The organism is Pseudomonas fluorescens, assembly GCF_902497995.1.
Lineage (GTDB): Bacteria > Pseudomonadota > Gammaproteobacteria > Pseudomonadales > Pseudomonadaceae > Aquipseudomonas > Aquipseudomonas fluorescens_BK.
Genome location: NZ_CABVII010000038.1, coordinates 1 through 47,552 on the forward strand (window position 1 = coordinate 1; position 47,552 = coordinate 47,552).

General features: G+C 61.7%; 33 protein-coding genes. 16 read left to right on the plus strand and 17 right to left on the minus strand.

From position 1 onward, the window contains the following. Positions 1-64 precede the first annotated feature (64 nt). Positions 65-1,840, minus strand: coding sequence for a glyoxylate carboligase (gene gcl / locus F8N80_RS28945; protein WP_150749071.1), 1,776 nt, complete (start codon positions 1,838-1,840; stop codon positions 65-67). A 265-nt stretch (positions 1,841-2,105) separates the two neighbouring features. On the opposite strand from gcl, the gene F8N80_RS28950 reads away from it, so the two are divergent. Next, positions 2,106-2,546, plus strand: coding sequence for a GlcG/HbpS family heme-binding protein (locus F8N80_RS28950; RefSeq protein ID WP_150749070.1), 441 nt, complete (start codon positions 2,106-2,108; stop codon positions 2,544-2,546). 327 nt (positions 2,547-2,873) lie between these two features. Next, positions 2,874-3,332, plus strand: coding sequence for an REP-associated tyrosine transposase (locus F8N80_RS28955; RefSeq protein ID WP_150749069.1), 459 nt, complete (start codon positions 2,874-2,876; stop codon positions 3,330-3,332). 141 nt (positions 3,333-3,473) lie between these two features. On the opposite strand, the gene F8N80_RS28960 is transcribed toward F8N80_RS28955, so the two are convergent. Further along, positions 3,474-4,082: a TetR/AcrR family transcriptional regulator gene (locus tag F8N80_RS28960; RefSeq protein WP_150749068.1), complete on the minus strand. Its 609-nt coding sequence runs from the start codon at positions 4,080-4,082 to the stop codon at positions 3,474-3,476. A 134-nt stretch (positions 4,083-4,216) separates the two neighbouring features. Between F8N80_RS28960 and F8N80_RS28965 the strand changes: the two genes are divergently transcribed. Beyond that, positions 4,217-5,131, plus strand: coding sequence for a DUF808 domain-containing protein (locus F8N80_RS28965; protein WP_150749067.1), 915 nt, complete (start codon positions 4,217-4,219; stop codon positions 5,129-5,131). A 189-nt stretch (positions 5,132-5,320) separates the two neighbouring features. On the opposite strand, the gene F8N80_RS28970 is transcribed toward F8N80_RS28965, so the two are convergent. After that, positions 5,321-6,109 carry an MlaA family lipoprotein gene (locus F8N80_RS28970; protein ID WP_150749066.1) on the minus strand — a complete coding sequence of 263 codons (789 nt, stop codon included), beginning with the start codon at positions 6,107-6,109 and terminating at the stop codon, positions 5,321-5,323. Then, positions 6,102-7,400, minus strand: a complete 1,299-nt coding sequence (locus F8N80_RS28975) for a serine/threonine protein kinase (RefSeq protein ID WP_150749065.1) — start codon at positions 7,398-7,400, stop codon at positions 6,102-6,104. The genes F8N80_RS28970 and F8N80_RS28975 overlap by 8 nt, the downstream gene beginning before the upstream one ends. A gap of 224 nt (positions 7,401-7,624) precedes the next feature. Here F8N80_RS28975 and F8N80_RS28980 point away from each other — a divergent pair, with 224 nt between their 5' ends. Next, complete coding sequence (locus F8N80_RS28980) at positions 7,625-7,993, plus strand: hypothetical protein (protein WP_150749064.1); 369 nt, start codon at positions 7,625-7,627, stop codon at positions 7,991-7,993. A gap of 382 nt (positions 7,994-8,375) precedes the next feature. Here the strand turns inward: F8N80_RS28980 and zapE are convergent, their stop codons facing one another. After that, complete coding sequence (zapE, locus tag F8N80_RS28985) at positions 8,376-9,500, minus strand: cell division protein ZapE (protein WP_150749063.1); 1,125 nt, start codon at positions 9,498-9,500, stop codon at positions 8,376-8,378. Positions 9,501-9,616: 116 nt separating this feature from the next. Here zapE and F8N80_RS31795 point away from each other — a divergent pair, with 116 nt between their 5' ends. Beyond that, a complete protein-coding gene (locus F8N80_RS31795) occupies positions 9,617-9,835 on the plus strand; it encodes a hypothetical protein (RefSeq protein ID WP_224790774.1) in 219 nt (72 codons plus the stop codon). A 42-nt stretch (positions 9,836-9,877) separates the two neighbouring features. Here the strand turns inward: F8N80_RS31795 and F8N80_RS28990 are convergent, their stop codons facing one another. Next, positions 9,878-10,630, minus strand: a complete 753-nt coding sequence (locus tag F8N80_RS28990; RefSeq protein WP_150747384.1) for an anti-sigma factor family protein — start codon at positions 10,628-10,630, stop codon at positions 9,878-9,880. Further along, positions 10,627-11,133: a sigma-70 family RNA polymerase sigma factor gene (locus F8N80_RS28995; RefSeq protein WP_150747383.1), complete on the minus strand. Its 507-nt coding sequence runs from the start codon at positions 11,131-11,133 to the stop codon at positions 10,627-10,629. Before F8N80_RS28995 ends, F8N80_RS28990 begins: the two co-directional genes overlap by 4 nt. A gap of 159 nt (positions 11,134-11,292) precedes the next feature. On the opposite strand from F8N80_RS28995, the gene F8N80_RS29000 reads away from it, so the two are divergent. Beyond that, on the plus strand, positions 11,293-12,378 hold the full coding sequence (locus F8N80_RS29000; protein ID WP_150747382.1) for a catalase family peroxidase: 1,086 nt from the start codon (positions 11,293-11,295) through the stop codon (positions 12,376-12,378). Next, positions 12,375-12,920: a cytochrome b gene (locus F8N80_RS29005; protein ID WP_150747381.1), complete on the plus strand. Its 546-nt coding sequence runs from the start codon at positions 12,375-12,377 to the stop codon at positions 12,918-12,920. The genes F8N80_RS29000 and F8N80_RS29005 overlap by 4 nt, the downstream gene beginning before the upstream one ends. A gap of 399 nt (positions 12,921-13,319) precedes the next feature. On the opposite strand, the gene F8N80_RS29010 is transcribed toward F8N80_RS29005, so the two are convergent. After that, positions 13,320-14,471 carry a M14 family metallopeptidase gene (locus F8N80_RS29010; protein WP_150747380.1) on the minus strand — a complete coding sequence of 384 codons (1,152 nt, stop codon included), beginning with the start codon at positions 14,469-14,471 and terminating at the stop codon, positions 13,320-13,322. Between the two features lie 484 nt (positions 14,472-14,955). Next, entirely contained in the window at positions 14,956-15,297 is a 342-nt protein-coding gene (locus tag F8N80_RS29015) for a DUF6124 family protein (RefSeq protein ID WP_150747413.1), read from the minus strand. Between the two features lie 130 nt (positions 15,298-15,427). Here F8N80_RS29015 and F8N80_RS29020 point away from each other — a divergent pair, with 130 nt between their 5' ends. Beyond that, positions 15,428-16,075, plus strand: a complete 648-nt coding sequence (locus F8N80_RS29020; protein WP_150747379.1) for a LexA family protein — start codon at positions 15,428-15,430, stop codon at positions 16,073-16,075. 57 nt (positions 16,076-16,132) lie between these two features. Here the strand turns inward: F8N80_RS29020 and F8N80_RS29025 are convergent, their stop codons facing one another. From F8N80_RS29025 to F8N80_RS29040, 4 genes are all read right to left on the minus strand, one after another. Beyond that, the gene (locus F8N80_RS29025; RefSeq protein ID WP_150785237.1) at positions 16,133-18,088 is read right to left on the minus strand and encodes an acetyl/propionyl/methylcrotonyl-CoA carboxylase subunit alpha; all 1,956 of its coding nucleotides are present in this window, start codon (positions 18,086-18,088) and stop codon (positions 16,133-16,135) included. Next, positions 18,088-18,903 (minus strand): gamma-carboxygeranoyl-CoA hydratase, encoded by an 816-nt coding sequence (locus tag F8N80_RS29030; RefSeq protein ID WP_150748919.1) that lies wholly within the window; start codon positions 18,901-18,903, stop codon positions 18,088-18,090. Before F8N80_RS29030 ends, F8N80_RS29025 begins: the two co-directional genes overlap by 1 nt. 117 nt (positions 18,904-19,020) lie before the next feature. Then, on the minus strand, positions 19,021-20,625 hold the full coding sequence (locus F8N80_RS29035; protein ID WP_150785238.1) for a carboxyl transferase domain-containing protein: 1,605 nt from the start codon (positions 20,623-20,625) through the stop codon (positions 19,021-19,023). A gap of 99 nt (positions 20,626-20,724) precedes the next feature. Then, positions 20,725-21,888, minus strand: coding sequence for an isovaleryl-CoA dehydrogenase (locus tag F8N80_RS29040; protein ID WP_150785239.1), 1,164 nt, complete (start codon positions 21,886-21,888; stop codon positions 20,725-20,727). 523 nt (positions 21,889-22,411) lie between these two features. Here F8N80_RS29040 and F8N80_RS29045 point away from each other — a divergent pair. Next, positions 22,412-24,109, plus strand: a complete 1,698-nt coding sequence (locus F8N80_RS29045; protein WP_150785240.1) for an AMP-binding protein — start codon at positions 22,412-22,414, stop codon at positions 24,107-24,109. 880 nt (positions 24,110-24,989) lie between these two features. Here F8N80_RS29045 and F8N80_RS29050 read toward each other — a convergent pair. From F8N80_RS29050 to F8N80_RS29085, 4 genes are all read right to left on the minus strand, one after another. After that, positions 24,990-25,889, minus strand: a complete 900-nt coding sequence (locus F8N80_RS29050; RefSeq protein ID WP_150748915.1) for a hydroxymethylglutaryl-CoA lyase — start codon at positions 25,887-25,889, stop codon at positions 24,990-24,992. Positions 25,890-26,030: 141 nt separating this feature from the next. Further along, complete coding sequence (locus tag F8N80_RS29060; RefSeq protein ID WP_128869613.1) at positions 26,031-26,432, minus strand: MerR family transcriptional regulator; 402 nt, start codon at positions 26,430-26,432, stop codon at positions 26,031-26,033. A 638-nt stretch (positions 26,433-27,070) separates the two neighbouring features. After that, entirely contained in the window at positions 27,071-28,636 is a 1,566-nt protein-coding gene (locus tag F8N80_RS29080) for a methyl-accepting chemotaxis protein (RefSeq protein ID WP_150785241.1), read from the minus strand. A gap of 78 nt (positions 28,637-28,714) precedes the next feature. After that, positions 28,715-29,044 carry a hypothetical protein gene (locus tag F8N80_RS29085; protein WP_150785242.1) on the minus strand — a complete coding sequence of 110 codons (330 nt, stop codon included), beginning with the start codon at positions 29,042-29,044 and terminating at the stop codon, positions 28,715-28,717. 1,154 nt (positions 29,045-30,198) lie between these two features. Here F8N80_RS29085 and F8N80_RS29090 point away from each other — a divergent pair. The 7 genes from F8N80_RS29090 (at position 30,199) to cysC (ending at position 47,251) form a co-directional block, all read left to right on the plus strand. Continuing rightward, complete coding sequence (locus F8N80_RS29090; RefSeq protein WP_150785243.1) at positions 30,199-30,981, plus strand: efflux RND transporter periplasmic adaptor subunit; 783 nt, start codon at positions 30,199-30,201, stop codon at positions 30,979-30,981. Then, on the plus strand, positions 30,978-32,297 hold the full coding sequence (locus F8N80_RS29095; protein WP_150785244.1) for an efflux RND transporter periplasmic adaptor subunit: 1,320 nt from the start codon (positions 30,978-30,980) through the stop codon (positions 32,295-32,297). Before F8N80_RS29090 ends, F8N80_RS29095 begins: the two co-directional genes overlap by 4 nt. Beyond that, positions 32,298-34,394: an HlyD family efflux transporter periplasmic adaptor subunit gene (locus F8N80_RS29100; RefSeq protein WP_150785245.1), complete on the plus strand. Its 2,097-nt coding sequence runs from the start codon at positions 32,298-32,300 to the stop codon at positions 34,392-34,394. 376 nt (positions 34,395-34,770) lie between these two features. Next, the gene (locus F8N80_RS29105; protein ID WP_150749137.1) at positions 34,771-35,607 is read left to right on the plus strand and encodes a sulfotransferase family protein; all 837 of its coding nucleotides are present in this window, start codon (positions 34,771-34,773) and stop codon (positions 35,605-35,607) included. 48 nt (positions 35,608-35,655) lie between these two features. Beyond that, positions 35,656-45,108 (plus strand): Ig-like domain-containing protein, encoded by a 9,453-nt coding sequence (locus F8N80_RS29110; protein ID WP_150785246.1) that lies wholly within the window; start codon positions 35,656-35,658, stop codon positions 45,106-45,108. 42 nt (positions 45,109-45,150) lie between these two features. Beyond that, on the plus strand, positions 45,151-46,662 hold the full coding sequence (locus tag F8N80_RS29115; protein ID WP_150785247.1) for a TolC family protein: 1,512 nt from the start codon (positions 45,151-45,153) through the stop codon (positions 46,660-46,662). Next, entirely contained in the window at positions 46,646-47,251 is a 606-nt protein-coding gene (cysC, locus tag F8N80_RS29120; RefSeq protein WP_150785248.1) for an adenylyl-sulfate kinase, read from the plus strand. The genes F8N80_RS29115 and cysC overlap by 17 nt, the downstream gene beginning before the upstream one ends. Positions 47,252-47,552 lie beyond the last annotated feature (301 nt).

The following is a 47,552-nucleotide window of genomic DNA, read 5'->3' on the forward strand; positions in this document are numbered from 1 at the left end:
AATGTTGAATGGTACGACGCCTTCGCGGGCAAGCCTCGCTCCTACAGGGGGGAGCGGTCAGCCGTTAATCGAGCAACGAAATCGCCGTTGGCGCATCGTTGCCGACCAGCGCCAGGTCTTCGAATTCATTGATGGCGTTGATCTCGGTGCCCATGGAAATGTTGGTCACGCGCTCCAGAATAATCTCGACGATCACCGGCACCTTGAACTCTTCGATCAGTTCCTGGGCCCGGCGCAGGGCAGGCTGGATCTGAGCCGGTTCGAACACACGCAGCGCCTTGCAACCGAGACCTTCGGCCACCGCGACGTGATCGACACCGTAACCATTGAGTTCCGGCGCGTTCAGGTTATCGAAGGACAACTGCACGCAGTAATCCATGTCGAAACCACGCTGGGACTGACGGATCAGCCCCAGGTACGAATTGTTGACCACCACGTGGATGTACGGCAGCTTGAACTGCGCGCCCACCGCCAATTCTTCGATCATGAACTGGAAATCATAGTCACCCGACAGTGCCACGACCTTGCGGGTCGGGTCGGCCTTGACCACGCCCAGCGCCGCCGGAATGGTCCAGCCCAGGGGACCTGCCTGGCCGCAGTTGATCCAGTGACGCGGTTTGTAGACGTGCAGGAACTGCGCGCCGGCAATCTGCGACAGACCGATGGTGCTGACGTAGCAGGTGTCTTTGCCGAATACCTGGTTCATCTCTTCGTATACACGTTGCGGTTTGACCGGCACGTTGTCGAAGTGAGTCTTGCGCTGCAGGCTGGCTTTGCGCTGCTGGCAATCCTGCAGCCAGGCGCTGCGGTTTTTCAGCTTGCCGGCAGCCTGCCATTCGCGAGCGACTTCGATGAACACGGTCAATGCGGCGGCGGCATCGGACACGATGCCCAGGTCCGGGTTGAACACGCGGCCGATTTGCGTCGGCTCGATGTCGACGTGGATGAACTTGCGGCCTTCGGTGTACACGTCGATCGAGCCGGTGTGACGGTTGGCCCAACGGTTACCGACGCCCAACACCAGATCGGATTTGAGCATCGTCGCGTTGCCGTAGCGGTGCGAAGTCTGCAGGCCGACCATGCCAACCATCAGCGGGTGATCATCGGGGATGGTGCCCCATCCCATCAAGGTAGGAATGACTGGAATCCCGGTCAGCTCGGCGAACTCCACCAGCAAGTCGCTGGCGTCGGCATTGATGATGCCGCCACCGGCAACCAGCAATGGGCGTTCAGCCTGATCGAGCATGGCCAGGGCCTTCTCGATTTGCACGCGGTTGGCGGTGGGCTTGGCCAGCGGCAGCGGTTGGTAAGCGTCGATGTCGAATTCGATTTCGGCCATCTGCACGTCGAACGGCAGGTCGATCAGCACTGGGCCTGGACGGCCGGAGCGCATTTCGTAGAAGGCTTTCTGGAACGCGTACGGCACCTGGCCCGGCTCCATGACGGTGGTTGCCCACTTGGTCACTGGCTTGACGATGGCGGTGATGTCGACCGCCTGGAAGTCTTCCTTGTGCATACGGGCGCGGGGTGCCTGGCCGGTGATGCAGAGGATCGGGATCGAGTCGGCCGAGGCACTGTAGAGCCCGGTGACCATGTCGGTCCCCGCAGGGCCGGAAGTGCCGATGCACACGCCGATGTTGCCGGCCTTGGTGCGGGTGTAGCCCTCGGCCATGTGCGAGGCGCCTTCAACGTGGCGAGCGAGGACGTGATCGATGCCACCGACCTTCTGCAAGGCGGAGTACAGCGGGTTGATCGCGGCGCCCGGGATGCCAAAAGCGGTATCAACCCCTTCACGGCGCATCACCAGAACGGCGGCTTCGATTGCTCTCATTTTGCTCATGGTTTTGTGCCTCTTACGTTTTGTAATTGTATACAAGTGGCTTTGTGCAGAGTGTATTCACGGCGGACGGCGCAGGTCAATCCATTTTCTCAAGCAGCTGTTTCATTCGTCGGAAGCCCTGTCTGCTGTGGCTTTTCGTCGCATGTGGCGATTTACGAGAATTATTGTATACAAAAAAATAACTCTTTGTGTTCTATTTGTCCCATCGAACTGTTGAACAAACAGCAGTCCATGACTTTCCGAAAAACAAAATGAGGACGGCACCATGAGCGCTTTAACCTTGAAAGTCGCAGTCAACCTGACCCATCAAGCCATCACCGCAGGGCGTGCAATCTCTGCGGCACCCCTGACCATCGCCGTGCTGGATGCCGGCGGGCACCTGGTCTCCCTGCAGCGCGAAGACGGCGCCAGCCTGCTGCGCCCGCAGATTGCCATCGGCAAAGCCTGGGGCGCCATTGCGCTGGGCAAGGGCTCACGCCTGCTGGCGCTGGACGCCCAGCAACGTCCGGCGTTTATCGCGGCCTTGAATAGTTTGGGGCAGGGCAGTGTGGTGCCGGCACCGGGCGGGGTGTTGATTCGGGATCAGGACGGGAATGTGTTGGGAGCGGTGGGGATCAGCGGGGATTTGTCGGATGTGGATGAACAGTGTGCGATCAGTGCGATCGAGGCGTTGGGGTTGCGGGCGGATGCGGGGGTTACTGCTTGATCTGCGCTGACTGAACTACCGCTTTCGCGAGCAAGCCCGCTCCCACATTTTGACCGCGTCTATCTTGAACACGCGATCGAATGTGGGAGCGGGCTTGCTCGCGAAGGCAATCTCCCAGACACATCCAGCTAAAAGTCTGCCCTTCAGTTTTCAGTCCGCTGATCTCCCACATTTTGACCGCGTCTATCTTGAACACGCGATCGAATGTGGGAGCGGGCTTGCTCGCGAAGGCAATCTCCCAGACACATCCAGCTAAAAGTCTGCCCTTCAGTTTTCAGTTCGCTGATCTAGCCTTTTCCTGAATTCATCCATGGGAGAGGCAAAGGAATGCCTGAGCTGTCAGCTTCACACCGCCTGCGCATCGGCCGCTATGCCGAACAGAACCGAATTTATCTTCTAACCGCCAATACCCTGAAACGTGAGCCTGTTTTCAAGGATTTCACCTTGGGCAGACTGGTCATACACCAATTCAAACAAGCACAGGAGCAGAGATTTGCCGACACCTTGGCCTTTGTCGTCATGCCCGATCATTTTCACTGGTTGATTCAACTACAAAGAGGATCGCTAGGCCAGTTGATGTGCCAGGCCAAATCCTTGAGTACTCGATCAATCAATACGGCGACTGGCAGGGCAGGTAGCCTTTGGCAGCAAAGTTTTCATGATCATGCTTTGCGGCGAGAGGAGGATTTGGTGAAGCTGGCTCGGTATGTTGTCGCCAACCCATTGCGGGCGGGGCTGGTTGAGAAGCTAGGTGACTATCCGTTGTGGGATGCGATTTGGGTTTGAATTGAAACCGGATCGCCCCCTTCGCGAGCAAGCCCGCTCCCACACTGGTCCGTGGTGAACGCAAAATATAGGTGCACCATCAATTCACTGTGGGAGCGGCGGTGCGGCGGTCCGACTTGCTCGCGAAGGGAGCGCCGCGGTCTAACGGTCCGGCTCACACCCCTTCAGCACCAACCGGATAATCGTCTGCGCCGCCGCTTCATAATCCACTTCATCCAGCTTGGCCTTGCCGGTGATGGCGGTGATCTGCCAATCAAAATCAGCATAAGTCTGGGTCGCGGCCCAGATGCTGAACATCAGGTGGTTGGGGTCGATGGGGGCGATCTGGCCGCGGTCGATCCAGGTCTGGATGCAGTCGATGTTGTGCCTGGCCTGGCCGTTGAGCTGTTCGACCAGGTCGGGACTCAGGTGCGGGGCGCCGTGCATGATTTCGCTGGCAAACACCTTGGAGGCGAAGGCCAGGTCGCGGGAGATGCGGATTTTCGAGCGGATGTAGCCGCTCAGCACTTCGCTGGGCACGCCGTCGGGGTTGAACGGTGTCGAGGCCTGGAGAATGGGCTCGATGATACTTTCCAGAACCTCGCGGTAGAGGTTTTCCTTGGATTTGAAGTAGTAGTAGACGTTGGGCTTGGGCAATCCCGCCTTGGCTGCGATGTCACTGGTTTTAGTCGCAGCGAAGCCCTTGTCGGCAAATTCTTCACTGGCGGCACGCAGGATCAGTTGTTTGTTGCGCTCGCGGATAGTGCTCATAAACCAGATGGTTCCTTGCCTGTACTGGCGGTTGCGCATGGTAGCACCGGCCTCGCGCGAGGCTCAAGAATGCCCCGCAGCCTGTTGAGCCGCGCTATGCTGCGCAGCATTCATTGAAGAAGGAAGCCTGATTCATGGCTGGAAGCAGTTTGCTGTTGCTGATCGACGACATTGCCGCGGTACTCGACGATGTGGCGTTGATGACCAAAATGGCAGCGAAGAAGACTGCCGGCGTGCTCGGTGACGACCTGGCGCTCAACGCCCAGCAGGTCAGCGGCGTACGGGCCGAGCGGGAAATTCCGGTGGTATGGGCGGTGGCCAAGGGCTCGTTCATCAACAAACTGATCCTGGTGCCATCGGCCCTGGCGATCAGTGCGTTCATTCCGTGGCTGGTCACGCCGTTATTGATGGTCGGCGGTGCCTACCTGTGTTTCGAAGGTTTCGAGAAACTCGCCCACAAATTCCTGCACAGCAAGGCCGAGGATCAAGCTGAGCATGCGGAACTCGTCGAAGCGATAGCCGATCCGGCAATCGATCTGGTGGCGTTCGAGAACGACAAGATCAAGGGCGCGATCCGCACCGACTTCATCCTGTCGGCGGAAATCATCGCCATCACCCTGGGCACCGTGGCGGATGCGTCGCTGACCCAGCAGGTCATCGTGCTGTCGGGCATTGCCATCGTCATGACCATCGGCGTCTATGGCCTGGTGGCCGGCATTGTCAAACTCGACGACCTTGGTTTGTGGCTGACCCGCAAACCCGGGCAGATGGCCAAAAGCATCGGCGGCGGGATTCTGCGTGCGGCACCGTACATGATGAAAAGCCTGTCGGTGATCGGTACGGCGGCGATGTTCCTGGTGGGTGGCGGGATCCTGACCCATGGCGTGCCCGTGGTTCATCACTGGATTGAAAGTGTCAGCGCGGGGGCGGGCGGTGCCGGGTTTATCGTACCGACGTTGCTGAATGCGGTGGCGGGGATTGTGGCGGGTGCGGTGGTGTTGGCGGGGGTGATGCTGGTGAGCAAAATCTGGAAAGCAGTGAAAGGCTGAAGCCTGACACTGTCCAGATGTGGGAGCGGGCTTGCTCGCGAAAGCGGACTGTCAGTCACATCAATGCTGGATGTGCCGCCGTCTTCGCGAGCAAGCCCGCTCCCACATTAGGCTAGCGGCGTCAGTAATCTCGCGCATAAGAAAGGCCATCCGGCGATACCCGAATGGCCTTTTTTGTGGCCGACGGCGTTACTCGGCGATCTGCAACTTGCGCGATTCGGTGTACACGTAACGCACCTTTTCGTACTCGAACGGCGTATTCAGCTGGCCGTAGCGAAAGCCGGTCTGGTAGCGCTTATCGATGCTGCGCAGGAGCCAGATCTCGGGATGGTCGGCGCTGACTTCGGCGACGTTGAGGAAGTTGATCGCCGACTCGGCGGTGAAGTCGACGGCCAGGCCGCCGGTGTCGCGGATGTTCGAAGGGCCGAGGATCGGCAACACGAAGTAGGCGCCGCCCGGTACGCCGTAGAAGCCCAGCGTCTGGCCGAAGTCTTCTTTCTGGCGCGGCAAGCCCATGGCCGTGGCCGGGTCCCATAGGCCCGCGATGCCGACGGTGGTGTTGAGCAACAGGCGCGCGGTGGTTTCCATCGAGCGCTTGCCCTTGAACTGCAGCAGGCTGTTCAACAGGTTCGGCACGTCACCGAGGTTGTTGAAGAAATTGCTGACGCCGGTGCGCAGGAAACTCGGGGTGATGTAGCGATAGCCGTCCACCACGGGCAGGAACACCCATTGGTCGAAGCGGTAGTTGAAGTGGTAGACGCGGCGGTTCCACTCTTCCAGCGGGTCGTAGACGTTCAGTGCGTTGAGCGTCGAGCGCTCGAACTCGCGCTGATCCAGCCCCGGGTTGAATTTGAGTTTGCTCAGCGGCTCCTTGAAGCCGTCACTGTCGATCACGACCGGGGCGTTGGCTTTGCTGTTGTCGGCACTGGCGACGCCTGCACAGAGTAACGCTGCGATGAGCAGGAGGTATTTAGCCACGGAAAAACTCCAGCATGGCGTCGCTGTTGACGCGGTAATTAAGGTTGCCGCAGTGGCCGCCCAGTGGATAAACAGTCAAGCGATCGCCGAAGGTCTTGCGCAGGAAACCAAGGTCGCCGGGGCCGAGGATCACGTCGTCGGCGTTGTGCATGACCGCGATTTTCGGGCTGTCGCGCAGGTAGTCCTTCAGCGCATACAAACTGACCTGGTCGATCAGTTGCAGCAGGCTGCCGCCGTCGGTGCGGGCGCGCCACATCGGGATGACCTGCTCGGTGATGTAGCAATCGAAATCGCATTGCAGCGCGCGCTTGAGAAACGGCGTGAGGGTGGTGCCTTCGGTGATCGGGTATTTGGGCGGCGTGATCAGGCCGCGACGGTTGATCAGGTCCGAGGTGAAAGCGATGTCGGCCGCCGAGAAGCGGAACGAAGTGCCGATCAGCATGGCCATCTGTTCGTTGCTCAGGTGCTGCTTGGACTGCTGGAAGTCGTAGAGCAGGGCATCGTTGAGATCGATGTAGCCCTTTTGCTGGAAGTAGCGGGTCAGTTTGTCCAGCACCAGTTCATAGAAGGTGGTGGAGTTGTTGATGCCCTTGACCTCGGTCTGGACCAGCTTGTCCAGATTGGTGATCGAGGTGTAGAGGTTGACCGGCGGGTTGAGCAGCAAGACTTTCTTGAAATTGAAGCTGCGACGGGTTTCGTCCAGGTGGGCGACGAATGCCGCATCCAGAGCGCCCAGGCTGTAGCCGGTCAGGTAGTAATCGGTGACAGGCACATTGGGGTTTTGCGCCCGCACGGCCTGCATCACCCGATACATGTCTTCGGCGTCTTCCTTGGTGATGCCGGGCGTGGCAAAGCGTGAGGCGGCGCTCATGAAGTCGAAGCTGGTGGGCGACGACAATTGCACCACGTGGTAGCCGGCCTTGTAGTAGAGCTTCTTCAGGTATTCGTTGAGGGTGCTGTCATAGCGCGCGCCGGTACCGGCGATCAGAAAGATCAGCGGCGCGGCTTTATCCTGGGTGGCGATGCGGTAAGTGAGTTTCTTCACCGGCCAGAAGTTGTCCGGCAACTGGAATTCACGCTCCGGGCGCAACGTGACGCTACGGGTTGCCTGATTGATGTCATCGTCAAGCGGCAACTCCGGGCGCAAGTCCGGTGGCGTCGTGGCAATGGTCGCCTCGAACGGGTTGGTCAAGGGGTAGCCATAACTGGCGGCGTCGATATCGACCGCCAGTGCGGACGCACTCAAAATAATGCCGCCAAACAGGGCGGCGAAGCGCAAGGAACGGAGCATGACTAGATCCCTTAGAGGAAGGTGCCGAATGAAGTTCGCAGGCTATGACCACAGGTTCTGCGCCAAAGTGCCCTGGATCGGCACTCATCAGGTCTGATTTCGGAGTAATGGTAGCCTGACGATACACTTTGCAGCTGTTTCGCGGCCGATTATCTGTTTCGTGCGTTTGCTAACCGCTGTCGGGGGATTAAGCTGGCCGCCGTTTTCGCTTATTGGAGTGTTTCATGTCCCGCCGTCTGCCCGTGATTCTGCTGCTTGTTATGCTGCCATTATGGCTGGCCGCCAGTTATGGCGCGCGTTATGGCTTCATGGAGGATGCTCAGTGGGTCGGCATCTGTGTAGACGAAGCGAGCCGCTGGGAATGCCAGGTCCGTTCGAACCTGGGGTTGATGATTCATTTCAGGGTATTAGGCTGGACGGCGTTGGCGGCAGCGGTAATCGGTTTTGTACTGCCGGGGCGGGCGGGGTGGTGGTTGGCCGTGTTGGCGTTGGTGTTCGGATTGCCTGCGCTGGCGTTGTACAACACTACGTTGGCTGTTTTTGCGGTGGTGATTGCGGCCTTGCGTCTGGTCCGGGCATCCCGCAGCGCTTGATAGTCCGCCTTCGCGAGCAGGCTCGCTCCCACATTGAATCCATGTCGTTCACAAGTCCTCTGTGGGAGCGGGCTTGCTCGCGAAGAGGCCGGCAGCCACACCAAGCAAGCTCGCTCCCACCTTGAAATCCATGTCGTTCACCAGTCCTCTGTGGGAGCGGGCTTGCTCGCGAAGAGGCCGGTAGCCACACCGAGCAGGCTCGCCCCCACCTTGAAATCCATGTCGTTCACCAGTCCTCTGTGGGAGCGAGCTTGCTCGCGAAGAGGCCGGCAGCCACACCAAGCAGGCTCGCTCCCACCTTGAAATCCATGTCGTTCACCAGTCCTCTGTGGGAGCGAGCCTGCTCGCGAAGAGGCCGGCAGCCACACCAAACAACAGTGAATCAACCCACACCCCTCACTTCCACCAACTGCCCCAACCGACTCCGCGTCCGCGCCAGATCAATCGCATCGCCCCTCAGACTCTCCCGCAACGACCGCTGTCCCAGCAACACCAGATGCTTGTCCTGATCGTACAAAACATCAACCAGATTGATAAACCGCTGCTGAGCCGCAATCGAGCAATCAGCGAGATCAGGCAATTCATCGATGACCCAGTGATCGAAACGCCGACACAGTTCCAGATAATCCATGACCGCCGTGGGGTGGTCGCACAGATCGCCAAAGGTAAAACCAATGGTTCGCCCTTCACAGTATCGGGCCCGCAGATGCCGTGCGCCGACGGGCAGCGCAATAACGGGAGCGTCAGGTGAGGGCAGGTTCAAGGCCTGACGTTGCGCCAGCGTGGCCGGCCAGACGTATTGACCCTGGGTGAACAGCTGCTGGGCGTGGGTTCTCGCCTGACTGCGGTAGTCGTGGGGGCCGCCGACTTCCATGACCTGCATGCGTGCGTTGAGCAGCTCGATCGCCGGTTTGAAGCGTGCATGGTACAGCGGGTTGGGCAGCAAGCCCTCGGGCGGGTAATTGGAGGTGACCAGCAGCAGGATGCCCCGGCGGAACAGTGCCTTGAACAGCCGCGTTATGAGCATCGCATCGCCGATGTCGTGGACGTGAAACTCGTCGAAACACAGCACCCGGCAGTCGCCCAGCAGCTCATCGAGGGTGGCCGCCAGTGCATCGGGCTGATCGCGATGACTGAACATGCCTTGATGAAGCAGCGCAAAGAACTGATGGAAGTGCAGACGCTGTTTTCCCGCGATCGGCAGCGCCTGGAAAAAACCGTCGAGCAGCCAACTCTTGCCGCGCCCCACGGCGCCATGCAGGTACAGCCCGGGCAGGGCTTTCGCCGATGAACCGAGCAGCGTCGTGGCGTGCTGCGCCATGCAGTCGATCACGCGCTGCTGGCTGTGGCTGAGGGTGTAGCCCTGAGAGTGCGCCTTGTGGCGAAAGTGGTCATGGATGACGCGACCGGTCGCGGTGACGGGCGCTGGCGCTGCCTTGCCGAACAAGCGGCGCAGTATTGGCCAGTGAGGTATGAGTCGCGAACGGTTGGGCGGTCGAACGGCCACTGTGATGTCACCCCGTAATGGTCAGGCCGGCTTCCCCGAGCGGCGGCGTAGTGTAACCAAAGGGTGAACGCCCCGGCCACTCTGTAGGAGCCAGGCTTGCCGGCGAAGGCGTCCTCATGGGCGGTGCATGGCTCGAGGCTACCTTCGCCGTAGGAGCCAGGCTTGCCGGCGAAGGCGTCCTCATGGGCGGTGCATGGCTCGAGGCTGCCTTCGCCGTAGGAGCCAGGCTTGCCGGCGAAGGCGTCCTCATGGGCGGTGCATGGCTCGAGGCTGCCTTCGCCGGCAAGCCTGGCTCCTACAGGCGAAGGCGTTTTCATGGACGGTGCATGACTTGAGGCCGCCTTCGCTGGTAAGCCCGCTCCTACAGGGCGGTGGGGTCAGAATTGCACGGTTTGCTTGAGCATCTGCGCTGCCGGTGTGTCGCTTGGGCTGACCATCGCATAGTTATACCCACCCCCCGACCAATACTCGGCCTGCAACTCGCCATCGCTGCGACTGCCCCGGGGCAGCAGGAAGTTTTTCGGCCCTGGCGGGCGTACGTAAAAGCTGACCTTGTGCCCGCTCCGATCCTCATACACCACCATCGCCGCCGGCCCTTGCTCGGTGCTGAGCAAGCGCCCGCTGGCCGGTTTGAAGCCCGCCGCCGAGAGGTCAGGCAAGCGATTGGCCTGAGTGAAATAACGGTCGAGCCAGCCCTGCATATCGCCCTCGTCGCCGGCTTTATAGTCAGCCGGCAGAAGGCCCTGCTGGGCAATCAGGCGATAGGCTTGCAGGGCATCGGTCATCGGCAGCGGGGCCCCGACCAGCGTCATCTCCCGCGCCTGCCAACCGCTGACCCCGCCGACGCTGACCGCGATCAACAACACCGCGGCGCTGGCCAGGTGACGACGGGATTGCCGGGTGCGGCGCTGGCGAATCAGCACCGGGTCGAGGTCCGGGTTGGCCGGTTGCTGCAAGGCGCCGCCCAGGGCGGCGCGCAATTGTTGGGCATCCTGTTGCCAGGCACGGACCTGGGCCGCGACTTCAGCGTTGCCGGCCAGAAAAGTCTCCAGCAGACGTCGGTCGTCATCGCTCAATTGGTGGTCGACATAGGCGTGCAGGTCCCGCTCGCTTGGGGGCATGCTGATCATTTGAGTCTCCGCAGGGAAGGGCGGGCGATTTCGCCATCGCTGAGTTGGCGCAAGGCCTGGCGCGCTCGGGACAGGCGCGACATCACGGTACCGACGGGGACATCGAGGATCTCGGCGACCTCCTTGTAGCTCAAGCCCTCGACCGAGACCCAGAGCAGCAGGGCGCGCTGTTCAGTGTTGAGCTGATCAAAGGCCTGCAGGGTCGATTGCGCGATCACGGTGCGCTCGACCGAGGGCTGCGCATCATCGCGTCCGGTAAAGAATTCGAGCATCCGCGCATACCGCCGGGAGCGCCGGTGTGCATCGAGAAACTGCCGATACAGAATCGAAAACAACCAGGCACGCAGGTCGCCCTCGGGACGCTTGTCGCCCCAACTCGACAGCGCGCGCTCAAGGCAGCACTGCACCAGATCGTCGGCACTGCTGGGATTACGCGTCAACGACAGGGCAAACCGGCGCAATCTGGGAATGATTTCTCGCAGCTGTTCGTCGATATCGTTCATGAAGTTTGGACTAGTCACTACGCTGTGGACTAGGAAGACGCCCGGCACCCGAGGTTATTCCACGCCTGAAAAAATAAACACCGGGCAATGGAATAAACCTGCACCGGGTACGTCTGCCTGACTCTTCTCACTTGTGGCCGATGGCCCTGGAGTCTTTTCATGGTAGATCGCTCATCACCGCCAACCCGGCCCCCCCTGAGCGCCGCGAACCTGACCTTGCGCCTGGCCGGCATTGCCCTGGTGGTCGCCGCCGTGGCCGGGGCATTTGCCTACGTCAATGGCACCCTCGACCCACAGCGCCTGACCCCGAAAAAGCTGATCAATGTGTTGGAAACCAACAACGGCGTGCACCCGGGCTTCCGGCGTAACCACTCCAAAGGCGTGTGCGTAATCGGGTACTTCGAGAGCAGCGGCGAGGCGCGTGCCTACTCCAGCGCCCAAGTGTTCAATGAGCCGCGAACCCCGGTGGTCGGACGTTTCGCCTTGCCGGCCGGTAACCCTTATGCGCTGGACAACAGCGTGCCGATCCGCAGCCTGGCACTGCGTTTCACCCAGGCCAACGGACAGCAGTGGCGCACCGGAATGAACAGCATGCCGGTATTTGCGGTGGGCACGCCCGAGGCGTTCTATCAATTGCTACAGGCGCAGTCGCCGGACCCGGCCACCGGCAAACCCAATCCTGCCGCCGTGTCGGCGTTCTTTGGCTCGCATCCTGAAGCGGCCCCTTTTCTGGCCTGGGTCAAAACCGCCAAGCCCTCCGCCAGCTACGTGACCGAAACCTACAACAGCGTCAACGCGTTTTACCTGGTGAACGCGGCCGGACAGCGGCAAGCGGTGCGTTGGAGCATGGTGCCGGTGGCTCGGGATGCTGCAGGCGCCACTGCACCAGAGGGCGGCGAATTCCTCGAGAAAGACCTGGTCCAGCGCATCGCCGCAGGGCCGCTGCGGTGGCAGTTGGACATCACCCTGGCCAACCCCGGCGACCCGGTCAACGATGCCAGCAGGGCCTGGCCTGACGGCCGCAAAGTCGTCAACGCCGGCACCCTGGTGCTCGAAAGCACCCAACCGCAACTCAATGGCGAATGCCGTGACATCAACTATGACCCGCTGATATTGCCCGCCGGCATCGAAGGTTCCGACGATCCATTGCTCGCTGCACGTTCAGCCGGTTACGCCAAATCCTACTTGCGTCGCACCAGCGAAGTCAGTCAGTTGCCCGCCGCTAAACAGGAGTCTGGTCAATGAGCGCTCATCCAAACCATTTCGCGCCGCTGGCGCGACTGCTGCACTGGCTGATGGCGCTGATGGTCATTGCCATGCTGTTTATCGGCGCGGGCATGGCCGCCTCGGTGTCCGAACGGCATGAGTGGCTGATCAACCTGCACAAACCCCTGGGCGTGGCCATTCTGTTGCTGGTGATCGTGCGTATCGTCGTGCGCTTTTCCACCCGACAACCACCGCTGCCGGCGGACCTGCCGGGCTGGCAAGTGCTGGCGGCCAAGGCCTCGCACTTTTTGCTGTACGTCTTGATGCTGATCTTGCCGCTGCTGGGCTGGGCGATGATCTCGGCGGCGGGGGACCCGGTGATGCTCGGCAGCTCGCTGCAATTGCCGTCGATCGTGCCGGCCAATGCGCAGGTGTTTGCATTCCTGCGCAAGGCGCATGGCTACCTGGCGTATCTGCTGTTCCTGACGGTGTTGTTGCACCTGGCCGCAGCGCTGTTCCACGCCTGGGTGCGTCGCGATGATGTGCTGGACAGCATGCTGCGCGGCAAGGACCGCGGATAACCCCTCACCGCGGCTCATGATCACCGGCATTTCGCTGAATGGTGCAACCGACGGGTTTGGCGTTTTGCACCATTCAGCGGTATGCAGGTGATCCCTGTAGGAGCCAGGCTTGCCGGCGAAGACGGCCTTGAGCCATGTATCGCCCATGCAGACGCCTTCGCTGTAGGAGCCAGGCTTGCCGGCGAAGACGGCCTTGAGCCATGCATCGCCCATGCAGACGCCTTCGCTGTAGGAGCCAGGCTTGCCGGCGAAGACGGCCTTGAGCCATGCATCGCCCATGCAGACGTCTTCGCTGTAGGAGCCAGGCTTGCCGGCGAAGACGGCCTTGAGCCATGTATCGCCCATGCAGACGCCTTCGCCGGCAAGCCTGGCTCCTACAGGGTTTGGCGAAACCCGCGCTCAGCGCAGGTTATCGACGATGTCGGCAACGGTCGTCAGCACATCCTTGCCCAACTGCTTCGACCGCTTCCCCGACCACCCCGTCAACGCATTCGGCGCATCATTGTTGTCCTTGAACGGCATTTCCAGCGTCAGCGACAGGCAGTCGAATTTCTCGCCAACGGCGTTGCACGCCAACGTCATGTTCGCCTTGCCCGGCAGGTCACGGGTGTAGCCATGCCTGGTCTGAAAATCCTTGGTCAGATGCTTCAAATGACTGCGGAAATGCTCTTCGAGTTTTTCGATCCGCGGCGTGTAACCCGGGTTTCCTTCGCACCCGGCGGTGAACACGTAGGGGATCTCTTCATCGCCATGGATGTCGAGAAACAGGTCGACCCCGTACTGCTCCATTTGCTGTTGCACGAACAACACTTCCGGGCTCAGTTCCTGGCTCGCACTCTGCCAGGCGCGGTTGAGGTCCTGGCCCATGGCGTTGGTGCGCAAGTGACCGTGGAAGGCGCCGTCCGGGTTCATGTTGGGCACCAGGTACAGGTCGGCGCTGGCGAGCAATTTCTGCAGTACAGGGTCGTCGTGCTTTTCGAGGCGTTCGATCACCCCTTCCATGAACCACTCGGCCATGTGTTCGCCTGGGTGTTGCTGGGCAATGATCCACACCTTGCGCCGGCCTTCGGCGCCCGTGCCTTTACGCAGCAGCTGGATGTCCCGACCCTCGACGCTCTTGCCGGTGGCCAGCAGCTCGGTGCCGGCCTTGGTCAGCGCCTGCTCGATCAGCCAGTCATGGCGACCGCGGCTGTAGGGTTCGAAGTAGGCAAACCAGGCGTGGGTGGCGGTGGTTTCGAGGCTGAAACGCAGGCAGTCGCCCTCGAAGATGGTCGGCACGCGGAACCAGTTGACGTGGTCATAGGACGCCACCGCCTGATAACCGTCCCAGGCCTTGTTGTAGGAGGATTTGCTGGCGTTGTTCAGGCGGAACCAGTGCTCCTGGCCGACATGCAGACCGCTGGCCTTGAAGTGAAACCACTGGAAATGCTGGCTGCGAGTGTCCGGCCGGATGGCCAGCAGCGCGTGGAGCGGATTGCTGATATCGAGTACTTCAATATTGCCGCTGTCGAAGTTGGCGCTGATATCGAGAGAGGATCTGGCCACGGTCATAATCGATTCCTGAATATGATTTTTTATGGCTGGTACTTTACACGCCGCGAAGGCAAAACCCGGGGGAAATTGCGGGCTGAAAAGGGGGGCGTCTTCCTTGACGCCGACGCAGCTTAGAGACTGTGCGATTGATTCTCAAGTGCTATTTTTGATTAGTTTGGGCCAATGAGAGCGGGCTTCTCTTGCCAACGGATATTCTTTTGATATCATCCGCGCCATTCGGATTTATAGCACCAAAAAGACTTCATTAGCCTGAAGGTAAGCCAGAATAACTGGCAAAAAAAAACCCGGCAAAAAGCCGGGTCAAAAACCGTGATTAGCCTGATGAGGAGAATGTCCAGGAGACCGACCTAAGGTCCCTTGGACAATCGACTGATCTCGCGACCAGCTGTATGCAATAATAATCATTCTCGTTTGCAAGTCAAATGTTTTTACCTGCGCGATTGGAAAATTCTTTCCCGTCCTCCTCGAAAGCATCCTCGTTTCAGCCGTTCTGAGCACATTCCAGGGACCGGTCCACCAGCGCCCTGGCCATGTCGATCATGTGCACCGTGGAAAACGCCAGGTGCCGGTTGGCGCCCTGCAGGTTGTTGCCTGACTCGTAGGCGGTGGCAGCGGCACACCGCAGCAGGTCCGACGCATGGATCAGGGCCTCTTCGCTGCTGATATTGCGGTTCACGTCAAAGAAGCGTTGTTCGACCACTTCCTCTGAAACAGCTGGTTTCAAGTAATAGTCCAGCGCTCGCTGCGCGGCCGCAAAGCCTTCGGGCGAGGTGAGGGTGGTGTCGATCGGCATGTCTGGCAGGTCATTGCTGGGGATGGTCATGGTGATGGCAAGCTCCGTGATGGGATTCATATCCGTGAAACAATCCTAGTACAAAGTGTATTTGTGACGAGAATTTAAATACTACAAGTTGTGTTTTGATGGTCGGAGGCACCCACGTATCGTGCCGCACATGGATAAATGGATTGAATTGGTCAAGGCCAAGATGAGTGAACTCAAAGTCACTCAAGAGATACTCGCCGAGCGCGTGGGGATGTCCCAGGGCGGCATTGGCCATTGGCTGAACAAACGTCGTCAGCCCGGCATCGATGACATGAACCGGGTGCTGCAGGCGCTGGGCCTGGACTTTCTCGAGGTGGCGCTGGTGATCCGGGAGCCGGACGCCTCGAAGGCCGACGGCCAGGAACTGGCGAAAAAGTACAACCCGTACTTCCGTTACCCGGTCAGTGGCTGGCGAGCCACCGCAGAGGTGCGCGACGGCGAGCCGGCGGTGTACGGTCAGGGGCGTTTCGAACTGTCCGATTACCCGGCCCGGGGCGCGGCGTTCTGGCTGGAGGTGACAGGCGATGCGATGACGGCCCCCACGGGCATCAGCATTGCCGAGGGCATGTTGATCCTGGTGGACCCGGCCGTGGAAGCGCTGCCCGGCAAACTGGTGATCGCCCGGTGGCCGGACAGCGCCGAGGCCACGTTTCGCAAGCTGATCGAAGAGGGCGGGCAGCGTTACCTGGTACCGCTCAATCCGACGTACCCGAAAGCCCTTTACACCCAGGAATGCCGAATCATCGGCGTCGTGGTGCAGGCGACGATCAGGTTCTAGCCGGATCGGTCCGCGCCAGGCCCAGGCCCAGGCCCAGGCGCAGCACCGATCTTCAGTTCACGCTTCTTCCAGTTCCACCAGCGCACTGCCTTCGCTGACCATCTCGCCTTCCTGGCAATACAGCGCCTTGATCACCCCGGCATGGGGCGCGCGGATGCTGTGCTCCATTTTCATCGCTTCCAGCACCACCAGTTGCGCCCCGGCTTCGACCGATTGCCCGGCCTCCACCAGCACCCGCACGATGCTGCCATTCATCGGCGCGGCAAGCCCGCCCTGATGGCTGTGACTGGCTTCGACGGCACTGATCGGGTCGTAGGCGTCGATGCGACGCAATTCACCGGCCCATTGCAGGTACAGGCTGTCACCCCGGCGAATCGCCCGATGCTGGCGGCGCACGCCGTGATGCTCGGTCAGCAGCTGTTCGCCCTTGAGCTGTGCGGTGTGGGGATCGGCGCGGCCCAGGGTCAGTGCGCGGTCCTGGCCTTCACAGCTCAGGTGCAGGGTGATCTCCCGGGGCAAGCCGAAACGCAACCCGCTGTTGATCGCCCAGGGCGACCCCGGGTCATCGGCGCGCGGGGCAGCCGGCTGGCTTTGGGCGACGGCCTGGGCGGCGGCGTGCCAGAATTCGTCGCCGAGATCCGCAGGGGCCGGCAGCAGTTGCTCCTGATAACGCGGAATGAACCCGGTATCCAGCTCCGCCGCGGCAAACGCCGGATGGCCGACGATCCGGCGCAGGAAGTTGATGTTGGTCTTGAGCCCGCCGATCGCAAACTCATCGAGCATGCGGAGCAACCGCAGGCGCGCCTGTTCACGGTCCTCGCCCCAGGCAATCAGCTTGCCGAGCATCGGATCGTAGAAGGGCGAAATCTCGTCGCCTTCTTCCACGCCACTGTCCACCCGACGGCCCGGACCGGGCGCGGATTCGCGATACAACTCCAGGCGTCCGGTGGCCGGCAGGAAGTCGTTGGACGGGTCTTCGGCGTACAGGCGCACTTCAATTGCATGACCGAGCAGCGGCACTTGATCCTGGGTCATCGGCAACGCTTCACCGCGCGCCACGCGAATCTGCCAGGCCACCAGGTCGAGGCCGGTGATGGCTTCGGTGACCGGGTGTTCGACTTGCAGGCGGGTGTTCATCTCCATGAAGAAGAACTCGCCGCGGGCATCCAGCAGAAATTCCACGGTACCGGCACCGACGTACCCGATGGCCTGGGCCGAACGCACCGCGGCTTCGCCCATGGCACGCCGCAGTTCCGGGCTCAGGCCCGGGGCGGGTGCTTCCTCGACGACTTTCTGATGCCGACGCTGAATCGAGCAGTCCCGTTCATTGAGGTACAGGCAGTGGCCGTGCTGGTCGGCGAACACCTGGATTTCCACATGGCGCGGTTTGAGCAGGTATTTCTCCACCAGCATCCGCGAATCGCCGAACGAGGACTGCGCTTCACGCTGGGCCGAGGCCAGGGCTTCGGCGAGCTGGCTGACCTCCTCGACCACTTTCATGCCTTTGCCGCCGCCGCCCGCCGTGGCCTTGAGCAGCACCGGGTAGCCGATGCGTTCGCAGGCGTCGCGGAAGGTCTCGAGGTCCTGGGCTTCGCCGTGATAGCCCGGCACCAGCGGCACGCCAGCGGTTTCCATCAAGGCTTTGGCCGCGGATTTACTGCCCATGGCGTCGATGGCCGAGGCGGGTGGGCCAAGGAAGATCAGGCCGGCGGCTTCGATAGCGCGGGCGAACCCGGCGTTCTCGGACAGGAAGCCATACCCCGGATGGATCGCCTGGGCGCCACTGGCCTTGGCCGCGGCAATCAGTTTGTCGATCTGCAGGTAGCTGTCGGCGGCTTTGCTGCCGCCGAGGTCGACGCGAATATCCGCTTCGCGGCTATGGCGCGCGTCGCGGTCAGTGGCGCTGTGCACGGCCACGGTGGTCAGGCCCAGGGCCTTGGCGGTCCGCATGACCCGGCAGGCGATTTCGCCGCGGTTGGCCACCAGCAGGGTGGTGAGAACAGGTGCGCTCATCAACGCGACTCCTTGGGGGTGGTTGCGGCTTTCCAGATCGGCGCACGCTTTTGCAGAAAGGCCCGCAAGCCCTCCTGGCCTTCAGGGCTGACGCGGATGCGCGCGATGGCGTTTTCGGTGTAGCGGCGCAGCGCCGGGGTCAGCGCGCCGTTGCCGACTTCACGCAGCAAGTCCTTGCTGGCGCGCATGGCCGCCGGGCTGTTGAGCAGCAGGTTGTCGATCCACTGCTCGACTTTTTGTTCCAGCTCAGTGGAGGGATAGCTCTCCGACAACAAGCCGATTTCCCGCGCCCGTTGCCCACCAAAACGCTCGGCGGTCAGCGCGTAGCGGCGTGCCGCCCGTTCGCCGATGGCTTGCACCACGAACGGGCTGATCACGGCCGGGGCCAGGCCGATGCGCACTTCCGACAGGCAGAACTGCGCGTCATCGGCGCCGATCGCCATGTCGCAGCAACTGATCAGGCCCAACGCGCCACCAAAGGCAGCGCCTTGCACCACCGCCAGCGTCGGGACTTTCAGCTTGGCCAGGTTGTACATCAACTCCGACAGTTCCCGGGCGTCGTCGAGGTTGGTGTGGTAATCGAGTTCGGCCGATTGCTGCATCCAGGCCAGGTCGGCGCCGGCACTGAAATGCTTGCCGCGGCCGCGCACCAGCAGGAACCGCAGGCTGGCATCGCTCGACACTTTGTCCAGGGCGAGGATCAGTTCGCGGATCATCTCGGCGTTGAACGCGTTGTTCTTTTCTTCACGGCTAAGCCACAGGGTCGCAAAACCCCGGGGGTCGGTCAGCAGTTCCAGCGTATTAAAGTCGCTCATGTTCGTCCGTCTCCACGGTCCTTGTGGGAGCGGGCTTGCTCGCGAATGCGGTGTGTCAGTCGCCATTGATGTTGCCTGACACTACGCATTCGCGAGCAAGCCCGCTCCCACAAAAAATCACATCCGGAACACGCCGAAGCGGCTCGGTTCGATTGGCGCGTTCAGCGACGCCGACAAGGCCAGGGCCAGCACATCGCGGGTCTGCGCCGGGTCGATGACGCCGTCGTCCCACAGCCGTGCGCTGGAATAGTAGGGATGCCCCTGTTCTTCATACTGGTCGAGAATCGGCTGCTTGATCTCGGCTTCCTGCTCGGCGCTGAAGCCGTGGCCACTGCGCTCGGCCTGCTCGCGCTTGACCTGCACCAGCACACCGGCCGCCTGTTCGGCGCCCATCACGCCGATCCGCGCATTCGGCCACATCCACAGGAAGCGCGGGTCGTACGCCCGCCCGCACATGCCATAGTTACCGGCACCGAAACTGCCGCCGATGATCACCGTAAACTTCGGCACCTTGGCGCACGCCACGGCCGTCACCAGTTTCGCGCCGTGCTTGGCAATGCCGCCGGCTTCGTATTTCTGCCCGACCATAAACCCGGTGATGTTCTGCAGGAACAGCAACGGAATGCCACGCTGACAGGCCAGCTCGATAAAGTGCGCGCCTTTCTGCGCGGCTTCGGCGAACAGGATGCCGTTGTTGGCGAGGATCGCGATCGGGTAACCGTGCAGGTGGGCAAAACCACAGACCAGGGTCGTACCGAACAGCGCCTTGAATTCATCGAACACCGAACCGTCCACCAGCCGCGCGATCACTTCCCGCACATCGAACGGCTGCTTGGCGTCCGCCGATACCACGCCATACAACTCGTCGCTGGCGTAGAGCGGGGCGATCGGCGTGCGCTGCTGCACTTCGCCGAGCTTGCGCCAGTTGAGGTTGGCGATGCTGCGTCGGGCAATGGCCAGGGCGTGCTCGTCGCTCTCGGCGTAATGGTCGGCCACCCCGGAAATCTTGCAGTGCACGTCGGCCCCGCCCAGGTCTTCGGCGCTGACCACTTCACCGGTCGCGGCTTTTACCAGCGGCGGGCCGGCGAGGAAAATCGTCGCCTGCTGGCGCACCATGATCGCTTCGTCGGCCATGGCCGGTACATAGGCACCGCCGGCGGTGCACGAGCCCATCACCACCGCAATCTGCGGAATGCCCATGGCGCTCATGTTGGCCTGGTTGAAAAAGATCCGGCCGAAGTGCTCACGGTCGGGGAACACTTCATCCTGGCGCGGCAGGTTGGCGCCACCGGAGTCCACCAGATAGATGCATGGCAGGCGGTTCTGCTGGGCGATGGTCTGGGCGCGCAGGTGTTTTTTCACGGTCAGCGGGTAGTACGAGCCACCTTTCACCGTGGCATCGTTGGCGACGATCATGCATTCGACGCCTTCGACCCGGCCGATCCCGGCAATCACGCCCGCGGCCGGCACGTCTTCGCCATACACCTCATAGGCCGCCAGTTGGCTGATCTCGAGAAACGGCGAACCCGGATCGAGCAGGCGATTGATGCGTTCACGGGGCAGCAATTTGCCCCGGGAGGTGTGGCGTTCCTGCGCCTTCGGGCCGCCACCTTGCTGCACCTGGGCGAGCAGGGTGTGCAGGGCGTCGACCTGTTTGAGCATGGCCGCGCTGTTGGCGGCGAACTCCGCCGAACGGGGGTTGAGCTGGGTATGCAAAATCATCGGGCTACTCCGTAGCAGCTTCAAGTTGCAAGCTACAAGTTAGAAGCAAGCGCGCAGTCTTGTTGCCGCTTGAAACTTGCCGCTTGCCGCTAACGAAATTCATTTCGTTTCGTTGAACAGTTCGCGACCGATCAGCATGCGCCGGATCTCACTGGTGCCCGCACCGATTTCGTACAGCTTGGCGTCACGCAGCAGGCGCCCGGCGGGGAATTCGTTGATGTAGCCATTGCCGCCGAGAATCTGGATCGCATCGAGGGCCATTTGCGTGGCGCGTTCGGCGCTGTACAGGATCACCCCGGCGGCGTCCTTGCGCGTGGTTTCGCCGCGCTCGCAGGCCTGGGCCACTGCGTACAGGTAGGCGCGGCTGGCGTTGAGCTGGGTGTACATGTCGGCGACCTTGCCCTGGATCAGCTGGAATTCGCCGATGCTCTGGCCGAACTGCTTGCGGTCGTGGATGTAGGGCACGATCAGGTCCATGCAGGCCTGCATGATCCCGGTCGGGCCGCCGGACAGCACCACGCGCTCGTAGTCGAGGCCGCTCATCAGCACTTTCACGCCACCGTTGAGCATGCCGAGGATGTTCTCTTGCGGCACTTCCACGTCATCGAAGAACAGCTCGCAGGTGTTGGACCCGCGCATGCCCAGCTTGTCGAATTTGTTGCTGCGGCTGAAGCCTTTGGAATCCCGTTCGACGATGAACGCGGTGATGCCGTGGGGGCCCTTTTCCAGGTCGGTCTTGGCGTAGATCACGTAGGTGTTGGCGTCCGGACCGTTGGTGATCCAGGTCTTGCTGCCGTTGAGCACGTAGTGATCGCCGCGCTTGTCGGCGCGCAGCTTCATCGACACCACGTCGGAGCCGGCATTCGGCTCGCTCATGGCCAGGGCGCCGATGTGCTCGCCGCTGATCAGTTTCGGCAGGTACTTGGTTTTCTGCTCGTGATTGCCGTTGCGGTTGATCTGATTGACGCAGAGGTTGGAATGCGCGCCGTAGGACAGCGCCACCGAAGCCGAGCCGCGGCTGATTTCTTCCATGATCACCACGTGAGCCAGGTAGCCCAGGCCGGCACCGCCGTACTCTTCCGGCACGGTGACGCCCAGCAGGCCCATGTCGCCGAACTTGCGCCACAGGTCGGCCGGGAACAGGTTGTCGATGTCGATCTGAGCGGCGCGCGGGGCGATCTCCTTGGCGACGAAGGACTGAACCTGATCGCGCAGCATGTCGACGGTTTCACCGAGGGCAAAATTCAGGGATGGATAGCTCATGGGGCACCTTTTGGCTTTTTTGTAGGGTAGGGGAGGGTCGTGATCCGCTTCTCACCTTTACGTTAACGTAAACCTGAGACGAATGGCTGTCAATCACCCTTTACGTTAACGTCAACTTAGGCGACATTAGAGCCAGCTCAAGATGTAAACACGGACCACCCCCCGTAGGAGCGAGGCTTGCCCGCGAAAGCGTCAGATCAGTCAACATCAATGTTGAACGTGCCGACCTCTTCACAAGCAAACCCGCCCCACAGGAAACCGTCCGCAGCTGAACCCTGTAGGAGCGAGGCTTGCCCGCGAAGACGTCAGATCATTCAACATCAATGTCGAACATGCCGACCTCTTCACAAGCAAACCCGCCCCACAGGAAACCGCCCGCAGCTGAACCCTGTAGGAGCGAGGCTTGCCCGCGAAGACGTCAGATCATTCAACATCAATGTCGAACATGCCGACCTCTTCACAAGCAAACCCGCCCCCACAGGAAACCGTCCGCAGCCCATTAATAAAGACAACAGGGGTCATCATGGATCAACCCACTGCAAGCCCGCAGCGCAGCTACACCCGCGGTTCCCAGGACAAAGCCTTGCTGGCGATGACCATCGGCCAGGCGTTCGACAACACCGTCGCGCAGTACCCGACCGGGGAGGCGCTGGTCGTGCGCCACCAACAACTGCGTTACACCTGGCAGCAATTGGCCGACGCCGTGGACCTGCACGCCAGGGCGCTATTGGCCCTGGGCCTGCAGACCGGTGATCGCCTCGGCATCTGGGCCCCCAACTGCGCCCAGTGGTGCATCAGCCAGTTCGCCAGCGCGAAAATCGGCGTGATCCTGGTCAACATCAACCCGGCATACCGCAGTTCCGAACTGGAATACGTACTCAAGCAATCCGGCTGCCAATGGCTGGTCTGTGCCGGCGCCTTCAAGACCTCCGACTACCACGGCATGCTGCAAGGCCTGGTGCCGGAACTGGCGGAACACGCCACCGGCCAATTGCACAGCGAACGCCTGCCGGACCTGCGCGGGGTAATCAGCCTCGACGCCCAGCCGCCAGCGGGTTTCCTGCCCTGGTCCCAGCTGACCGATCTCGCGAGCAGCGTGTCCGCCGAGCAGCTGCACGAACGTCAGGACAGCCTGCATTTCGACCAGGCAGTGAACATCCAGTACACCTCCGGCACCACCGGTTTCCCCAAGGGCGCGACCCTCAGCCACTACAACATTCTCAACAACGGCTACATGGTCGGCGAAAGCCTCGGCCTGACCCACGAAGATCGGCTGGTGATCCCGGTGCCGCTGTATCACTGCTTCGGCATGGTCATGGGCAACCTGGGCTGCATGACCCACGCCAGCACCATGATTTACCCCAACGACGCGTTCGATCCGCTACTGACCCTGACCACCGTCGCCGAAGAAAAGGCCACCGCGCTCTACGGCGTACCGACCATGTTCATCGCCATGCTCGACCAACCCCAGCGCGCCGAATTCGACCTGTCGAGCCTACGCACCGGGATCATGGCCGGGGCCACCTGTCCGATCGAAGTGATGCGCCGGGTCATCAGTGACATGCACATGAATGAAGTGCAGATCGCCTACGGCATGACGGAAACCAGTCCGGTGTCGTTGCAGACTGGCCCGTCGGACGAACTGGAGTTGCGCGTCACCACCGTCGGCCGCACCCAGCCGCAACTGGAAAGCAAAATCATCGACGAGGCGGGCAACCTGGTGCCGCGCGGCACCATTGGCGAGCTGTGCACCCGCGGCTACAGCGTGATGCTCGGCTACTGGAACAACCCGCAAGGCACCGCGGAAGCCATCGACCAGGCCGGCTGGATGCACACCGGCGACCTGGCGAGCATGAACGACCAAGGCTACGTGTGCATCGCCGGTCGCAACAAGGACATGATCATCCGCGGCGGTGAAAATGTTTACCCACGGGAGCTGGAAGAATTCTTCTTCACCCACCCGGCCGTAGCCGATGTGCAAGTGATCGGGATCCCGTGTTCGCGCTACGGCGAAGAAATCGTCGCCTGGATCAAATTCCACCCCGGCCACAGCGCCACCGAGCAGGAACTGCAAGCCTGGTGCAAGGAGCGCATCGCCCACTTCAAGACGCCGCGTTACTTCAAGTTCGTGGAGGAGTTCCCGATGACCGTGACCGGCAAGATCCAGAAATTCCGCATGCGCGAGATCAGCATCGAAGAATTGCGCATCAACAAAACCTGACCACATTCCCTGGTGGACCTGATGAACCCGGTTGACCTGATGAGCCCGGTGGATCTGGCGAACCTGTAGGAGCGAGCGATGCGGCGACCCGACTTGCCCGCGAAGAACGATGACGCGGTTTGCCTGTGAAATCGCGGCGTTCCCTTCTGTAGGAGCGAGGCTTGCCCGCGAAGAACGATAACGCGGTTTCCCTGTTAAATCGCGGCGTCCCCTTCGCGGGCAAGCCTCGCTCCTACAGGCACAGGCACAGGCACAGGTACAGGTACAGGTACAGGCAGTGGGATGGGTGAGCGGGAGAAATACCGGCACAATTTGGCGAAACGCAGAAAGCACAAAGGGGAGCCGAAGCTCCCCTTTAATTTTGTCGTCACGTGCTCTTTTTTTATTATTGAGGGGCGGTCTGTTTTTGTTTTTGGCAACCGTGACCCTTTACCGCTGTTTTTATCGATCCCCATCCGGGATCAAGAGCAAACGTATTTTTTTGAGCGCTGATCTACTTTCTCGCCAAGCGATCCAACCAGTTCGGGAGCTACCTGAAGGTAGTTTTATTATTCTCTGTCCGGTTGCGGGTCACTCCGAAAAGCACCCTGAAAAGCACATCCTCTCCAAAAAAATCTGTTAGCTGCGTCTCTGCCGTGTTGTTTTTGTTATGTCAGAGTCGTTACGTCTTATTTTTATTAGGTGTGTCGCGTTTTTTTTTGTTCTTGTTATGCCATAGAGATAGCAGAACCCGTGCCAACTTTTTAAAACCCTTTAAAATCAATGAGTTGAGTTTTATGAGGTTTTTTCAGTGGGCCAGATTCGGCAGATTTGTTTCCGTGTTACTCGCTTGCCCCCCACATTCCTGTCCCTGCGGTAACACCTCGACACACCCGCGTACTCACTGCGCGCTACGAGCCCTGGCCACGCGCGAACCGCTGGCGCGTCCCAGCACCGTGCTGATTTGCTGGCCTGCCACAATCAAGGCCTCGAGGTCGATTCCGCTGTCGATGCCCAGGCCGTTCAGCAGGTACACCACGTCTTCGGTGGCCACGTTACCGCTGGCGCCCTTGGCGTAGGGGCAGCCGCCGAGGCCGGCGATGGAGCTGTCGAACACCGCGACCCCTTCCAGCAGACTGGCGTAGATATTGGCCATGGCCTGGCCATAGGTGTCATGGAAGTGCCCGGCGAGTTTTTCCCGCGGCACATCGGCCGCCACCACTTCAATCAGCTTGCGGGTGGCACCGGCCGTCCCGGTGCCGATGGTGTCGCCCAGGGACACTTCGTAGCAGCCCATGGCGTAGAGCTCGCGCGCGACCCGGGCCACTTGCTCCGGAGCGATGTGACCTTCGTACGGGCAGCCCAGCACACAGGACACATAACCCCGCACCTTCACGCCGTGCTGTTTCGCCGCGTCCATGATCGGCACGAAACGCGCCAGGCTTTCACTGATCGAGCAATTGATGTTGCGCTGGGAAAACGCTTCGGACGCCGCGGCGAACACCGCCACCTCCTTGACCCCAGCGGCCACGGCATCTTCAAACCCGCGAAGATTGGGCGCGAGTGCCGCATAGGTCACCCCGGGCTTGCGCTGGATCTGCGCGAAGACCTCGGCGGAACCGGCCATTTGCGGCACCCATTTGGGCGAGACGAAACTGCCGACTTCGATATAGCCCAGGCCTGCGGCGGTCAGGGCATCGACCAGCTGCACTTTATCCGCGACGCTGATGGGTTGGGCTTCGTTTTGCAGACCGTCGCGAGGGCCGACTTCGACCAGGCGTACGTGAGTGGGTAGGGACATGGGATTGACCTGTTGTTATGGACGACATCGTTCGAATGTGGGAGCGGGCTTGCTCGCGAATGCGGATTTACATTCAACATTGATGTTGGCTGACACACCGCATTCGCGAGCAAGCCCGCTCCCACAGTAGATTGTGTGGACCTATTGAACCGCTTGCTGACTCTTGATCGTCTGCTCCAACGCCTGGCTGCACCGCTCCTGCGCCGTATCCAACTCCAGCTTCATCTGCTCGATATCAAGCATCTGCTGCTCAAGCTGTTCCCGACGCTCGGCGATTTTGTTCAGCATGGTCTGCAGCTGTTTCTGATTACCGCCAGTAGGATCGTAAAGCTCGATCAACTCACGGCACTCGGCCAGTGAGAAACCGATGCGCTTGCCCCGCAGGATCAGCTTCAAGCTGACCTTGTCCCGGGGCGAATAGATGCGTTCCTGGCCACGCCGCTCAGGGCTGAGCAGACCTTGCTCTTCATAAAAGCGAATGGCCCGGGTCGTGATGTCGAGCTCGCGGGCGAGGTCGGAAATGCTATAGGTCTGGCTGCTCATGGAAGCGCTCGAAAAAGGTCATGGCGCTAAGCTAATGGCAGGTTGACGTTTACGTCAAGGGGCGGCTCATCACACCATCGGTATCTACACATCTTGCAGTACACACGAATAGTAGGGAGGGGGCTTGTCCACAGCGATTTAGGTTGACCAACACTCTTGTGTATGACGCAAAACCTGTGGGAGTGGGCTTGCCCGCGATGGCGGTGTGTCAGCCGACAGAGATGCTGGATATGCCGGCCTCTTCGCGGGCAAGCCCGCTCCCACAAGGATCTCTGGCGGTCACAAAATCTGAGTTTCCGCCAGCCCACTATGGGAGCGAGCTTGCTCGCGAAGGCGGCGTGTCAGGCGACATCAATATTGACTGAGCCGCCATCTTCGCGAGCAAGTCGGATCGCCGCACCGCCACTCCCACAAGGGATCGTCGGTGAACACAAAATCGGCGTTCACACCGGCCCACTGTGGGAGCGGGCTTGCTCGCGAAGGCGGCGTGTCAGGCGACATCAATATTGACTGAGCCGCCGTCTTCGCGGACAAGTCGCATCGCCGCTCCCACAGGTTCCTCGCCTTAACTGACTGGCATTCGCCTCACAAAAAAAACCGGGCGCATCAGCGCCCGGGTTTTTACCTTGAGAAGGCAATTAGCGGTTAAACCGCTCCACCAACGAATACTGGGTATTCGCCGTCTTCGTCAGCTCTTCACTCAACAACGCCGAATGTTGCGCCTGCACCGACGTCTGGTCCGCCAAATGCGAAATGTTGCTGATGTTGCGGCTGATTTCTTCAGCCACCGCACTTTGCTCCTCGGTCGCCGCCGCAATCTGCGTGGCCATGTCGGTGATGTGGGCCACCGCTTCACTGATCCCCACCAGCGCCTGATCCGCCTCCAGCACCCGCGCCACACCTTCCTCGGCCTGGCGATGCCCGGCCTCCATGGTTTGCACCGCAGTGCTGGCGGTGTGCTGCAGCTTGGCGATCAGCGCGTGAATCTGCCCGGTGGATTCACTGGTGCGTCGCGCCAATTGCCGCACTTCATCGGCCACCACCGCAAACCCGCGCCCCATCTCACCGGCACGCGCCGCTTCGATGGCCGCGTTCAACGCCAGCAGGTTGGTCTGGTCGGCGATGCCCTTGATCACATCCACCACGCCACCGATTTCGTTACTGTCCTTGGCCAGCTGGGTCACGGTCAAACCGGTTTCCCCGACCACCCTCGACAAGCGCTGAATGGCTTCACGGGTTTCCCCGGCGATGTCACGACCGCGACCGGTCAGGCGATTGGCTTCCTGCGTCGCATCCGCCGTGCGCTGCACATGGCTGGCGACTTCCTGCGTGGTCGCCGCCATCTGGTTGACCGCCGTCGCCACTTGCTCGGTTTCCACGCGCTGGCGCTCCAGCCCGGTGGAGCTGTTGTGCGCCAGGGTGTCGGACTGTTTCGCTTGCTCGCTCAGGTGCTCGGCGGTGTCCTGCAGGCGGGTCAGGCAGGTTTTCAGGCGGGCTTCCTGACTGAGAATCGACATCTCCAGCCGCGCCTGAGCGCCGCGACTGTCGGTGTACATCTGCGCAATCAACGGGTCCGACGTGGTCTGCTCGGCCAGGCGCAACAAACGCTTGAGCCCGCGCTGCTGCCAGCGCAACCCCATCAGACCCAGCGGCACCGACAGCCCGGCGGCGAGGGCAAAGCCCCATTGCGAATTGAGCGACGCCCCGATCAGGAAACCCAGCTGGCTGACCAGAATGAACGGCAACCAATCCTGCAGCACCGGCAGCCATTTATCCGAGGAGGGCACGGCAGACTTGCCCTGGTTGAGGCGCTGGTAAAGGGCTTCGGCACGGCGAATCTGTTCGGCCGTGGGCTTGACCCGCACCGACTCGTAACCCACCACCTGCCGGCCTTCGAACACCGGCGTGACATAGGCGTTGACCCAATAATGATCGCCGTTCCGGCAGCGATTCTTGATAATGCCCATCCATGGCAAGCCTTGTTTCAACGTGCCCCACATGTGCGCGAACACCGCAGACGGCACGTCGGGGTGACGCACCAGATTATGCGGCGCACGAACCAGCTCCTCCGGAGAAAACCCGCTGACCTCGACAAAGGCGTCGTTGCAGTAGCTAATCTCGCCCTTGGCATCGGTCGTCGAAATCAACCGTTGCTGAGCCGGGAAGGTCCGTTCGCGTTGAGTAATGGGCTGGTTGTTACGCATGGCTATAGTCGATCCGTGAGGCTTTGACAGGGTGTCGGCGCGGTCACGGATTTGTTGAGTTTTTATTTTTCATCCCCCCTAAACACCCCCCGAAGCCCGCGGCCGCAACCGCTGCCCAATCACCTCCAGCACATCACACCCATCCCGCAACGGCACGGCGCAGAGCAAGGCAAAGTCACTGAGAATGAACGACTCGCACTCGATCGAACCGCGCATGGACAGGTTTTCCAGCACCTGGGTCACGGCCTGAATCCGATGGTTGGCCGCGTCGACCAGCACATCCAGTGGCGCCTGGGTATCGATGAAGAGGGTGGGCATGTCGCTGCAATTGCTGGTGAGCGCCTTGAAGCGGTTTTCCGGGTGAGGGGTTGGTTTTATGTAGGGTGAGTCGGAAGTACTCGATGTCATTTTTCAGGTGCCTTGGAGAATGAGTTCAAGCTACCAACGACCTTTCCTTCGGGCTTGGGTGGCAGCCGCACGCGGGAGTAGGAAACTGAGGAAACACACCAAACTCAGCCACGTCGAAACGTGCCCCGCGCACGGCCGTCGCGACGATTTACGGACACGAATCAAGTTCCGAAATCAAACGACAGCGCCGGTGCGCGACGTATTTCCAAGGGTTCCTACACCCCGCCACCGCATTGGCAGTGACAGCGAAAGACTACCCATGCAGCACACTGCGCACCAGTTCATGCAAACCGCTAAAACTTGAAGGAAATCTCCGACAACTACGTCATGAAATTCCATTGGCCCCAAGACCCACTCCGCCAACAAATCCCGCTCCCCAAAATCGACGCAACCCCACAGAAGCAAGGCATTGCCCTAATGCCAGTCAGTTAAGCGAATGCGGCCTACGGTAGGAGCGAGCTTGCTCGCGATGGTCGTTAACGATAACGCGTGTTTGCTGGTTAAACGCGGCGCTCTTGAGTCCATCGCGAGCGAGCTCGCTCCTACAATTTCCTTAACCGACTGGCATTGAGGCTTGCCCGCGATTGATCGCAGTCACCGCGAAGTATGATGTCTGAGCGCTGAGTTGAAATGAAAAATGTCCGTGTCGTGAGATGCGGGCATTTTTTTGGGCCGGAATTTATGTTGAATGACAGGCCGCCTTCGCGGGCAAGTCGGGTCGCCGCACCGCTCGCTCCTACAGGTTAGCGTCGAGCCAGGAATGAATGGTCGACATCACCTGTAGGAGCGAGCGGTGCGGCGACCCGACTTGCCCGCGAAGGCGATATCCAAGACAGCAAAAATCTTGAACCAGGCAAAAAACCAACGTATGCCAGTGACAAGGATGCTGAATGTGCCGACCTCTTCGCCAGCAAGCCGGCTCCCACAGGGGTTCTTCTGTGAATACAGAATATGTGTACGACAGAGATCAACTGTGGGAGCGGGCTTGCTCCGGGCGGCGTTCCGACGAAGGCGGTATGCCAGTGACAAAGATGCTGAATGTGCCGACCTCTTCGCCAGCAAGCCGGCTCCTACATTTCCACCAATGATGGCTATGTGCTTGACGCCACCCAACGCTGTCGTAGACTTCGCCGATCCGTCTGGGAGTCACGGTTATGCCGCGTTTTGGAAGTTGGGTAGCAGGATTTGCCTTTGTAACCTGTGCAGCAGCAGTACAGGCCCAACCCCCGGCACCAGAGGACCCGTTGCTGGAAAACAGCCCGGGCTCTGCGCGGGCGGGCAGTGAAGCCCGTGGCGTGCTGCGGGCTCGTGATCAGGCGGTGCTCGCCAGCGAGTTGCCGGGGCGGATCGTCGAGTTGCCGTTCAGCGAGGGGGAGTCGTTCAAGAAGGGCGATACCCTGGCGCGTTTCGATTGCTCGAGTTTTCAGGCGCAGCTCAATGCGGCCCAGGCGGCCAGTCGTGGGGCGGGCGAAGAGCTGGCGCACAACAAGCAACTGGCGGCACTGAATTCGGTCGGACGCTTTGAAGTGGCGCGGGCTGAGGCCAAGGTCAGCGAGACCCAGGCCCAGTCCCTGGTGTATCAAGTTCAGGTCAAGCGCTGCAGCGTACTCGCGCCGTTTGATGGCCAGGTGGTGGAGCGCAAGGTCCAGCGCTATGAAAGCGTTGCTGCCGGTGCGCCATTGCTGGAGGTGGTCGACAACCGGACCCTGGACATTCATCTGCTGGTGCCGTCGCGCTGGATGAGCAAGCTCAAGCCCGGCCAGACCTTCAGTTTTGTGCCGGATGAAACCGGTCAGCCACTGGCTGCCACGGTCAAGCGCCTCGGGGCACGGATCGATGAAGGCAGCCAGACCTTGCTGCTGGTGGCGACGTTGCCAAGTGCCACCGGGCTGTTGGCTGGCATGAGCGGCACGGCGCATTTCGCGGAGTTCAAGTGAACGCCCCGGTAACGGGCGGCGCCGAACAGGTGTTTGCCCGTTTTCTTGACCTCGAACGACAGACTCGCGCGGCCCGCACCCCGGCGCAATTGGCCTACAGTCTGGTCAACGACGGCCAGGCACTGTTCGGTTTTCGGCATGCGGCGCTGTTGATCACCGGCAAGGTGCAAGCCGTGACCGGCGTGAGTGTGGTGGAGCCGAACGCACCGTTCGTGGCGTTCGTCGAGCAGGCGGTGGCGCAGTTGTTCAAACTCGATGTCCTGAAACAGGCGCGGGTGATCCCCCCTGATGTCCTCAGCGAGTCGGTCCGGGCGGATTGGCAAAGTCTTTCTGCCGCGCAGGTGTTCTGGCTGCCGCTGGTGGATCATCAGGGCGAAGTGTTTGGCGGCCTTTGGCTGGCCCGGGACAGTGTGTGGACCGGTTCCGAACAGGTCTTGCTGTCGCAGCTGGGCGACACGTACAGCCATGCCTGGCTGGCGCTGCAACCGCGAAAACCGTGGCGGCTGCGCTGGACCCATAAACGTCAGCTGGCGCTGTTGGCGGTGGTGCTGCTCGGGTTGTTGATTCCGGTGCGTCAATCGGTGCTGGCACCCGCCGAAGTCGTGCCAATGGGCGGCCGGGTGGTGGCGGCGCCGCTGGATGGGGTGATTGTGGAATTCCTGGTCAAACCCAATCAACGGGTAAAAACCGGCGATCTGCTGTTGCGCTTCGAAAACACCACGCTCAAGGCCCAGCTCGATGTGTCCGAGCGTGCCTTGGGCGTGGCTGAGGCCGAACTCAAGGCCAATTCCCAGCGCTCATTCACCGATGCCGAATCCAGTTCGAACATTGACTTGCTGGCGGCACGGGTCGAACAGAAACGCGCCGAACGCAATTACGCACGCGAACTGCTCAGTCGCAGCGAAGTACGCGCCGAGCGCGATGGCATCGCCGTATTTGCCGACGCTGACCGCTGGACCGGCAAACCGGTACAGACCGGCGAGCGCTTGATGGAAATCGCCGACCCGAACCAGGCCGAGCTGCGCATCGAATTGGCGGTGGGCGATGCGATAGCGTTGGCGCCAGGGGCGCAGGTCGCGCTGTTTCTGGACAGCGACCCCTTGCAACGGCATCTGGCCAGACTCGAACGTTCGGCCTACGAAGCGCAGCCCACCGCCGGTGGACAGCTGGCCTATCGACTGGACGCCCGTTTCGACGCGGCCCCCCCACGTATCGGCTTGCGCGGCACCGCCAAAATCCTGGGTGATCGCGCACCGCTGGCGTTGTATTTGCTGCGCCGGCCTCTCGCCGGGTTGCGTCAAAGCGTGGGCCTGTAGATGAGCCTGCCGAGCCTGCGGGCAGACTTGCAACTGTCGGCGGCGGCCCCGGCCCTCGACGGCTCACCGCGCTGGACCCTGGCCGATCCGGTACGCGGGCGCTACTTCAAGCTCGGCACGGCGGCGATGCGCCTGCTGCGCCATTGGTCCCTGGGCGAGCCCGAGCAGGTATTACGCGCGGCCAACCGCGAACCGGGGTTAGCGCTGGACGGCGCCGAGCTCGATCAATTGCTGGGGTTTTTGCGCAGTCACGACCTGATCACCGCCCTCGACCCACAACAACGCAACAGTTACAGCCTCAAAGCCTGCGCCCTGCGCCAGTCATGGTGGCAGATCCTGCTGCACCAATACCTGTTTTTCCGCATCCCGCTGTGGCGCCCGGACGCGTTTCTGGACCGCGCCTGGCCCTGGCTTGAGCGTTTCGGCCCGCGAGCGTTGCGCTACGGATTGCCGGCGACGCTGCTGCTCGGGGTGTTCCTGGTGTCTCGGGACTGGCAACGCTTTATCGGCACCTTCCCGCATCTGTTCAGCCTCGGCGGTGCACTGGCGTTCGGCCTGGCGTTGCTCTTCGCCAAGCTCTGCCATGAATTCGGCCACGCGTTCATGGCCAAGCGCGCCGGCTGCCGGGTGCAAAGCATGGGCGTGGCGTTCATGGTGCTGCTGCCGATGTTTTACACCGATGTCAGTGACGCCTGGCGGGTCAATGATCGTCGTGCCCGGCTGCTGATCGGCGCGGGCGGCGTACTGGCGGAATTGCTCCTGGCCTGTCTCGCTTTGCTGGCCTGGTCACTGCTGCCTGAAGGTCCCGGCCGCACGGCGGCGTTCATGCTCGCCGGTGCCACCTGGATCACCACGCTGGTGATCAACCTCAACCCCTTCATGCGCTTCGATGGGTATTTTTTGCTCAGCGATTTATGGGAGGTGGATAACCTCCAGGAGCGGGCCTTTGCCCTGTGCCGCTGGCGTCTGCGTGAGGCCTTGTTCGGCTTTGGTGCGCCGGCGCCGGAGCCCTGGTCGCCGTCGATGCAACGCCGTTTACTGATCTGGGGTTACGGCTCGTGGCTATGGCGCGCAGTGCTTTTTTTCGGGATTGCACTGGCGGTGTATCACCTGTTCTTCAAGCTCTTGGGCATCTTGCTGATGCTCGTCGAGTTGCTGTGGTTCATCTTCCTGCCGATCGTGCGCGAGTGGCGCGAGTGGTGGACCCGGCGCGACCAGGCCCACGCGCCTCGGGTGTTGCGCAGTGCCCTGGGGCTGGTGGCGCTCGTTTTGCTGCTGGTCGTGCCATGGCGCAGCGCGGTGGAAATGCCGTCGATGCTCGAAGCGGCCCGCGTCAGCACCTTGCATGCGCCGGTGGCGGCGCGGGTCAAACAGGTGAATGTCAGCGATGGCCAGTCAGTCGCTCAGGGTGACGTATTGATCGAGCTGGAATCACCCGACCTCGATTCACGCCAGGCCATCGTGCGGCGGGAAATCCAGATCCAGCAATTGCAGATGCGTCGTCAGGCCAGCCGCAGTGAAACCGCCGCCGATGCCGGGATCGTCGAGCAGCGGTTGGCCGCGGCGGTGGCCGAGTACCGTGGTTTGGCCGCGCAACGTGAGCGTTTGCTGATTCGCGCACCGCAGACCGGCAAGGTACGGGACCTGTTACCGCAGTTGAATGCCGGCCGCTGGTTGTCGCCCAAAGAGCCGCTGGCCAGCGTCATCGAAGAGGGCGTGCGATTGCGCGGTTATCTGGCCGAAGCCGAGCTGTGGCGGGTCGCTCCGGGGGCTCGGGGGCGATTTATCGCCGATGACCCGATGCACCCGGCCGTCGCGGTCCAGCTCAGCGAAATCGATGCCAATGGCGCCCGGCTCATCGAGCTGGAAGCGCTGACGTCAGATCACCACGGACCGATTGCCGTGCGCCGCGACCAGCATCAGCGGCCGGAGCCGGTTCAGGGACAATACGCGGTGCGCCTCGTCACGCTGGACCCGCTCGCCACCCCGACGCAGCCCTTGCGCGGTGTGGTGGTGATGCAAGGCCGCAGTGAGTCGTTGCTGGGAACGGCCTGGCGTCGAGTGGCGGCGCTGGGGGTAAGGGAGAGTGGTTTTTAGCGCAGGCAGACCGCGCAACGCCGATAGCGTAATGCCTGTAGGAGCAAGCTTGCTCGCGATGGGCTCAAGAGCGCCACGATTAACCAGTAAAAACACGCGTAATCGTTAACGACCATCGCGAGCAAGCTCGCTCCTGCGAACGGTATTACACCGATAGCGAGGGCGATCGGGTGGTCGTCCAGTGCCACCGACGGGCCCATTTTCCCGCCTCCATGGAGGTTTGTAGACGCAAGCTCAATCTTTTTGAAGCGTCTGGCTCAGTGCTTTCAGACAATACAAGGCAATTTGACAGCAAATTGACATCATGTGCGCTATCCGGCACAGGAAGCATCGACTACGCTGTGATCGAGAAAGGAACTTCGACTAGGGTGAAGGGATGCAGCAGTACCATTTTATCTCCGGTTTGCCACGCTCAGGGTCCACCCTGCTGTCTGCCATCTTGCTGCAAAACCCGCGCTTTCATGCCGGGATGACCAGCCCGGTCGGCTCACTGTTCACCAGCGTCCTGGCCCAGTGCAGCGCCGGGAGCGAATTCGGTGCGGTGATCGACACCCCATTGCGTCGTCGCCTGTTGCGCGGGCTGTTCGACTCCTACTATGCCGAGCTTGCCCACACACCCGTCATCTTCGACACCAACCGTCAGTGGTGTTCGCGTCTGCCTGCGTTGCATGAGCTGTTTCCCAAGGCCAAAACCATTGCCTGTGTGCGCAACGTCGCCTGGGTGATGGACAGCATCGAGCGCCTGTACCGCGCCAACCCGTTCGAGAACACCAAGCTGTTCAACGACGAAGAAGAGCGCAGCACCGTTTACAGCCGTTGTGAAACCCTGGCCCAGCGCAATCGCCTGGTGGGCTTCGCCTGGACGGCGCTCAAAGAAGCCTACTACGGCGAACACGCCGACTCGCTGCTGATCGTCGATTACGACTTGCTCAGCCAGGCGCCTGAGCGGGTGCTGCGCCTGGTGTACGATTTCATCGGCGAGCCCTGGTTCGAGCATGATTTCAATAACCTCGTCTACGATGCGCCGGAGTTCGACCAGGCGCTCGGCGTGTCGGGGCTGCACCGGGTCAAACGCCAGGTGGCACTGCAGTCCCGGCGAACGATCCTGCCGCCGGACCTGTTCGACAAATATGCCGCGCTGTCCTTCTGGCGCGATGGGGCCTCCAGCGCCGCCAATGTCATTCGTATGAAGTCCGACGCCGCGATCAGTTGATCGCGGCTTTTTACTGGCAATCATAAAGTTTGAGTTCGGGTGACTAGCATGTGGTGGAAAAACGGCAAATCGCACCAGGCCCAGGGCGCTCGTGTGCTGGTATCGCCCATGATCATGTCACTGGAGCCGCGAATGCTGTTCGACGGTGCGGTCGCGGCCACGGTGGCCGATACCGCCCAGGCCGATGGCCCCACCACGGCCGACGCGGCCAGGCCGCCGACCACCGACCAACCGGCCGCCGCCGGCCAGGGCACCCACGACCAGGCCGACGCTGCGCCCGCCACTGCGCCCGTTGCCGTGCCGGGCCAGAGCGTGGTGTTCGTCGATGCCAGGGTCAAGGAGGCCGACAGCCTGCTCAACGGCGTGGCGCCCGGCACCCAGGTGGTGCAACTCGACGCCACCCGGGACGGTTTGCAGCAGATTGCCGACTACCTGGACACCCATCAGGGCATCAGCTCGGTGCAGATCATCGCCCATGGCAACGCGGGGGATCTGTGGCTGGGCGACAGTTACCTGTCGGTCGACAACGTCGCGGCCCGCAGTGCCGTGCTGGCGGACATCGGCCAGGACATGAACGCCGGCGGCGACATCCTGATCTATGGCTGCTACACCGCCGAAGGCCAGCGCGGCTTGAGCTTCATCGATTCCCTGGCGCAGTTGACCGGCCGTGACGTCGCCGCCTCCAGCAATCGCACCGGCGTCGGCGGCGACTGGAACCTGGAAATCGCCACCGGCAACATCGAAAGCGCCAACGTCCTCTCGACCACGGCCATGAGCGACTATCAATGGGGCCTGGCGACATGGACGGCCAGCAACAACGCGAACACGGGCGTCGGCTCGTTGCGTGCCGCCATCGCCTCGGCGCAGAACGGCGATATCGTCACCTTCAACGCCAGCATGACGGTGCAACTGACCTCCGAACTGCTGATCAACAAAAACATCACCGTTGATGGCGACTTGAACAACGACGGCGCAGCTGACGTGATCCTCGATGGTCAGTACAGGACCCGGGTGATTGAAGTGGCGGCTGGCAGTACCGTGACCCTCGATGGCCTGGTGATCACCCGTGGCCTGGTGTCGGGTGATGGCGGCAACGGTGGCTATGGCGCCACGGGCGCGATGGCCGGGGGGATTTTTAACGCAGGGAATCTGACCCTGAACAACGTCGCCGTGACCGCCAACGGCGCTTCCGGTGGCGGCGGTGGCGGCGGTGTCAGGAGCTCTTTTTACGGCGGCGGTGGTGGCGGTGGCGGGGGACTGGGCGGTCAGGGCGGTGGGCATGGTGGCACGGCGGGGCCGGGCACCGGCACGTTGGGCGGTGGGTCGGGCGGCGGCGGTATTGGCGGTTACGGCGGCGGTTATGACGCGACTCACATGGGCGGTCGTGGTGGTACCACCACTGGCGGAGCCGGGGGGATTGGCGTTTCCTATTACAGCAACGGCGGCGATGGTGCGACGGCCAGCAATGGCACGATCTCCATTGGCGGCGGCGGTGGCGGCTCCGGTTGGAGCAGGGAGGGTGGGGCCGGTGGCAACGCGGTGGGCGGCATTTACAACGCCAACACCGGTACGCTGACCATTGTCGGCACGTCATACATTACCAACAACATTGGCGCCGGCGGTGGCGGTGGCGGCGGTGGTGGCTATGGCGGCACTGCCTCCAATGGCGGCATCGGTGGCCGGGGCGTCGGTGCGATCTGGAACAAAGGCACACTGCTGATCACGGCCGCCAACTTCGCGGCCCTGGCCGGTAATGCCGCGGGCAGTGGTGCCGGTGGCACGGCGCTGGGCGGGGGTACAACCGGTGCCTCACCGAGCTCCGTCGCGAACCTCTACAACGACGGCGGCGTCCTCAACACGGCGTATTCGCCGGCGCCGACCGCGACTATCGTGGTCGCTGACACCACACTGAAAATCGGCGAAACGTCCCTGGTGACGATCACCTTTTCCGAGGCCGTGACCGGTCTCACCAACGCTGACCTGACCCTCGCCAACGGCAGTTTGAGCGCCGTCAGCAGCGGCGATGGCGGCGTCACCTGGACCGCGACATTTACCCCTACCGCCAGCATTTCCGACACGACCAACGTCATCACCCTGGACAACTCCGGGGTGATAAATGGTCTGGGCACCGCTGGCGTCGGTACCACCCATTCCAACAACTACATCGTCGATACCGTCCGCCCGACGGCCAGCATCGTATTGACCGACACGGCCCTCAAGATCGGCGACACCTCGCTGGTGACCATCACCTTCAACGAAGCGGTCACCGACTTCAGCAACGCCGACCTGACGATTGCCAACGGCATCTTGAGCGCAGTGAACAGCAGCGACGGCGGCGTCACCTGGACCGCCACCTTCACCCCGGCCGCCAGCACGACCGACACGACCAACCTGATCACCCTGGCCAACACCGGGGTCAGCGACCTGTCGGGCAACGCCGGTAGCGGCACCACCGATTCCAACAACTACGCCATCGATACCGAGCGGCCGACCGCGACCATTGTGGTGGCCGACAACAGCCTGAGCATCGGCGAAACCTCGCTGGTAACCATCACCTTCAGTGAAGCGATCAGCAGTTTCACCAACGCCGACCTGACCATTACCAACGGCACGTTGACCTCGGCGAGCAGCAGCGACGGCGGTGTCACCTGGACAGCAACGTTCACACCCACCGCCAGCATCACCGACGCGACCAACCTGATTACCCTGAACAACACCGGGGTCAGCGACGCGGCGGGCAACGCCGGTAGCGGCACCACCGATTCCAACAACTACGCCATCGATACCGTGCGGCCAACAGCAACCATCGTGGTCACGGACACGGCGCTGAGAATCGGTGAAACGTCCCTGGTGACGATCACCTTCAGCCAGGCGGTGAGCGGTTTCACCAACGCCGACCTGACCATTACCAACGGCACCCTGAGCTCTGTGAGCAGCAGCGACGGCGGTGTCACCTGGACCGCGACTTTTACGCCGACCAATGCCATCACCGACACGACCAACCTGATCACCCTGGACAATACCGGGGTGACTGATGCGGCCGGCAATGCTGGCAGCGGCACCACCGACTCCAATAACTACGCCATCGACACCGCGCGGCCGAACGCGACCATTGTGCTGGCCGACCCCATACTGAGTGCGGGCGAAACCTCGCTGGTGACCATCACCTTCAGCGAGGCGGTGACGGGGTTCAGCAACGCCGACCTGAACGTCGTCAACGGCACCCTGAGCGCGGTGAGCAGCAGCGACGGCGGCATCACCTGGACCGCGACCTTCACCCCAACCCTTGGCGTGAATGACGCCAGCAACGTCATCACCCTGGCCAATACCGGCGTGGTCGATATGGCTGGCAACACCGGCAGCGGCACGACCAACTCTGGCAACTACACGATCGATACCGTTCGGCCGACGGCCACCATCGTGGTCGCCGACAATGCGCTGAAAATCGATGAAACCTCGCTGGTGACCATTACCTTCAGCGAAGCGGTGAGCGATTTCAGCAACACTGACCTGACCATTGCCAACGGCACCTTGAGCGCGGTGAGCAGCAGTGACGGCGGTATCACCTGGACCGCAACCTTCACGCCGACCAGCGCCATCACCGACACCAGCAACGTCATCACCCTCGATAACAGCGGTGTGCAAAACGGCTCGGGCAACGCCGGCATCGGCACCACCGACTCCAACAACTACGCCATCGACACCGTGCGCCCAACCGCCACGATCGTGGTCGCGGATGCGGCACTGGCGGTGGGTCAAACATCGGTGGTGACCTTCACCTTCTCCGAGGCGGTGACCGGCTTTACCTTGGCCGACCTGACGGTGAGCAACGGTATCCTGAGCAATCTGAGTACCAGCGATAACATCACCTATACCGCGACCCTGACGCCGACGGCGAGCATTACTGACACGACCAACCTGATCACCCTGGACAACACCGGGCTGACTGATGCGGCCGGTAACGCTGGCAGCGGCACCACTGATTCCAACAACTACGCCATCGACAGCCAACGCCCGACCGCTACGATTGTGCTGGCCGACCCCACACTGAGTGCGGGCGAAACCTCTCTGGTGACCATCACCTTCAGCGAGGCGGTGACCGGTTTCAGCAATGCCAACCTGACGATCGCCAACGGCACCCTGAGCGCAGTCAGCAGCAGCGACGGCGGCATCACCTGGACCGCGACCTTCACCCCAACCCTTGGCGTGAATGACCCGAGCAACGTCATCACCCTAAACAATACTGGCGTGACCGACGTGGCTGGCAACACCGGCAACGGCACGACCAACTCTGGCAACTACACGGTCGATACCGTCCAGCCGACAGCCACCATCGTGGTCGCCGACAACGCACTGACAATCGGTGAAACGTCCCTGGTGACGATCACTTTCAGCCAGGCCGTGAGCGGTTTCACCAACGCCGACCTGACCATTGCCAACGGCACCTTGAGCGCGGTGAGCAGCAGTGACGGCGGTATCACCTGGACCGCGACCTTCACCCCGACGGCCAGCACCACCGATACGATCAACCTGATCACCCTGGACAATACCGGCGTGCAGGCTGCCGCCTCCGGGAGCGCCGGCAGCGGCACCACCGACTCCAACAACTACGCCATCGACACCGTGCGCCCAACCGCCACGATCCTGGTCGCGGATGCGGCACTGGCGGTGGGTCAAACATCGGTGGTGACCTTCACCTTCTCCGAGGCGGTGACCGGCTTTACCTTGGCCGACCTGACGGTGAGCAACGGTACCCTGAGCAATCTGAGTACCAGCGATAACATCACCTATACCGCGACCCTGACGCCGACGGCGAGCATTACTGACACGACCAACCTGATCACCCTGGACAACACCGGGGTGACCGATGCGGCCGGCAACGCTGGCAGCGGCACCACCGATTCCAACAACTACGCCATCGACAGCCAACGCCCGACCGCCACGATTGTGCTGGCCGACCCAACCCTGAGTGCGGGCGAAACCTCGCAGGTGACCATCACCTTCAGCGAGGCGGTGACGGGGTTCAGCAACGACGACCTGACGATTGTCAACGGCACCCTGAGCGCCGTCAGCAGCAGTGGCGGCGGCATCACCTGGACCGCGACCTTCACCCCAACCGTGGACGTCAATGACCCGAGCAACATCATCACCCTGGCCAATATCGGCGTGACCGATGTGGCTGGCAACACCGGCAACGGCACGACCAACTCTGCCAACTTCACGATCGATACCGTGTTGCCGACAGCCACCATCGTGGTCGCCGACAACGCACTGAACATCGGTGAAACCTCGCTGGTGACCATTACCTTCAGCGAAGCCGTCACTGGTTTCTCCAACGCCGACCTGACCATTGCCAACGGCACCTTGAGTGCGGTCAGCAGCGGCGACGGCGGCGTCACCTGGACAGCCACGTTTACCCCATCTGCCAGCACGACCGACGCGACCAACCTGATCACCCTGAACAATACCGGCGTGCAAAACGCTTCGGGTAATGCCGGCACCGGCTCTACCGACTCCAACAACTACGCCATTGACACCGTTCGGCCGACGGCCACCATCGTGGTCGCCGACACTGAGTTGAGAATCGGTGAAACCTCCCTGGTGACCATCACCTTCAGTGAAGCGGTCAGCGGTTTCACCAACGCCGACCTGACCATTGCCAACGGCACGCTCAGCGCCGTGAGCAGCAGCGACGGCGGCATCACCTGGACGGCAACCTTCACCCCGAGCGCCAGCATCACCGACACGACCAACCTGATCACCCTGGACAACACCGGGCTGACTGATGCGGCCGGCAATGCTGGCAGCGGCACCACCGATTCCAACAACTACGCCGTCGACACCGCGCGGCCGAACGCCACCATTGTGCTGGCCGACTCCACACTGAGTGCGGGCGAAACCTCGCTGGTGACCATCACCTTCAGCGAGGCGGTGACCGGTTTCAGCAACGCCGACCTGAGCATCGCCAACGGCACCCTGAGCGCAGTCAGCAGCAGCGACGGCGGCATCACCTGGACCGCGACCTTCACCCCAACCCTTGGCGTGAAGGACACCAGCAACGTCATCACCCTGGCCAATACCGGCGTGGTCGATATGGCTGGCAACACCGGCAGCGGCACGACCAACTCTGGCAACTACACGATCGATACCGTTCGGCCGACGGCCACCATCGTGGTCGCCGACAATGCGCTGAAAATCGGTGAAACGTCCCTGGTGACGATCACTTTCAGCCAGGCCGTGAGCGGTTTCAGCAACGCCGACCTGACCATTGCCAACGGCACCTTGAGCGCGGTGAGCAGCAGTGACGGCGGTATCACCTGGACCGCGACCTTCACCCCGACGGCCAGCACCACCGATACGATCAACCTGATCACCCTGGACAATACCGGCGTGCAAAATGCTTCGGGTAATGCCGGCACCGGTACCACCGACTCCAACAACTACACAATCGACACGACGCCGCCGATCGCGACCATCGTGGTCGCCGACACTGAGTTGAGAATCGGCGACACCTCCCTGGTGACCATCACCTTCAGTGAAGCGGTCACCGGTTTCACCAACGCCGACCTGACGATTGCCAACGGCACCTTGAGCGCCGTGAGCAGCAGCGACGGCGGCATCACCTGGACCGCCACCTTCACGCCGAGCGCCAGCATCACCGACACCACCAACCTGATCACCCTGGACAACACCGGGCTGACTGATGCGGCCGGCAACACCGGCAGCGGCACCACCGATTCCAACAACTACGCCATCGATACCCTGCGGCCAACAGCCACCATTGTGCTCGCGGACACGGCACTGAACCTCGGCGACACCTCGCGGGTAACCATCACCTTCAGTGAAGCGGTCAGCGGTTTCACCAACGCGGATCTGACCATTGCCAACGGCACCTTGAGTGCAGTCAGCAGCAGCGACGGCGGTGTCACCTGGACAGCCACCTTCACACCCACCGCCCGCATCACCGACACGACCAACCTGATCACCCTGAACAACACCGGGGTCCGCGACCTGTCGGGCAACGTGGGTAGTGGCAGCACCGATTCCAACAACTACGCCATCGATACCCTGCGGCCAACAGCAACCATTGTGCTCGCGGATACGGCACTGAACCTCGGCGACACCTCGCGGGTAACCATCACCTTCAGTGAAGCGGTCAGCGCTTTCAGCAACGCCGACCTGACCCTCGCCAACGGCACCTTGAGCGCGGTCAGCAGCAGCGACGGCGGCATCACCTGGACCGCAATCTTTACCCCGAGCGCCAACATCACCGACACCAGCAACCTGATCACCCTGGACAACACCTGCATCGCCGACCTGGCGGGCAACGCCGGCAGCGGCACCACCGACTCCAACAACTACACAATCGACACCCTGCGGCCAACGGCCACCATTGTGCTCGCGGACACGGCACTGAACCTCGGCGACACCTCGCGGGTGACCATCACCTTCAGTGAAGCGGTGAGCAGTTTCACCAACGCCGACCTGAGCATTGCCAATGGCACGCTCAGCGCGGTCAGCAGCTGCGACGGCGGCATCACCTGGACCGCCACCTTCACCCCGAGCGCCAACATCACTGACACGACCAACCTGATCAAGCTGAACAACACCGGGGTCAGCGACCTGTCGGGCAACGCCGGTAGCGGCACCACCCACTCCAACTACTATGCCATCGACACGCTCCGCCCCACCGCGACCATTGTACTGGCCGATACCACACTGACAGTGGGCGAAACCTCGTTGGTGACCATCACCTTCTCCGAGGCGGTGCGCGGTTTCAGCAACGCCGACCTGAGCATCGCCAACGGCACCCTGAGCGCGGTGAGCAGCAGCGACGGCGGCATCACCTGGACCGCGACCTTCACCCCGAGCGCCAGCATCAACGACACGACCAACCTGATCACCCTGGCCAACACCGGGGTCAAAGACCTGTCAGGCAACACCGGCAGCGGCACCACCCACTCCGGCAACTACACCATCGATACCGTATTGCCGACGGCCAGCATTGTGCTCGCGGATACGGCACTGAACCTCGGCGACACCTCGCGGGTGACCATCACGTTCTCCGAAGCGGTGAGCGGTTTCAGCAACGCCGACCTGAACATCGGCAACGGCACCCTGAGCGCGGTCAGCAGCAGCGACGGCGGCATCACCTGGACCGCAACTTTTACGCCGACCAGCGCCATCACCGACACCCGCAACGTCATCACCCTGGATAACGGCGGCGTGCAAAACGCTTCGGGCAATGCCGGCACCGGCACCACCGATTCCAACCACTACGCCATCGACACGGCGCGGCCGACCGCGACCATCGTGGTCGCCGACACCACGCTGAGCATCGGCGAAACCTCCCTGGTGACGATCACCTTCAGTGAAGCAGTGAGCGGTTTCAGCAACATCGACCTGAGCATCGCCAACGGCACCCTGAGCGCAGTGAGCAGCAGCGACGGCGGCATCACCTGGACCGCCACCTTCACCCCAACCGCCAACATCACCGACACCAGCAACCAGATCACCCTGGACAACAGCTGCATCACCGACCTGGCGGGCAACACTGGCCGCGGCACCACCGACTCCAACCATTACGCCATTGACACCGCGCCGCCGACCGCGACCATCGTGGTGGCGAATGTCCACTTGGGCATCGGAGAGACGACCACTGTCACCATCTCCTTCACCGAAGCGGTATCGGGTTTCGACCTGTCGGACCTCAGCGTCGCCAATGGCACCCTGTCCAATCTGCTCAGCCATGACGGCGGCAAAACCTGGACCGCGACATTGACGCCGACCAGCAACGTCAGGATGGTCAATAACGCAATCAGTCTAAACATCGCGGGCGTCAGTGACGGCTCGGGCAATGCCGGCAGCGGCACCCGCCAGTCGAACGACTATGCGATCGACACCGTGCCAGCGCCACCGACGACGGTTGTGATAGTGCCCCCGAATCCGGAGTCCCGCGTCTCGCCACCGCTGACCGTGCCCGATCAACCCCAGCAACCCCAGCAACCCCAGCAACCCCATCTGCCGCTGCAACCGACCCTCTTCGTCGCACCCACCGGCACGCTGACCTCGCCACTGACCTTCGCGCCGTTGTTCGAGGAGCGGGTCCTCGGCGATGGCCTCCGGCCGCTGGGGGATATTTTCATCAGTCGCGGGGCATTTTCCCAGAGCATGATTGCCCAGGTGTTCAGCGGCAGCACTAGCGCGGGCAACGGTTCGGGCCATGGCTTCCTCGGTGTTGGCGGCGGTGATGGCGGGGTGTTTGGCACCAGCACGCTGTCGAGTCTGTTCCATCAATCCACCGACCCCGAGCGCGATTCGCTGGAGTCCTTCGGCAAGGATTCGATCCGGGGCGGGGATCTTTCCCAGGGGCTGCGTGGAGCGTTCAGTGCGCCGACCCTGGGTCAGCAATTGCAAGCGCTTACAGACACCGAGCGACGGCAGATCAGTAGCCTGGCCGCCGCTTTGCGACAAGTCGGCATCAGCGAAATGAAGGCTTGAAAACACACATGAATCAGTGCGGTATCCAGGGGCGATCCAAGGATGAAAAGAAGTCAAAAGTTATTCGGCGCCAGCTTGCTGACACTGGTCATCAGCGGATGTGCAGTCAAAAGTGAGCCGATCGAACGCAGCGCCAGTGAGCAGCGCGCCAAAAGCGACCTGCAGAACATGTACACCGGCCAGGAGCCCCTCAGTGGCCCCCTGACCTTGCACCAGGCCATGGCCCGCGCGGTGAAATACAACCTTGAAGGCCGGCTCAAGATCATGGAAGAGGCCTTGGCCAAGCGCCAACTCGACCTGGCCAGCTTCGACATGCTGCCGCGCATGGCCCTGGATGCAGGCTATGTCGGGCGCAACAACGTCGGCGCCTCCAGCAGCCAGAGCGTGCTGACGGGCACCCAGTCCCTGGAACCGTCGACCTCCCAGGATCGCGACCGTCGGGTGGCCGACCTCACCATGGTGTGGAACGTTCTCGACTTCGGCGTCAGCTACATCAGCGCCAAGCAACAGGGCGACCAGCGACTGATCGTCCAGGAACGCCGCCGCAAGGTAATCAACACCATTGTCCAGGACGTGCGCTCGGCCTATTGGCGCGCGATGGCCGCCGAACGGCTGCTGACGCAGATCGACAGCCTGATGGCGCGGGTCGATACCGCGCGCAGCAATAGCCAGCGCATGAGCCAGCAACGTATCGGCGATCCGGTCGTGTCGTTGGGCTACCAGCGCTCGCTGATCGAGGCGACCCGTCAGTTGCAGGAGCAGCGCCGCGCCTTGTCGTTGGCCAAAACCGAACTGGCGACCCTGATCAACCTGCCCATGGGCACCGACCTGAAGTTGGCGACCGCGGACGATTACGCGTTACCGCAATTGAAAGTCGACATGGCCAGCCTGGAACATGAAGCGCTGACCAACCGTCCGGAGCTGCGCGAGCAGGATTACCAAGCCCGCATCAGTACCGCTGAAACCCGTAAGGCCATGCTACGGCTGTTGCCGGGCCTGGAGTTTTCGGCGGGGGGGCATTACGACAGCAACTCGTTTCTGGTCAACGAAAAGTGGGCCGATTATGGGGTAAAGCTGACCTGGAACCTGTTCAACGTGATCTCCGCGCCGGCCGCGATCAACGTGGCCAAGGCCGGCGAAGAAGTCGCCAAGGCCCGTCGCCAGGCCATGTCCGTAGCCGTGCTGGCCCAGCTCTACGTCGCCAACGCCAACTACCGGGAGGCGCTGCATCAGTTCCAGACCAACCAGGAACTGTCGAGCATCGACGGCCAGATTCTGGGGCAGTTGCGCAATCGTCATCAGGCGGCGAGCCTCGGTGAACTGGACCTGATCCAGGGCGAACTGAACACCCTGCAGGCGGACTTGCGTCGGGACCTGTCCTACGCCGACTTGCGCAATGCCTACGGTCAAATCTTCGCCAGCGCCGGCCTCGACCCGATGCCGGAAGAAGTGCATTCCACCGAAGTCCAGTCCATTGCCACCGCGCTGGCCAATCGTGAAGCCGCCTGGGCGTCGGGCAACATTGCGGTGACGACTTATGCCCCAGCCCAATAACCTGCTGGCGCCGAGCGCCAGCGTCAGCCGTGAACAACGCGAAGCCCGCAACGGCCATCGCGGCCTGTCGATATTGCTCACCGGTTTACCGGCGGCGGGCAAGTCGACATTGGCCCAGGCGCTGCACGCCGAGCTGTTCGAGCGGGGAGTGCAGAGCGTGGTACTCGATGGCGACGGCCTGCGGGTCGGCCTCAACCGCGACCTGGGGTTTACCGACAGTGATCGCCAGGAAAACATCCGGCGTGCCAGTGAACTGGCTGCATTGCTGGTGGAAAACGGGCAGATCGTCATCCTGGCGATGATCGCGCCGTTGGTGGAACTACGGGATATTTTCGCCCGGCGCCTCGGCGAGGATTATCGCGAAGTCTGGTGCCGCGCCGATCTGGCGGTGTGCGAACAGCGTGACCCGAAAGGTCATTACGCCCGCGCTCGTCGTGGGGATTTGGCAGGGTTCACTGGCATCTGCGCGCCTTACGAAACGCCGCTGTCCGCGTCGCTGGTGCTTGATACCGGTGTGCAGTCGGTGGAGGCGTGTCTCGACCGACTGCTGAACTGGCTCGGTGAATGTGCGGTGCTGCCGAAGCGATGAGCTGGACTGTGTTCTTGCGTATGCCGGCGGCGGATGCGTTGACCTGACTGGCGTCGGGTCGGGTGAACCGCTGTTGCGCGCGTCTTGGCGATGGGATAATCGGTGGCAAAGGCTTGCAGGTTCTGCCGTTGGAGAATGCTAATCGTTAAATACCTTGAATGAAAACCCGCCATCGGCGGGTTAATGAGATGGTCACCCCCAACACCCTGCGAGGGCTACGCTTTCGCAGGGTGTTTTGTTTTCGGAGGCCATCATCATGAGCGAGTCAGCATTAATCGGTATCGATCTCGGCAAACACAAC

What these genes read in the sequence shown, in the direction of transcription:
- gcl (WP_150749071.1), bottom strand. Translation starts at nt 1,840, where the DNA reads ATGAGCAAAATGAGAGCAATCGAAGCCGCCGTTCTGGTGATGCGCCGT.
- F8N80_RS28950 (WP_150749070.1), top strand. Translation starts at nt 2,106, where the DNA reads ATGAGCGCTTTAACCTTGAAAGTCGCAGTCAACCTGACCCATCAAGCC.
- F8N80_RS28955 (WP_150749069.1), top strand. Translation starts at nt 2,874, where the DNA reads ATGCCTGAGCTGTCAGCTTCACACCGCCTGCGCATCGGCCGCTATGCC.
- F8N80_RS28960 (WP_150749068.1), bottom strand. Translation starts at nt 4,082, where the DNA reads ATGAGCACTATCCGCGAGCGCAACAAACAACTGATCCTGCGTGCCGCC.
- F8N80_RS28965 (WP_150749067.1), top strand. Translation starts at nt 4,217, where the DNA reads ATGGCTGGAAGCAGTTTGCTGTTGCTGATCGACGACATTGCCGCGGTA.
- F8N80_RS28975 (WP_150749065.1), bottom strand. Translation starts at nt 7,400, where the DNA reads ATGCTCCGTTCCTTGCGCTTCGCCGCCCTGTTTGGCGGCATTATTTTG.
- F8N80_RS28980 (WP_150749064.1), top strand. Translation starts at nt 7,625, where the DNA reads ATGTCCCGCCGTCTGCCCGTGATTCTGCTGCTTGTTATGCTGCCATTA.
- F8N80_RS31795 (WP_224790774.1), top strand. Translation starts at nt 9,617, where the DNA reads ATGGGCGGTGCATGGCTCGAGGCTACCTTCGCCGTAGGAGCCAGGCTT.
- F8N80_RS28990 (WP_150747384.1), bottom strand. Translation starts at nt 10,630, where the DNA reads ATGATCAGCATGCCCCCAAGCGAGCGGGACCTGCACGCCTATGTCGAC.
- F8N80_RS28995 (WP_150747383.1), bottom strand. Translation starts at nt 11,133, where the DNA reads ATGAACGATATCGACGAACAGCTGCGAGAAATCATTCCCAGATTGCGC.
- F8N80_RS29000 (WP_150747382.1), top strand. Translation starts at nt 11,293, where the DNA reads ATGGTAGATCGCTCATCACCGCCAACCCGGCCCCCCCTGAGCGCCGCG.
- F8N80_RS29005 (WP_150747381.1), top strand. Translation starts at nt 12,375, where the DNA reads ATGAGCGCTCATCCAAACCATTTCGCGCCGCTGGCGCGACTGCTGCAC.
- F8N80_RS29010 (WP_150747380.1), bottom strand. Translation starts at nt 14,471, where the DNA reads ATGACCGTGGCCAGATCCTCTCTCGATATCAGCGCCAACTTCGACAGC.
- F8N80_RS29015 (WP_150747413.1), bottom strand. Translation starts at nt 15,297, where the DNA reads ATGACCATCCCCAGCAATGACCTGCCAGACATGCCGATCGACACCACC.
- F8N80_RS29020 (WP_150747379.1), top strand. Translation starts at nt 15,428, where the DNA reads ATGGATAAATGGATTGAATTGGTCAAGGCCAAGATGAGTGAACTCAAA.
- F8N80_RS29025 (WP_150785237.1), bottom strand. Translation starts at nt 18,088, where the DNA reads ATGAGCGCACCTGTTCTCACCACCCTGCTGGTGGCCAACCGCGGCGAA.
- F8N80_RS29030 (WP_150748919.1), bottom strand. Translation starts at nt 18,903, where the DNA reads ATGAGCGACTTTAATACGCTGGAACTGCTGACCGACCCCCGGGGTTTT.
- F8N80_RS29035 (WP_150785238.1), bottom strand. Translation starts at nt 20,625, where the DNA reads ATGATTTTGCATACCCAGCTCAACCCCCGTTCGGCGGAGTTCGCCGCC.
- F8N80_RS29040 (WP_150785239.1), bottom strand. Translation starts at nt 21,888, where the DNA reads ATGAGCTATCCATCCCTGAATTTTGCCCTCGGTGAAACCGTCGACATG.
- F8N80_RS29045 (WP_150785240.1), top strand. Translation starts at nt 22,412, where the DNA reads ATGGATCAACCCACTGCAAGCCCGCAGCGCAGCTACACCCGCGGTTCC.
- F8N80_RS29050 (WP_150748915.1), bottom strand. Translation starts at nt 25,889, where the DNA reads ATGTCCCTACCCACTCACGTACGCCTGGTCGAAGTCGGCCCTCGCGAC.
- F8N80_RS29060 (WP_128869613.1), bottom strand. Translation starts at nt 26,432, where the DNA reads ATGAGCAGCCAGACCTATAGCATTTCCGACCTCGCCCGCGAGCTCGAC.
- F8N80_RS29080 (WP_150785241.1), bottom strand. Translation starts at nt 28,636, where the DNA reads ATGCGTAACAACCAGCCCATTACTCAACGCGAACGGACCTTCCCGGCT.
- F8N80_RS29085 (WP_150785242.1), bottom strand. Translation starts at nt 29,044, where the DNA reads ATGACATCGAGTACTTCCGACTCACCCTACATAAAACCAACCCCTCAC.
- F8N80_RS29090 (WP_150785243.1), top strand. Translation starts at nt 30,199, where the DNA reads ATGCCGCGTTTTGGAAGTTGGGTAGCAGGATTTGCCTTTGTAACCTGT.
- F8N80_RS29100 (WP_150785245.1), top strand. Translation starts at nt 32,298, where the DNA reads ATGAGCCTGCCGAGCCTGCGGGCAGACTTGCAACTGTCGGCGGCGGCC.
- F8N80_RS29105 (WP_150749137.1), top strand. Translation starts at nt 34,771, where the DNA reads ATGCAGCAGTACCATTTTATCTCCGGTTTGCCACGCTCAGGGTCCACC.
- F8N80_RS29110 (WP_150785246.1), top strand. Translation starts at nt 35,656, where the DNA reads ATGTGGTGGAAAAACGGCAAATCGCACCAGGCCCAGGGCGCTCGTGTG.
- F8N80_RS29115 (WP_150785247.1), top strand. Translation starts at nt 45,151, where the DNA reads ATGAAAAGAAGTCAAAAGTTATTCGGCGCCAGCTTGCTGACACTGGTC.
- cysC (WP_150785248.1), top strand. Translation starts at nt 46,646, where the DNA reads ATGCCCCAGCCCAATAACCTGCTGGCGCCGAGCGCCAGCGTCAGCCGT.